The organism is Streptomyces torulosus (assembly GCF_001419765.1).
In the GTDB taxonomy this organism is placed as follows: Bacteria; Actinomycetota; Actinomycetes; order Streptomycetales; family Streptomycetaceae; genus Streptomyces; species Streptomyces torulosus.
This window is the reverse complement of the sequence record NZ_LIRK01000025.1, coordinates 1-46,957: the sequence shown is the minus strand read 5'-3', so window position 1 is coordinate 46,957 and position 46,957 is coordinate 1. Positions and strand designations below refer to the sequence as shown.

The following is a 46,957-nucleotide window of genomic DNA, read 5'->3' as shown; positions in this document are numbered from 1 at the left end:
ACGCGGGAGCGGTCGGCGTGGGAGAGGAGCAGGTTGTCGAACTCGGGGAGCAGGCGGGTCGGGGCCGGGGTCTCCGGGTCGGGACGGGGCGCGTCGGGGAGGTCGAAGAGTTCGCCACCGCTCTCGTCGCGGAAGGTGACCAGCTCCGGGCGCAGCCGCTCGAACGCCTCGCGCAGCCGGGTCAGCCCGGCCCAGGTCTGCATGTCCTTGACGGAGGCGGGTCCGAAGGCGGCGAGATAGCGGCGTACGACGGTCTCGGGCGCCGGGGCGGGCGCGGCGGGGCGGCCCAGCCAGTGCTCGGCGGTGGTCAGCGCGACCTGGCCGCTCCTGCCCCACAGTCCGCGCGGGGTGACCTGCACCAGCGGCAGCCGGCAGCGCGCGGCGATACCGAGGGCGAGCGGATCGGCGTCGGGCCACTCGACGAGCAGGGCCTCGCGCAGCTGCTTGAGGGTGCGCGGCTCGTCCTCCACCAACTCCCGGGCGAGGGAGGTGAGCCGGTCCAGGTCGACGCCGACGAGGCCCTTGCGGAACAGCTGCAGTTCCCGTTCACGGGCGGGCTGCACGAGGGGCCGCAGGGTGAGGCAGTCCTCGGCGGTGTGGGTGTGGATGGTGGACCGCATGGTGACGATCCGGACGACGGCGCGCTCCGCCATCAGCGTCGACAACTGCTCGGGGGCGAAGCCGTCCAGGCGGGCGGCGAGGGCGTAGTACGGCGGTTTGACGTTCTGTGCCTGGAGCCCGAGCAGATGCTCGACGGCACCGCTCACCGGCAGCTCGGCCACGGGCGTGCGGCGCAGCAGCAGCTGCCGGGCGAGGGTGGCGCGGTTGAGGGCGCGGGCGCCGAGCAGGGGTGCGGTCGAGGTCGCCTTCTTCGTCATGAGGGAAACGCTAGCGACCCTTGCGGACAGCTTCTGTCCGCGACGCCCGGAGAGAGGGACAGGGACTGTCCGCGACGCCCGGGGAGAGGGACAAAGGCTGTCCGCGGCGCCCGGCGAACGGACAGAAGCAGTCCACGACGCCCGGCGGAACGGACAGAGACTGTTCGCGACGCCCGGCGGGATCGGAACTCCCGGGGCCCGTGCCACGGTTTGCCCCGGATATCCTGCTCGAAGATCACACAGACAGATGTGCGACTCCGGAGGCGAACCGATGGCCGAACGACGTGCCCGCCCAGCCTCGAAGAGCGCCAGGGGGTCGGTCTGGCGCCGCGCGCTGACCCCGCCCGCGCCGCCGGCGGGCCGACCGCCCGCGCCCCGTCCCGGACCGGCGGAACCGGAGCGGCCGGACCGGGCGGCCAGTGTCGTGCAGGCGGTCCTGTACGAGGACGGCGTAAGGGTCGCCGCGCCCGCGTCGCTCGCCGAGACCTACCGCGCGCTGCGGGAGGCACCGTCGGGCATGGCGTGGATCGGGCTGGCCCGCCCCACCGAGGGTGAACTGCTCTCGCTGGCAACGGAGTTCGACCTCCATCCGCTCGCCGTCGAGGACGCGATGGAGGCCCATCAGCGACCCAAGCTGGAGCGCTACGGCGACACCCTGTTCGTCGTTCTGCGGGCGGCCCGCTATCTCGACGCGCCGGAGGAGGTCGACTTCGGTGAGCTGCACGTGTTCGTGGGCCCGGACTTCGTCATCACGGTCCGGCACGGCGCGGCGCCGGACCTGTCGGCGGTGCGCCGCCGTATGGAGGAGACCCCGGAACTGCTGAGGCTGGGTCCGGAGGCGGTGCTGTACGCCATCCTCGACGCGGTGGTGGACGACTATGTGCCGGTCGTCGCCGGCGTGCAGAACGACATCGACGAGATCGAGACCGAGGTGTTCCGGGGCGACCCGGAGGTGTCCCGCCGCATCTACGAACTCTCCCGTGAGGTCGTCGAGTTCCAGCGGGCCACCCGCCCCCTGGTCGGGATGCTGCACGGCCTCATGGCCGGTTTCACCAAGTACGAGACGGACGACGAACTCCAGAGCTACCTCCGCGACGTCGCCGACCACGTCACTCACACCAGCGAACGCGTCGACGGCTTCCGCCAGGCCCTCACGGACATCCTCACGGTGAACGCGACGCTGGTGACCCAGCAGCAGAACGCGGAGATGCGGGCCCTGGCGGAGGCGGGCTTCGAACAGAACGAGGAGATCAAGAAGATCTCCTCCTGGGCGGCGATCCTCTTCGCCCCGACGCTGGTCGGGACGATCTACGGGATGAACTTCGAGCACATGCCGGAGTTGCACTGGGTGTTCGGATACCCATTTGCCATTGTTCTGATGGCGGTTGTTTGCACCAGTTTGTACTTCATCTTCAAGCGGCGGGACTGGCTCTGAGTAGTCGGCCGGGAAGTCGGCTTCTTGAGGCGTCCACGCTCCGACTGCGGGACTGAGGGCGCCTTCCAAGGCCGCTGGGGAGAATCTGGGGAGAATGAGCCGGGCTCCGCTTCCGCGACTCCTCCCCAGCCCCGTCCGGGCGCCACCTCGCCACGGCCGGCCACCAAGCGCTCGTCGACACGGAGAGTAGGCGAGCCCCTGTCCGGTGGAACGCCAAGGAGGGGTGCAGCATGGCTGCACCCCCTTCTCACAGGCTTCGAAAATTTTCAGGCATCCGCGCCGACACTGCGAGGCCGCCTGAACAGAGCCTCGATCGCGCTGTACCCCTTGCCTCCCGCCTCGGGCATGAAGTGGGCGTAGTAGTCGAGGGTGATGGTCGGGCTGGAGTGCCCGAGCCAACGGGCGAGCGTAACCACGGACTCGCCGGCCTCGAGGACGATCGAGGCGTATGGCACGCCAGCGAGGCCGAGCCCAAGACGCGTGCCCGGCTGGAGACCCGGTGTCCCTGGAGAACCTGGTCGCTGCGGCCCGCACGGTCCTCGGCGAGCGGACCAGGATCGCCGTCGCCTCGCGCCCAGTAGGCCCGGGAGCCGTACGAGGGCCCGAAGGCCACATCGCCCGCAGCCGTGCGCAGGCCGACTGCCTTGTCGGGGACCGCCCTTCGAAACAACGGACGGCTGGACCGCCCCGCGGACGTCAACTCCCGGTCTGTAACGGCCCGTAGGGCAGTGTCCCAACAGCCAATACCGCACCGGATGCCCCACTCGCTACGGTCGAAGCGCAGGACCCCTTCCACCACTGCGGCGCCATCGGTGTCGCCCACGAAGTCTGCCTCCACAGCGATGGCGGCCTCTTCGTCGAGGCCAAGGACCGGAGCGTCCTCTGCCCAGCGTTTACGCCCGTGTCCACAGCGACACGCAGCACCACCAGTCCCTGACGATCCGCCTCTGGGCACAGCCCTGTGTCCAGTACGCCCTTCCGCATCCGAAAGGCATTCCGCATGAGCCTGCGCAGCACGCAGATATCCGTCGTCGCGGCAGCGGCCGCCCTTGCCCTCGTCGCGCCCGCGTCCGCCGCCACAGCCGCGACCCCGTACGAAACCGGCTCCAGCCACGCCGCGCCCTCGGACATCGCCACGGTGCTGGCTTCCCTGCGTGATCGGGGAGTCGCGCAGGGGGCCGGAAGCCTCGACGACCTCGTCCGTAAGGCATCGGCTCCCGGTCCGGCGGCCACGGCGGCGAAGGCCGCCAAGCTGCCCAAGTGCCGGGGCACGTTCCGCCACACGACCGGCACGGTCACTCTCCAGGAGTCCAAGAAGTACGGGATCCCCTGGGGCGTGAAGCTCTCCAAGAAGATCGCTCCGCAGGGGATCATCCTTTTCAAGGCCCAGATCTTCGCCAACAAGCGTGAAGCCAACGTCTACGCACCCCACACGGAGCCCTGGAACTACCACTTCCACGGACCGCTGCCCCGCACGTTCGACCCCAAGGGCAAGGCCAAGAAGTACACGATCAAGCGTGGCGACGAGGTCTCCTTCCTCTGGACATGGAAGTCGGTCAGCAAGCCGAAGGCCAGCGGATACCGCTTCGTCAACTGCAAGTTCAGCGCCTAGCAAGCGATTGGGTAGGCTCCGCAGTCATGCCGACGCAGCCAGAAGAGATCTTCGAGTCTGTAGCCCATGACCTGCGCGTATGCGGATTCTCCGCCCGACTGGAGTACGGAGCCGAAGGCGTCGACGATCCCGACAACTGGCGCACACTCGTCATCGGCGGCACCCGTATCGCTCCCGTGGAGTTCTCCCCAGAGGTTGCCGACGAGCCCCTGGGGGTCGCTGTGCGGCCGGTCGCGTTCCACGTCCAGGCAGCCCTTCTGGAAAACATGCAGATCCTTCGCGGCAGGCAGCCCTGGCCTGCCTGCCGCGAAGGACACCCGCATCCCATGGAGTTGTCGACAGAGGGCGAGGAGGACTGGCCGGCCTGGCGCTGTCCCAAGAACCGCGCGTACCGTCTCCCCCTAGGCCAACACCCGGGGCAACAGCACGCACCAGAACGGCCGACGGGGCACTGATCGCGAACGCGGCCCAGCTTCCTGCCGGCCGCCCCCGTCGAGCGCTCGTGGGTCATGGCCCACTACCGCGTGTGTGCCAACCTCGCCCGCGCGATCCTCGTGGCGGGCCCGCACCGCACCGCCGCCGCCCGCCTCTCCTGTTGGCACGCGTCGCCCGTCGCCCGTCGCGGCCGGGCTCATGGACCCTCATCCAGGGTTGATCCCGGCGGCCACCTCATGCGAGCGGGCCAAGGCACCCGTGGTTCGACCGCCAGCAGGGCTATGACGTTACGGTCACTTGCCCGTCCGGCTCCGACTCGGACTCCGAGGGCGGCCGGTTGGCCGCCGCCATCGGCACGCTCAGCACCATCGTGAGGCCGCCGCCCGGTGTGTCCTCGGCGTGGAGGGTGCCGCCGATGGCCTCGGCGAAGCCGCGGGCCACCGCCAGCCCCAACCCCACACCGGCACCACGCGGAGCGTCGCCGTAGCGCTGGAAGGGTTCGAAGATGCGGTCCTTGGCCTCGTCGGGGACACCCGGGCCGCGGTCCACGACGCGCACCTCCACCCGGTTCGCGATGGCGCTCGCCGAGACCAGGACCGGAACGTCCGCGGGGCTGTGCTTCACCGCGTTCTCGACGATGTTGGCGACGGACCGCTCCATGAGGCCCCGGTCGACGGCGACCATGGGCAGCGTCTCGGGGATGTCCAGATCCACACTGCCCTCGGAGACACCGCCGAGGGCCATCGGGATGACCTCGTCGACATCGGTCTCACGGATGATCGGGGTGACGGTGCCGGTCTGGAGTCGGGACATGTCGAGGAGGTTGCCGACGAGATGGTCGAGGCGGTCGGCGCCCTCCTCGATGGCCTCCAGCAGTTCCGCCTGGTCCTCCTGCGACCACTCGACGTCGTCCGAGCGCAGGGAGGTGACGGCCGCCTTGATGGCGGCGAGCGGGGTGCGCAGGTCGTGGCTGACGGCGGCGAGCAGCGCGGTGCGGATGCGGTTGCCCTCGGCGAGCGTGCGGGCCTGGTCGGCCTCCTGCTGGAGGCGTCGACGGTCCAGGACGACGACGGCCTGGGCGGCGAAGGCCGCGAGGACGCGGCGGTCCTCGGCGGGTGGTACCCGTCCGGTCAGCGCGAGGGTCATGTGGTCGCCGACCGGTACGTCGACGTCCGCCTCCTCGGGGGTGACGCAGGGGCGGGGGCCCACGCTGCCGGCGCAGGTCCACGGCTCCACGTCGCTCGCGCGTTCCAGCAGGGCCGCCGATTCCATGGCGAAGGTCTCGCGGACCCGTTCCAGCAGCTCCTCCAGGCTGGTCTCGCCGCGCAGGACGTTGCCGGCCAGGTAGGAGAGGATCTCCGACTCCGCCCGGAGGCGGGCGGCCTGGTGGGTGCGGCGGGCGGCGAGGTCGACGACGGAGGCGACGGACACCGCGACACCGACGAAGATCGCGATGGCGACGATGTTCTTCGGGTCGGCGATGGTGAGGGTGTGGACGGGTGGGGTGAAGAACCAGTTCAGGAGGAGGGAGGCGGTCACGGCCGAGGCCAGTGCCGGGAAGAGCCCGCCCAGCAGGGCCGCCGCCACCGTCGTCGTCAGCAGCAGCAGCATGTCGTTGGCGAGCCCGACGTCCGGGAAGACGCCGCTCAGCAGCCAGGTCAGCAGCACAGGGCCGCCGAGTCCGACGAGCCAGCCCCAGATCAGGCGGGCTCGGCCGAGGCGTGCGCCCCGGGCGACCGGGAGTCCGCGCCCCTTGCCCGCCTCGTCGTGGGTGATGAGGTGGACGTCCAGGTCGGGACCGGAGTCCCGGGCGACGGTCGCGCCGACGCCCGGTCCGAAGACGTACTGCCAGCCTTTGCGGCGGGATACGCCGAGCACGATCTGGGTGGCGTTGACCCCGCGCGAGAAGTCGAGCAGCGCGACCGGTATGTCCTCGCCGACGACCTGGTGGAAGGTGCCGCCGAGGTCCTCGACGAGGGTGCGCTGGACGGCCAGCTCCTTGGGCGAGGCCGCGGTCAGGCCGTCGCTGCGGGAGATGTAGACGGCCATCACCTCGCCGCCGGCGCCCTTCTCCGCGAGCCGCACGGCCCGGCGGATCAGCGTCCGGCCCTCCGGTCCGCCGGTCAGCCCGACCACGATCCGCTCTCGCGAGCCCCAGATCTTCGACACCCGGTGCTCGCTGCGGTACTCGGTCAGGTAGGCGTCGACCCGGTCGGCCACCCACAGCAGCGCCAGTTCGCGCAGCGCGGTCAGGTTCCCTGGCCGGAAGTAGTTCGACAGGGCCGCGTCGACCTTGTCCGGCTTGTAGATGTTGCCGTGGGCCATCCGCCGCCGCAACGCCTGCGGGGACATGTCGACCAGCTCGATCTGGTCGGCCCGCCGTACGACTTCGTCCGGCACGGTCTCCCGCTGCCGTACGCCCGTGATCGACTCCACGACGTCGCCGAGCGACTCCAGATGCTGGATGTTGACGGTCGATATCACGTTGATCCCGGCGGCCAGCAACTCCTCCACGTCCTGCCAGCGCTTGTCGTTGCGGGAGCCGGGAACGTTGGTGTGGGCGAGTTCGTCCACGAGCACCACTTGGGGGTGCCGGGCGAGGACGGCGTCCACGTCCATCTCCGTGAAGACGGTGTCCCGGTACTCCAGTTCCCTGCGCGCGATCTGCTCCAGACCGTGCAACATCACCTCGGTACGCGGACGGCTGTGATGCTCGACGAAGGCCACGACACAGTCGGTACCCCGCTCCACGCGGCGGTGCGCCTCGGACAGCATGGCGTAGGTCTTGCCGACGCCGGGGGCCGCGCCGAGGTAGATCCGGAGCTTGCCGCGTGCCATGTTCATCCTTCGAAGCGATAGCCCATACCGGGCTCGGTGATGAGATAGCGGGGGTGGGCGGGGTCCGTTTCCAGCTTGCGACGCAGCTGGGCCATGTACACCCGCAGGTAGTTGGTCTTGTTGCCCTGGGTGACGCCCCAGACCTCCTGGAGGAGGTGTTTCTGTGTGATCAGCCGTCCCGGGTTGGTGACCAGGATCTCCAGCAGATGCCACTCGGTCGGGGTGAGGCGTACGTCGTGACCGTCCCGTACGGCCGTCTTGGCCAGCAGGTCGATGGTGAAGGCGTCCGTCTCGACGAGCGTCGTCTCGGGCGCGAGCGCGATGTCCTCGGTGCGGCGGACGGCGGCCCGGAGCCGGGCGAGGAGTTCGTCCATGCTGAACGGCTTGGTGATGTAGTCGTCGGCGCCCGCGTCGAGGGCGGCGACCTTCTCCTCGGACGCCTGGCGGGCGGAGAGCACCATGATCGGCACCCGGGTCCAGCCGCGCAGCGCCTCGATGACCTCGACTCCGTCCATGTCGGGCAGCCCGAGGTCGAGCAGGACCACGTCGGGCTGTCGCGCGGCGGCCAGCCGGAGCGCGGTGGCACCGTCGGGGGCCGCGTCGACCCCGTACTGACGTGCCTGGAGATTGATGATGAGGGCCCGTACGAGCTGCGGGTCGTCCTCCACCACCAGCACCCGTGTCATGGGTGTGCGCCTTCCTGTCGTACGTCGGGCCATGAACGCCGGTGGCCGTGCGCCCGGCACTCATGCGGGCGGGAGTCGGCGGTTCCCGGCTCCCCGCCCGGACCGCCGACTCCCCTGTGGAGCGTGCGCTGCCGTCAACCCTTGGCCAGCAGACCCTTGAGCGCGATGTTGAGTTCGAGGACGTTCACACGCGGCTCCCCGATGAAGCCGAGGGTGCGGCTCTCGGTGTGGTCGTCGACGAGCTTCTGCACCTGATCGGCGGAGAGGCCGTTCTGCTCGGCGACCCGGTGGACCTGGAGGTCGGCGTAGGCCGGGGAGATGTCCGGGTCCAGGCCGGAGCCGGAGGACGTCACCGCGTCGGCCGGCACCTCGGAGGGCTTGACCTTGTGGTCGGCGGTCGAGTTGTCCTTGACGACGGCGGCCTTGGCGGCCTTCACCCAGTCGATCAGGTCCGCGTTGTCGGCGGACCGGTTGGTGGCGCCGGACAGGATCAGCTTGTACTGGGTGTTGACGCTGTTGGTGCCGAGACCGTTCTGGGGGCGGCCCTGGAACCACTTCAGGTCGGGCTCCGGGGTCTCCTGGCCCTCCTTCAGCGGCAGGTTGTACGACTGCCCGATGAGCGAGGAGCCGACGACCCTGCCGGTGTGGTCCTTGATCTCGGAGCCGTTCGCCTTGTCGTTGAACAGCGCCTGGGCGAAGCCGGTGACGACGAGCGGGTAGAGGACGCCCGTCACCAGGGTGAGGACGAGGAGGGCGCGCAGGCCCGCTCCGAACAGCCGGGCGGTGTTGATGACCGTGTTTTTCATGGCGCTCAACCGATTCCGGGGATGAGGGAGATGAGCAGGTCGATGAGCTTGATGCCGATGAAGGGGGCGATCAGTCCGCCGAGGCCGTAGACGGTGAGGTTGCGGCGGAGCAGCTTGTCGGCGCTGACCGGCCGGTACTGCACGCCCTTCAGGGAGAGCGGCACCAGCGCGACGATGATCAGCGCGTTGAAGATGACAGCGGAGAGGATCGCGGAGTCGGGCGAGGACAGGCCCATGATGTTGAGCTTGTCCAGGCCCGGGTAGACGGCCGCGAACAGCGCCGGGATGATCGCGAAGTACTTCGCGACGTCGTTGGCGATGGAGAACGTGGTCAACGCGCCCCGGGTGATCAGCAGTTGCTTGCCGATCTCGACGATCTCGATCAGCTTGGTCGGGTTGGAGTCGAGGTCGACCATGTTGCCGGCCTCCTTGGCGGCCGACGTACCGGTGTTCATCGCGACGCCGACGTCCGCCTGGGCCAGCGCGGGCGCGTCGTTGGTGCCGTCACCGGTCATCGCGACGAGCTTGCCGCCGGCCTGCTCCCGCTTGATGAGGGCCATCTTGTCCTCGGGGGTGGCCTCGGCGAGGAAGTCGTCGACGCCCGCCTCCTCGGCGATCGCCCGGGCCGTCAGCGGGTTGTCGCCCGTGATCATGACGGTCTTGATGCCCATGCGGCGCAGTTCGTCGAACCGCTCACGCATGCCCTCCTTGACGACGTCCTTGAGGTGGATGACGCCCAGCACCCGGGCGCCCTCGGCGTCCTCGACCGCCACCAGCAGCGGGGTACCACCGGCCTCGGAGATCCGGTCGGAGAGGGTGCCCGCGTCCTCGGCGACCCTGCCGCCCTGTTCCCGGACCCAGGCGATGACGGACCCGGCCGCGCCCTTGCGGACCTTGCGCCCGTCGACGTCCACGCCCGACATACGGGTCTGGGCGGTGAACGCGATCCACTCGGCGCCGGGCAGCTCGCCCTGCACGCGCTCGCGCAGACCGTACTTCTCCTTGGCGAGTACGACGATGGAGCGGCCCTCGGGTGTCTCGTCGGCCAGCGAGGAGAGCTGGGCCGCATCCGCGACCTCGTCCTCGGTGGTGCCCTCGACCGGCACGAACTCGGCGGCCTGCCGGTTGCCGAGCGTGATCGTGCCGGTCTTGTCGAGGAGCAGGGTCGAGACGTCACCGGCGGCCTCGACGGCCCGACCCGACATGGCCAGCACATTGCGCTGGACCAACCGGTCCATGCCCGCGATGCCGATCGCCGACAGGAGCGCGCCGATCGTCGTCGGGATCAGGCAGACCAGCAGGGCCACCAGCACGACCATCGTGAGATGCGTGCCCGCGTAGTCCGCGAACGGCGGCAGGGTCGCCACCGCCAGCAGGAACACGATCGTGAGCGACGCCAGCAGGATGTTCAGCGCGATCTCGTTGGGCGTCTTCTGGCGTGCCGCGCCCTCGACCAGGTTGATCATCCGGTCGATGAAGGTCTCGCCCGGCTTTGTCGTGATCTTGATGACGATGCGGTCGGAGAGAACCTTCGTGCCGCCGGTGACGGCCGAGCGGTCACCGCCGGACTCCCTGATGACGGGCGCGGACTCACCGGTGATCGCCGACTCGTCCACGGAGGCGACGCCCTCGACGACGTCACCGTCGCCGGGGATGATGTCGCCCGCCTCGCACACGACCAGGTCACCGATCCGTAGTTCGGTGCCGGGGACGCTCTCTTCGGAGTCCCCGGCGAGCCGCCGGGCCACGGTGTCGGTCTTGGCCTTGCGCAGGGTGTCGGCCTGCGCCTTGCCCCGTCCTTCGGCGACCGCCTCCGCCAGGTTCGCGAAGATCACCGTCAGCCAGAGCCAGGCGCTGATGGTCCAGCCGAACCAGTCGGTCGGGTCCTTGAAGGAGAAGAGCGTGGTCAGCACGGACCCGACCAGCACCACGAACATCACGGGCGACTTGATCATCACCCGCGGGTCGAGCTTGCGGAAGGCGTCCGGCAGCGACTTCAGCAACTGCTTGGGGTCGAAGAGGCCCGCGCCCACGCGGCCCTCGGCGGGCTTGTGCCCGGTGGGTACGTCGCTGTGCGGCGCCCGGGTCGGGGTGGCTGTGGACATCGTGTCCTCTTGCTTCGTTACATCGGTGGTCATGACGCCAGCCCCTCTGCCAGCGGGCCCAGCGCGAGCGACGGAAAGTACGTCAGCCCGGTGATGATCAGGATCGCGCCCACCAACAACCCGGTGAACAGGGGCTTTTCGGTGCGCAGGGTGCCCGCGGTGGCCGGGACCGGCTTCTGCTCGGCGAGCGATCCGGCCAGCGCCAGCACGAACACCATCGGCAGGAACCGGCCGAGCAGCATCGCGATGCCGAGCGTGCTGTTGAACCACTGGGTGTCCGCGTTCAGTCCGGCGAAGGCCGAGCCGTTGTTGTTGGACGCCGAGGTGTAGGCGTACAGGATCTCGGAGAATCCGTGCGCGCCGGAGTTCGTCATCGAGTTGCCCGGGGTGGGCAGGGCCATCGCGGCGGCGGTGAGGACGAGCACCAGGGCCGGGGTGATGAGGATGTAGCAGGCCGCGAACTTGATCTCACGGGTGCCGATCTTCTTGCCCAGGTACTCGGGGGTACGGCCCACCATCAGCCCGGCGATGAACACCGCGATGATCGCCATGATCAGCATGCCGTAGAGGCCGGAACCGACGCCGCCGGGCGCGATCTCACCCAGTTGCATGCCGAGCATCGTGATCCCGCCGCCGAGACCGGTGAACGAGGAATGGAAGGAGTCCACCGCGCCGGTCGAGGTGAGCGTGGTCGCCACCGCGAAGATCGACGAGGCGCCGACACCGAACCGGTTCTCCTTGCCCTCCATGGCTCCGCCGGCGATCTCGAACGCCGGGCCGTGGTGGGCGAACTCGGTCCACATCATCAGGGCGGTGAACCCGAGCCAGATGGTGGCCATCGTGGCGAGGATCGCGTAGCCCTGCTTGACCGAGCCGACCATGACACCGAACGTCCGGGTGAGGGCGAACGGGATCACCAGCAGCAGGAAGATCTCGAAGAGGTTGGTGAACGGGGTCGGGTTCTCGAACGGGTGGGCGGAGTTGGCGTTGAAGATGCCTCCGCCGTTCGTGCCGACCTCCTTGATGGCCTCCGTCGAGGCGACGGCCCCGCCGTTCCACTGCTGGGAGCCGCCCATGAACTGGCCGACCTCGTGGATGCCGGAGAAGTTCTGGATCGCCCCGCAGGCGACCAGCACGATCGCCGCGACGAACGCGAGCGGCAGCAGGATGCGGGTCACCCCGCGCACCATGTCCGACCAGAAGTTCCCCAGCTCACCGGAGCGGATGGGGGTCCCCCCGCTCATGGGGGTCCCCCCGCTCGAGCGAAGCCGAGAGTGGGGGAGAAGCCGAGAGTGGGGGAGCGCGAAACCACGTACGAGCGCGACCGCCACCGCCATGCCCACGGCAGCCGAGACGAAGTTCTGCACGGCCAGCCCGCCGACCTGCACGACGTGGCCCATGGCCTGCTCGCCGTAGTACGACTGCCAGTTGGTGTTCGTCACGAAGGACGCGGCGGTGTTGAACGCCTGGTCCGCGTCGATGGAGGAGAAGCCCAGCGAGCCCGGCAGGACACCCTGGAGCCGCTGCAGCAGGTAGAGGAAGAGCACACCGACGGCCGAGAAGGCGAGGACGCCGCGCAGGTACGCGGGCCAGCGCATCTCGGTGTCGGGGTTGGCGCCGATGCCCTTGTAGATCCACTTCTCGACACGCCAGTGCTGGTCGGCGGAGTAGACCTTGGCCATGTAGGTGCCGAGGGGACGGTAGGCGAGCGCCAGTGCCGCGATGAGCGCGAGCAACTGGAGCACGCCGGCGAGTACGGGACCCATATCGCTGGTCAGAACCTCTCCGGGAAGATCAGGGCGAGGACGAGATAACCCAGCAGGGAGACGGCCACGACCAGGCCGACGATGTTCTCGACGGTCACAGCTTCGTCACCCCCTTGGCGACGAAGGCCACCAGCGCGAACACGGCGATCGTGGTGACGACGAAGGCCAGATCGGCCATCGCGGACTCCTGGAGTGAGGTTCGGGAAGAACGGACAGTTAGAGGAAACCGCGACTCTGGCCGGATTCGGTCGGCCATTGACGGCTCTCATACGGCGGCCCGCACACCTTTGACGGGATCCATACGGCCCTGGCCGTCATCGGTGGCGGGGGTCACGTGGCGGTGCGGATCGGCCCGCTCACAGCAGCCGGAAACGCAGCCGGCAGATCGCGGCGTCGGTCTCGCGACGTACGGCGTGCGCGACGACCGCGCCCCGCTGGTTCTGCAGCAGCCGCTGCCACAGCCGCTCGGGCTCGGCCTCCGGAATCAGGACGGTGACCCGGGTGCCAGGCTCCGCGGCCGCTTCACGGACGTACGTGTCGATGGGGCGGCCCAGGCTGCGGCGCTCGGACGTCAGACGGGAGAGGGCGGCGTCTACCTTCTCGGGCACGTGGATGTTGCCGTGCGCCATACGGCGTCGCAGCCCCTCCGGCGGCATGTCCACCAGCTCGACCTGATGGGCCCGCCGCACGACCTCGTCGGGCACCGTCTCGTGCTGCGGCACATGGGTGATCTTCTCGGCGACGTCGTTGAGGGACTCCAGGTGCTGGATGTTCAGCGCCGCGATGACGTCGACACCGGCGGCGAGCAGCGCCTCGATGTCCTGCCACCGCTTGGGGTGGCGGCCGTCGCCGGGAACGTTGCTGTGCGCGAACTCGTCGACGATCGCCACCTGCGGGCGACGGGCCAGCACCGCGGCGAGATCCACCTCCTCGAACCGTGCTCCGTGGTGGGTACAGCGGGCGCGTGGAACGGTCTCCAGGCCGTGGAGCATCGCCTCCGTGCGCGGGCGACCGTGGCACTCGGCGAACGCCACGACCACATCCTCCCCGCGCTCGGCACGCCGCCGCTCCTCGTTCGAGGGAGACACGGAGGAGAACCCCAAGGGCCGCATCCGGGGCACGAAGAAGCTGCTCACCACCGCGGCCGTCATCATGAGCGCCTTCCTGGTCACCACCAGCTTCATCACCACCCTCCTCATCCCGGAGAAGGAGTTCGAGGACGGCGGCGACGCGAACGGCCGTGCCCTCGCCTACCTTGCACACGAGTATCTGGGCAACGCCTTCGGCACCCTCTACGACGTCTCGACGATCGCCATCCTGTGGTTCGCCGGTGCCTCCGCGATGGCGGGCCTGCTGAACCTCATGCCCCGCTACCTTCCCCGCTACGGCATGGCCCCGCACTGGGCCCGCGCGGTCCGCCCCATGGTCATCGTCTTCACCCTGGTCGGCTTCCTCGTCACCTGGATCTTCGACGCGGACGTCGACGCCCAGGGCGGCGCGTACGCGACAGGTGTCCTGGTCCTGATCAGCTCGGCGGCGATCGTGGTGACCATCGCGGCCCGGAAGGCGGGCCAACGAGGCTGGACGATCGCCTTCGCCGTGATCCCGGCGGTGTTCCTCTACACCACCGTCCTGAACGTCATCGAGCGCCCCGACGGTGTGAAGATCGGCGCCTGCTTCATCGCCGCGATCATCCTCGCCTCCCTGCTCTCCCGCCTGGCCCGGGCCTTCGAACTCCGCGTGACCAGCGTCGAGCTGGACGACATGGCGGAACGATTCGTCCGTGACATGTCCCACCGCCGTATCCGCTTCATCGCCAACGAGCCCGACCAGCGTGACAAGGCCGAGTACCGCGACAAGATCGAGCAGATCCGGCAGGACAACGACATGCCGGAACAGGAGGACTTCGTCTTCGTCGAGGTGACGGTCACGGACCCCTCCGAGTTCGAGGCGGGCCTGACCGTACGCGGCGAGGTCCTGCACGACCGCTACCGGGTCCTGACCCTGGAGTCCTCCTCCGTCCCCAACTCCCTCGCCGCGCTCCTCCTCCACGTCCGCGACTCCACGGGCCGCACCCCGCACATCTACTTCGAGTGGACCGAGGGCAACCCCTTCGCCAACTTCCTCCGCTTCTTCCTCTTCGGCCAGGGCGAGGTCGCCCCGGTCACCCGCGAGGTCCTGCGCGAGGCCGAACCGGACCGCGCCCGCCGCCCCCGCGTCCACACCGGCTGACACCGGCGCGCCCTCTCAGCCCCCTCAGGCCCGTCAAGATCTCGCCAGGACCCCGTCAGGATTCACCCGTACGCCGTCAGGATCCCGTCAGCGGCAGTTGCCGGCCCCGGCCGGCCGCCCAGCGTCGGCGGCATGCAGCGGAACAGACCTCCGAGCCCGGCCGGCGACCGCCACTGGCGCGGCAGCGCCCGCTTCGCGACGACCTGCGCCCTGCTGTTCTGCGCCATGTCCCTGCTGGTCGACCGGGACGCGGGAAGCCTGACGCTCCCCCGCGCCCTGCTGTGGATCACCCTGTCCGCCGTCGTCCTCATCGTCCTGCTGCCACCCCGGGTGACCGCGGGCCTCGGGTGGCTGACGGTCACCAGCCCCTGGCGACAGCACACTGTATGTACGGATGCCTTGGTGGCAGCACGCCAGTACGGGGTGGTCTCCTCCTGCCTGGTCCTGCACGACGCACACGGCCACCGCCTGGAAGTCGACTCTGGCGCCCTTGCCGCCAACCCACTGATCTGGCACGAGCTCGACACCGGCGTCCGCCGCTCCGTCGAACGCGGCACGCTCCTCCAAGGCACGGACGTCCTGGAACAGCTCGGTCACCGGATCGACGACGAGACCACGCGAGCGGTGCTGAGGGCCTCCGGCCTCTCCTGACCGGCCTCTCCTGACCGGCCTCTCCTGACCGGCCTCTCCTGACCCCTCGACTGAGATGACACAAATAATTGTCATCTCAGTCGAGGGTGATATCTTCAGCAGCGTGCCGAACGACGCCCACCTACTCTTCGCCGACCACGTCGGCCGCTTCTACGCCCGCCAGTACGGCTTCCCACCCATGGCCGGACGCCTGCTGGGCTACCTGTTCGTCTGCGACCCGCCGCGACAATCGATCGACGAACTGGGCGAAGCACTGCTGGCGAGCCGCAGCGCCATCACGGGCGCGGTCAAACTGCTGGAGAACTTCGGGATGGCCCGGCGCACCCGCACCGCAGGTGAGCGCATGGACCGGGTGAGCCTGAACCCGGACAGCCGACAGCCGCAGAACTTCGACGGCGCCCTCCACCAAGAACACGCCGCACTGTTCCGGGAGGGCCTGGCACTCCTCGCCGATGCCCCTCCGGAGCGCCGCGCCCCGCTGGCGGAGATGGTCGCGCTGGCCGAGTTCCTCGCCGAGCGCCTGCCCCGACTGGTCGACGAGTGGCAGGCACACCGCGACGGACTGCGCGCCTCGGGACAACTGACCGACCCCCCGCGAACAGCCCCACACAGAGAGGTTGTCCCTGATGACCAGGCATGACCCGACCACCCTGTCGGCCCTCTCCGCCCTACGGGAGCGGGCAGAGCAGGGCGACCACAGCGCGGTCGACGAACTGATCGAGCTCGCCGTCGAACTCGGCGATCTGAACGAGTTGCGCCACCTCGCGGACGCGGGCAGCTCCGACGCGGCCGATGAGCTCATCCAGCTCGCCGCGGAGCAAGGCGACCTCGGAGAACTTCGGCGCCTCTCGGACGGCGGAAACGCCACAGCCACCGACCAGCTGATCGAACTCGCCACCGAACAGGACGACATGGACGAGCTGCGGCGCCTCGCCGACCGGGGCAACGCCACGGCGGCCGAGCAACTCGCGGAACTGACCGCCGAGTGACCTCCGGTGACGGCCCCCGCCGGCGGCCTCTCCGAGGACGGCCACCGAGCACGACACCAAGAGCGCTGTTCGGCCGGCTGTGCGGTGCCACCCTGGCCCGCGCCCACGCCCGCTCCGGTGACCGGATCGCGATCGCCGGCCACCTGGGCGGCGGCGACGCCTTCGACCGTGCGCTGGTGACGTTCGCCGAGCTGTACGCCGACCAGAACGAGAAGGACCACCAGGCCCTGGTCGAGGCCATCCGGGCGGGACGGGTCCCTGCCGAAACTGCCTGACGCGCGGAACTGCCTGACGCGCGGTGTGTCATCGGCTGATGGTCTGTTTCGATCAGGAACTGGTCTGGAGACCGGGTGCGAAGCCGTGCGACGGGGCCTCAAGTAGAAGGTGTGCTCACTCAGGTAGAAGGTCCGCTCGAGATACTCAGCCGGGACCCGCCGTCGGCCGTCGGCCGGGTCCGGGCTGGTTCAGTGGTGGTTCAGTGGTGAAGGGGCTGTCGTCGTGACAGGGCGTCAGCCAACTGCCGGCGGGCCACGGGCAGTGCCGAATCCAACTGGCGGGTCCAACTGGCGGGTTCCGGTGACCACGCACAGCGTGTACGTCGCCTGGAATGCCCCATGCTCACCGCAGCCGCTGACGGTCTGCGCCGCCCGGGACAACGGCCCACACAGCCCCGGTCCCGGCGACCACGCTCCGCAGTCGCACCCCTGAGGTGGCACCCTCCGGCGTGTCCCGGCAGAGGTCGGCGCGCGGTCCTTCGCCGACCTGTAGAAGAAGGCGAGCGAGCGTTCACAGGGACCAGCCGGGCTGCCGCTGCCGCACACAAGTCGACGATCCGCCAGGCATGTCCGGCGGGTGGATCCGGAGGACCGGAGCATGAGCGGTGCCGCATGGACCGGTGTGGCGGTGGCGGGTGTCACTGCCGCGTACGCACTGTTCTCGCGTCGGCTGTCCTCGACGCCGCTGTCGTCGGCGATCGTGTTCGTCGGTTCCGGGATCCTCATCGGGCCAGCCGGGCTGGACATCATCGACCTGGAGCATGACACCGCGCCGATCATCACGCTTCTCGAAGCCGCGCTGACCCTGGTGCTGTTCACCGATGCCATGACGGTCCGCAGGCGTGACCTCGCGGCCGGGGGCTTTCTGCCGGGCCGTCTGCTGGACATCGGCCTGCCCCTGAGCATCGGGGCGGGCTGGCTGCTCGCCTGGCCATTGCTGCCGGGGCTGACCCTGTGGGAGCTCGCACTGGTCGGCGCGATCCTCGCACCCACTGACGCCGCCCTGGGCAAGACGGCCATCTCCCATCCCCGGGTCCCGGCGCTCGTACGGCATGGTCTGAATGTGGAAAGCGGCCTGAACGACGGCATGGTGCTGCCGTTCTTCGTCGTGTTCCTGGCCGCCATTCCCGGCACGCTCTATGCGGAGGAGGGGGCGGGGGGTGTCTTCTGGCGCGCACTCGTCCTGAGCACCGCCTTGGGCCTTCTGGTCGGTGGGCTGGGAGGCCGGCTGCTGCAGTGGTCCCGGGCCAGAGGATGGGTCACACGGGAGTGGCGGCAGGTCCATGTGCTGGCCGTCGCGGTGGCGGCGTACGGACTCGGCGTCGTGACGGACGGCAGCGGCTTCATCGCCGCCTGGGTCGCCGGGTTCGCCTTCGGATTCGCCCTGCGCCACCACCGCACCGGCCGCGAGGAGGAGAGCCCTGACCGCACGGCCGAGTTCGCCGAGAACCTCGGAGGACTCCTGGCATCACTCAGTCTTCTGGTCTTCGGGGCGGTGCTCCTCGGCCCCGCGCTGGAGCACCTGAGCTGGCGGATCGTCCTGTACGCGCTGCTCAGTCTCACCGTCGTCAGGATGGTGCCGGTGGCCCTGTCCCTCGTCGGGAGCGGGCTGCTGGCACCGACGGTGGCGTACATCGGGTGGTTCGGGCCGCGCGGTCTCGCATCCGTCGTGCTGGGACTGCTCGTGGTGGAGGAATCCGCGCACGTTCCAGGGGTGGAACTGCTGGGCAGAGTGGTCGCGGTCACCGTCGGCCTCAGCGTCCTCCTGCACGGCGCCTCGGCCGTGGCCCTCGCCGAGCGGTACGGCCGCTGGTACGAGCAGGCCACGGCCGTCACCCGCGGCCTGCGTGAGGAGGCACCCGTACCCGAGTCCCCAGGGCGGCGCAGGCTCGGCTCCCTGGACCGACCCGAGAAGTGATGGTGCGGCCCGGGTCTCCACGCCGCGCCTCAGCTGTCTCCGTCCGACAGCCAGCGCAACTCGATCTCGAGCCACTGGCTTTCGTGACGCCATGAGTCCAGGGCAGCCACCATCTGGCGGCTCACGGCGCCGACTGTCAGTGAGCGCCACCGGCAGCCGGTCAGAAACTCGACGAGTACTCCGATCCGTTCGTCATGGCGAGCCGCCGGCTCCCGGTCGGCCGTTCCGGGACGGTCGATCGCGGAGAGCGCGCGACGGCTGACCATCTCGGGCGTGAGCCGTCGCCACGTGTACGGGCCCAGCGCCTCGCTCACCGCCCGCACCCGCTCGTCGGTCAAGGAAGTCAGATGCACCATCCGAGCTCTGCTCGGCCAGGACGACATGGAGGAGGCGGCCACGGTTCTCCAGCCCGGTGACTCCGCAGGCATTCTGGTCTACGAAAACCTGTGGGCAGCGCCGCTTGCCAGGGCACTACGGCGCGGTGGCGCGCAACTGGTGGCCGGCGGGCGCATCACCGCTTGTGCCAAGGCGTGTCGCCTGTCACCAACGTCCCCGGACAGCACAGCCAGGGCCCTGGCCGAGCGGCCGACTCAGGAACTTTGCCGGAGCCAGCGCAAGGAACTTCGACATCGCGGTGGCGAGCCGCGCCGCCTCGGGCCCACCGGGCTCGCCCGCCAAGCTACGGAACGTCAGTTCCAGAGCCCGGTCACCCTCGCGCACCAGAAGGGTGGTGATCTGGGCCTGCTGCCCGACCGGACCGGCGAGCATCGTACGCATCAAGGCCTCGTCACCGAACCTCTGCTCCACCTTGAGCGGCTCGCTCGGATCATCGGCCGGATCCACCACCTGGACGGTGATCTCCTGATCGCCGATGTTCATCGTCCAGGCGGCGCACTGGGCGTACACCTGCCGCATGTCGGCCATCCAGGCCACGGCAGCCCCTGCTGCCCGCTCCGAGACCCCTTCGTCGACGACGATCGAGGAGTCGGCGTTCATGAACGAGGTCCTGACCTCTCTCGCGGCCTTGTCGCTGAACGCCCTGTTCAGCAGGGCCGTGAGTTGCGGGGTCGGACCGGTCATCGGCGGCGGGTCCTCGTCGGACGAGGGCGACGCCAGCTCAGTGAAGTCGTCGAGGCTCGCGTGGGCCAGATCCGCTGCGGTGACCAGTAGCCGCTCAAGGTCCTCAGGCTGCGCGGTCGGCTCCGATGGTGAACCGTCAAATGTGCTCATGGAGTTGCCCTTTCAAGCAGTGGATGGCATATGGCAGGCGGCACCGTATCCCGCTTGGGCGCCAAGGTGATCAAGGATTTCGCGCCATGCGGTACCGAGGCCCGGGATGTTCCGGCCCAAACCCGCGGCGCCGACCGGAGAGAAGGTCAGCCCCTGCTCCGGAGCGCGTCGAGGACGTGTGGCCAGGCAGTTGTCCCCAAGAGCGCGTCAGCTTCCGGCGTGCCTCCGTACTGGAAGTGGGGGGATGCCGGCGCCTGGCTCTCGCCGGGAAAACGCGGGCGGTGGCCTGCGTCGTGGCGGGCGATCAGACGCACCGTGGCCCCGACTGAGCGTCGGCGTTGCGCCAGTTGTTCGGCGAAGGGCAGAGACGGCCACATCGCATCGTCGCCGCCTGCGACAAGCAGCAGATCGGCCCGCGCGTCATCCACGGGGATCTCCGCTGGAGCGAGCAGATCGGCAAACGTCCGCTCGCTCAGTTCGTACCACCCGCGGATGGCGACCGGCCCACCGTCCGTCCCTGCAGAAGTCCAGGAATCGTCCAGCGGGACGAAGGGCAGCGCCTGCTCTCGCCATGTCCAGGAGGATCGATAGGGGTGTCGTGCTCCGTCGCGGCCCGGTCCGACGTTGCACCAGACCCGAGATGTGGGCGACATCGCGATGACGACGTCCACGCGTGGATCGTGCACTGCCGTGAGCAGAGCTGCCTCAGCCCCCTTGGAAGTGCCCACGATGCCGATGCGTCGTGCCCCGTTCAACCGGAGGAGGTCGACGGCGGCGGTGAAGGTTTCCAGTGGGATCTCGCAGATCCCCCGGGACTGCCCGGGTCCGCCGAACCAGCGGATCGACATGGCCGTCATGCCCTGCTGGGCAAGGATGCGTGCTCTCTCTCGTTCGACACGCCCGCTTGATCCCGCCAGGACCAGGACACCGATGTCACCACCGCGGACGGGAGCGACCAGCACGCCCTCCCAGGGATCGGTCAACTCGCGCTCAGTGACATCCACATGGCCCCCACCGTCCGCCTCAACCTGTCGGCGCAGCCTAATGCGCCGCAGAGCACTGCTGATCGCCGCCAAGCCGGGCCCGGACTCCCTCAGTTCGAGCGGGACAATGCGGTGCGGGCTCCTCGTCATGCTTCATTGCGGGTCAGGAGTCGCAGTGCTGTTCGGTCGGTGACGTCCGGTGAGCCGCCAAGGCGATGGACCACCACCCAGGCTCCGGTGTCCGGGAGTGCCCCGGCGAAGACGGAGGCGCCTCTCGTCGCGCCGTTGTGCCAGAGCAGTCGGCCGAGGGGCTGCCATGACGGGGCCGGTTCGCCCAGGCGCCGGTTCAGCAGCAGGGCCTGGGTGATCGTCGCCACGGCGCGCGTCGATGCCCAGAGACCGCCGGCCGGCAGTATCGCGCCGTTCATGGTCCATGGCGGACGCGTCCGGCCGAGCAGGCCTCTGGCGATCAGACGTCGCTCGACGGGCGGGTCGGCGGTCACGTCCTCGACCTCGAGCGGTTCCAGCACGTGCCGGTGGATCAGTTCCTCGAACGGCGTGGCGGTGGCGGCCGTGAGGGCCGCACCGAGTACGGCGTAGCCGAAGTTCGAGTACTCCTGGTCCTGACCGGGTGGTCGGACCGTGAGGGTGTCGAGCCGGGCGACGGTTCGGTGCAGGGCCTCGTGGCTGAACGCGGCGTAGGGATCCCGCCTGGTGTACGGCACGCCGGGAGGCAGGCGAGGAAGGCCGGAGGTGTGGTCGGCCAGGCGGCGCAGTGTGATGCCGGTACCGCCGGGGGCGTCCAGCCAGCGTTCCACCGGATCGTCCAGGTCCACCGTTCCCTCGGCCGTCAGTCGCATGAGCAGCGTACCGGTGAGGATCTTCGTGAAGGAGCCGACCTGGACCAGGGCATCGGGGTCATGGCCCTGACTGCACTGCTCTGCTGCGACGTTGGACAGAACGCAACTCGCTACTCGGCCCACTCTCACCTGTCTCCGCTCGCGGAAAGATATGGATGGTGCCCTGCCATGACTCGCAGCCATTCTCGGCAGCGAGCAGAGAAGTCGTCAGGGCGCTGCGGCATGACGTCAACCTTGTGTCCGAGGGAGCAGCAGTTCCTCACCCATAACTCTTGACTATTGCCCCCTGCCTTGCTCAACTCCTTGCCCCGACTTCGTACGCAGGATCTGCACAGCTCTCCGTGCTCAATTCGCACAGGTGGAACGTCGCTCGACAACCCGTCGCACCAACACAAGAGGAGGCTGTACCTATGAACGACTTATTCCGCCGTATATGCATGGCCCTGGCCGTGGGGCTGTGTCTCTTGCTGGGCGCCGCCGGCACGGCGACAGCTTCTCCTGTAGTCGCCGGCCCGGTCCTCGTGAAGGCCGCCGATGGCCTGCCGGCACTCGACGAGGGTCAATCGGCGGCCGCGGCGCTGAACGCTTCCGCATCGCAGGCCTCCACGGCCGCCGCGTGTCCGGCGCCGGGGAAACGGATCAAGACGGCCTCCGACCCCACGGTCTATCTGGTCGGTCCGGGCAGCCGTCTCTACTACATCCCCAATGAGACGGTCTACTTCAGCCTGTGGGGCTCCTGGGACGGAATTGCCATCGTCCCCAACAGCATCTTCGCGGAGTGCGGCTGGTCCGACGCCTACGAGCTCGCCAACGCGCGATTGGTGAAGACGAGTGCCGCCCCACAGGTCTACATCTGGGACGCGTGGTACGGCTACCGCTGGATCACGACCGAAACCACCTTCAACAAGTACGCCTTCTCCTGGGCGAAGGTCCGGATCGTGGGCTCAGTCTCCCCCGTCAGCAGCAACACCTGGTGGCAGTAACAGCACACCACCGGTGACCCCAGGCCCCCGTCGTACGCGCCATGCACGCGGTGCGTCGGTGCTCGTCCCGGCTCCCCCACCGTCGACCGGCAGGGGAGCCGATGCGCAGAGGGGACAGCCCACCGGGCGTCTCCCCTCGAGCGTGCCCCGCGAGTACGGGGTTCTGGCGGAGGAGATTGAGGGCTCCCCGCGCCGCCGACTCGATCGGAGGCCACGGGCAGCATGACGCCCTGGACCTTGGCAGCCTCGTCATGTGTGGTGCTCCATGAACCCACGACGGTGGGCTGCCGCACGGTCCACGCCCAAGGGCGGGAACACGCTCGACGAGGTGTGCGTCAAACGCCCTTCAGGACACGGTCCAGTGCCGCTCGGCCTGTGGGGCCCCAGTGGGGCTTGCCGCCGGGGAGGCCTCGGTCTCCGTTCTGGCCCATCAGCATCAGGAAGAGGCTTTTCATGGCGGCCAGCCCGCGGGCGCGGCGGATCGCCGCCTCGTCCGCATCCGCGTACCTGTCGAAGAAGCGTGAGGCCGTGCCCGCGGGCAGCAGGACCCATGCGGCGGCGAGGTCCCATGCCGGATCGCCGGCGAACAGGGCGCCGAAGTCGACGACGCCCGTGAGCGTTCCGTCCGAGACGACGACGTTCGCGGGATGGAGGTCGCCGTGCACCCACACCGGCGGACCCTCCCACGCGTGGGCCGCGACGGCGTCGTCCCAGACAGCCCGGACGTCGGCGGCGATGTCGTCGGGGACGACGGCCTCGAAGAAGTGCTCGAAGCCGTCCGTGCAGGCCCTGGGATGGGCACCGAAGTCCGTGGAGACCGGCGCCTCGGCGGGCGCCTCCACATGGAGCGCCCGGAGGAAGCCCGCCAGCGTGTCGGCCGCGTGGTCGCCGCGGCTGATCGAGCCATGGTCCAGCGGCTCGCCGGGGACCCACGTCATCACGGTCCAGTGCTTGGGGAAGCGCTCGGACGGTTCGCCGAACCGCACCGGGCGCGGCACCGGGAGCGGCAGGCGCGGGGCCAGCACCGGTAGCCACCGGCGCTCCTTCAGCTGGAGCTCCGGAGTCGGGTCCATGCGCTGCATGCGCACGGCCAACTCGTCTCCGAGGCGCCACATCTGGTTGCCCCAGCCGCCCACCACCTCACGTACGGCCAGCCCCGCGAGGTCCGGATGCTGTTCCTTCAGCAGGTCGCGGACCAGATATGCGGTGATCTCGATTTCGGTATCGGCGCCGATCTGGGTGTCGATCTCGATCTCGGTATCGGTGTCGGTGTCGGTGTCGGTGTCCGTCATGCGACGTCACAGTAATGAGGGTGCGCCCGGTGCCCCCATCTCGTACGTCCGCTCCTCGGCTACGGGATCACCACTCCCGCACCGTTGTCGCCGCTCAGGTTCGCGCCGAACAACGCCCTCGGCGCCGGGGCCCCGATGTCCGTCGGGTTCTCCGCGACCGACTTCGAGGCGGTCACGCCGGAGGCCGTGCCGCGCAGCAGCCACACCGCGCCGCCGTTCACGACGCTGCCCAGGTTCTCGCCCGGCGCGCCCGCGACCAGGTCCGCCTTGCCGTCACCGGTCATGTCGAGCAGTCGCAGCGCCGCGCCGAACACGTCGCCGGACTCCGCGGCACCCGGAACTCCCGTCGTGTCCTGGTGGAAGGCCTGCGCGCCCTTGCCGGTGAGCCCGCCCTTGGCGCCCTTGAGCAGCACCACGGCGCCGGCCCTGGACTTGGAGCCGATCGCCTCGCCGGGGACGCCGACGGCCAGGTCGGGGTATCCGTCGCCGTTCGCGTCGCCCGCGTGCAGCCGTCCGCCGAACTGGTCGCCCTTCTCGCTCACGCCGGGCACACCCGCCGTGTTCTGGGTGATCGTCTGCGTACGGGTCTGGCTGGGGCCGGACGCGGAACCGTAGTAGATCTTGACGGTGCCAGGGTCCTCCTCGGTGCCCTCGGTGTCGCCGTTGATGAAGACGCGGGTGGCGAGGTCGGCGTAGCCGTCGCGGTCGAAGTCGGCGACGGCGGTGCCCGCCGCGGAGTTCAGCCGCTGCGGGACCGTGGACAGGCCGGCCTTGGAGCCGAGCCACAGCTTGCCGCCCTCGGCGTGGTTCTCGTAGACGTAGAACGTCGCGAGGTCCTCGACGCCGTCGCCGTTGAAGTCGCCCGTGGCGGTGGAGTTGATGGAGTTGTCGGTGCTGTACACCTGCACCTGCTGTGCGCGGGCGGGGGCGCCGTCGCGGCCGAAGGGGCCGTAGAGGACGTCGTGGAAGTCGTACTCGTCCCCGTTGCCCATGAACAGGTCCGTGTGCCCGTCGCCGTCGAAGTCGCCGGCGGTGAGGTCGTCGCCGACCTGGGCGTTCGCCGGTGCGCCGACGCGGACGGCGCCCTCGCCGGACAGGCCGGTCTTCCGGCCCCACAGGACGGTCACCGACCCGTTGACGTTGTTCTCCGGCCGGTAGTCGCGGGCGACCACGGCCAGGTCGGTCAGGCCGTCGCCGTCCAGGTCGCGGGAGACCATCGCGTAGCCGAAGACGTGGTTGTCGCCGGAGGCGCCGGGCACGTCGGCGGTGTCCTGGGTGATGACCGTGGTGCGCTTGGGGTCGAGGCCCTGCGGGGAGCCGTAGCTGACCGCGATGTAGCCGGCGCGGGCATGCCCGCCGACGCTCGCGCCCGGGGCGGCGACGGCGACGTCCTGGTAGCCGTCGCCGTTGAAGTCCTCGCGCACGGTCGCGACGCCGTCCTTCGCAGACGCGGTGCCCGCGACGAGCGGCACGCCGAACGACCCGATCAGGGCGGCGGCCACGGCGGTCGATACGGCGGGTCGGCGGATTCCCACTGCTCCTCCTCAAAGCGCGAGCGACATCGAGACGCCTCGCACGGGTGTGACTCACCTCCAAGACACCCGGAAACGGTGGATGGTTGTGCGATGACGGCCGGGTGAAGCGGACACGATGCGCCGGTGAGGAAGGGACGGGTCCGAGAGCCTTCGGAAACGTGAGGTTCACCCGGGGCGCGCTCAGGGGTTACGACCGCTGCCTAGCGTCACTTTCATGGACGCGAGGCTGTCTCCGCACGCGGACCGTCCTCCACGCCGAGCGCGGCTGATCCCCGAGATCCGGGCCGCGCCTTCCCCTCCCCGGCAGCCGCGGCCGCGACCGTCCCCCACCGGTACCCGAACACGAGCAAGGAGGCGTGCCCATGAGCACCACCGAGTCACGGCTGACCACCACGGACCCGGCGAGAGCGGCCACGAGTCAGGCGACCAGGGAGACCCTGGAGGACTACACCCTCCGGTTCGCGCCCCGCAGTTACCGCCGCTGGACCCCCATGGTGGTGGCGACCACGGCGCTCGGCGGCATCGCGTACATGGCCGACTTCTCCATCGGTGCCGGGATCGCCTTCGCCCACGGCACCGGCAACGCGCTCGTGGCGATCGCCGTCGCCGCCGTGGTCATCTTCGTGACCGGGTTCCCGCTGGCGTACTACGGCGCCCGCTACAACATCGACCTGGATCTCATCACCCGCGGCTCCGGCTTCGGGTACTACGGCTCGGTGCTCACCAGCGTCATCTTCGCGAGCTTCACGTTCATCTTCTTCGCCCTGGAGGGCTCGATCATGGCCCAGGGCCTGAAGCTGGGGCTCGGGATGCCCCTGTGGCTGGGCTATCTGGTGTCCACCCTCATGGTGATCCCGCTGGTCATCTACGGCATGAAGGCGCTGAGCAAGCTCCAGGTGTGGACGACCCCGATCTGGCTGCTGCTGATGGTCGCCCCGTTGGTCTACCTCGTCTCCACCGACCCCGGGACGGTCGACCGGTTCCTCGCCTACGCCGGGACCGACGGCGAGGGGGCCGTCAACACCGCCTCCGTACTGCTCGGCGCGGGCGTGTGCCTGTCCCTGATCGCTCAGATCGGCGAGCAGATCGACTATCTGCGGTTCATGCCGCCGAAGACCGAGGCGAACAGGCGCGCCTGGTGGACGGCGGTCGTCATGGCGGGCCCCGGCTGGGTGGTGCTCGGCGCGCTGAAGCAGGCCATCGGTGTCTTCCTCGCCGTGTACGTCCTCGCCGAGGTCGGGCCGGCCGTCGCCACCGAGCCGATCCAGCAGTTCAAGGGTGCCTTCGACGCGATGCTGCCGTCCTGGACGGTGTTGCCGCTGGCCGTGGCCCTGGTCGTGATCAGCCAGATCAAGATCAACGTGACGAACGCGTACTCCGGCTCCCTCGCCTGGACGAACTCCTTCACCCGCGTCACCAGGCGCTATCCGGGCCGCATGGTGTTCGTCCTGGTCAACCTGGCCTTCGCGCTCGCGCTGATGGAGGCCGACATGTTCAGCTTCCTCAACAGCATCCTGGGCTTCTACTCGAACTGCGCCATCGCCTGGGTCGTCACCGTAGCCACCGACATCGGCGTCAACAAGTACCTGCTGAAACTCTCCCCGCACGCCCCCGAGTTCCGCCGCGGCATGCTCCACGCCGTCAACCCGGTCGGTGTCGTCGCGTTCGTCGCCGCGTCCGGGCTGTCCATCGCCCTGTACTTCCACGCCCTCGGCGACACCCTCCAGCCGTACTCCCCGGTCGCCGCCGCCCTCATCGCCTTCGTCCTCACTCCGATCATGGCGATCGTCACCCGGGGCAAGTACTACCTGCGCCGTACCGACGACGGTATCGACGAGCCGATGCTCGACGCGGAAGGCAACCCGAGCGGCGTGACGTACGACTGCCACGTCTGCCACCAGCCGTACGAGCGGCCCGATCTGGCCGCGTGTCAGACCCATGACGCCGTCGTCTGCTCGCTGTGCCTGAGTACCGACAACGTCGGCGACCACGTCCTGCCGGCGGCCGGGTGACAGAAGGGCTCCCGCGAGTCACGTCCTCGCGGGAGCCCTTCCTCCTACCGCCTGCGAGTGAAGGTTGAGAAGACGATCACGAGCAGGACGTCTGTGCGGACGCCGCCACGGTCGCGGCGTCATGCGTCACCACGTTCAGGGGGCGAGCAGCAGGCTGTCGCCGCGCTCCTTGGCGGCGGCGTAACGGCGCGCCACGTCCTGCCAGTTGACGACGGCCCACATCGCGTCGATGAAGTCGACCTTCTGGTTCTTGTACTGGAGGTAGAAGGCGTGCTCCCAGGCGTCGAAGACCAGGATGGGGGTGGAACCCTGGCCGACGTTGCCCTGGTGGTCGTAGACCTGCTCGACGATGAGACGACCGCTGAGCGGTTCGTACGCGAGCACGCCCCAGCCGGAACCCTGGGTCGTCGCCGACGCCTTGGTCAGCTGCGCCTTGAAGGCCGCGAACGAGCCGAAGGACTCGGCGATGGCGTCCGCCAGCTCGCCCACGCCGTCCTTCTCCAGGGGCTCGCCGCCGCCGTCACCGGCCATGTTGTGCCAGTAGATGGAGTGCAGGATGTGGCCGGAGAGGTGGAAGGCCAGGTTCTTCTCCAGGCCGTTGATCGAACCCCACTGCTCCTTGTCCCGTGCCTCCGCCAGCTGCTCCAGCGTGTCGTTCGCGCCCTTGACGTACGCCGCGTGGTGCTTGTCGTGGTGCAGCTCGATGATCTGCGGGTTGATGACCGGTTCGAGCGCCGCGTAGTCGTAGGGAAGCTCCGGGAGCGTGTACACCGCCATGTTCAACATCCTCCGACACTATTGCAACTAATGTGCAACTGCACGCTATCAGCAATAGAGGTGGACCGCCGATCAGGCGTTGGTCCTAGGACCGTGGTCGCGTCGCGGGGACCGTGCCCTCGGGGCCGCCGGACACCGCGCCCCATGCGTGACGGCCCGGCCCTACGGCGAATGAGCCGTCGGGCCGGGCCGTGGCCGCACCGGCTCGTATCAGCCGGCGGGCGGGATCGATGCGCCTCTAGCCGGTGACCCGGCGGAACGTCCACTGCTGGTTGGTGCTGCCCCTGTCGGCGTACTGGATCAGCGCGGCGCCGTCGGCCGTGCTGCCGGAGTTGACGTCGAGCACCTTGCCGCTGTTGCGGTTGACCACCTGGAACGCACCGCCGGACAGGGGGCGCAGCTGCCACTGCTGGCTGGCCCTGCCGTCGGGGGTCGCCTGTACGACCCGCGCGCCGTCCGCCGTGGAGGATCCGGCCACGTCGAGCACCTTGCCGCTGCGGACGCAGGTGATGGTGTGGTAGCCGTCGGCCGTGGACTGGAAGGCCCACTGCTGGTTCGTCTGGCCGTTGTCGGTCCACTGGACCACGGCGGCGCCGTCCGCGCCGGACCCACCGGCGACGTCGGCCACCTTGCCGCTGCGGACGCTGACGCATGTGTACGTCCGCGCGGGGGCGATGGTGTACTGCACCGAGTCCACGTCGATGTAACCGGTGCCGCCCGGGTTGTAGGTGTAGAGGCCGATCCGGTCGCCGCGGTAGCCGCCCCAGGTGAGCTGGTAGGTGCCACCGACCTGGGTGAACGTGCTCCCGTCGAGGCTGTAGGAGAAGCGGCTGACCCCGTTCACGTCCCACGTGGTGCGCAGCCACACGGCGTTCTGTGTGATGGCCGCGCCGCTGGTCAGGGTGGAGCCGGCGTTGTGCTCGATCGTGGTGGTGGTCCCGGAGCGTCGCACACCCAGTCCGGCGTAGGTGGCGGCGTAGTGGCACAGCCCGGCGTGCTGGCCGTCGGCGAGACCGGCCAGTTCGAGGCGGACGGTCACCGTGGCGCCGCCCGCGGTGCGCAGCACTCGTTGGGTGAGGGTGTTGCCCACCTTCATCAGGTTGTCCCCGGCCAGCGGTGCGAACGCCTTCAGCCGCAGACAGCCGGGGCGTTCGGTCAACGACCAGTAGCCCGCGCGGGGTTGGTAGTACCACTCCCACTGCGGCTTGAGGCGGGTGTCGGTGAACGAGTCGCTGGTCACGACGGCGGGCAGCGCGTCGACGGGAAGGCCGGGGGTGCCGACGGCGGGCAACTGGCCCGTCCACGCCATGGTGCCGATGCCGTCCGAGCCCACCGTGCCGATGATCGGCCAGCCGTCCACCCAGGTCACCGGCAGCAGGGACAGCACGCGCCCCTCCCAGCCGCCGTGGCCGTGGTGGGTCACGAAGTACCAGTCGCCGCCCGGGGTCTGCACCAGCCCGCCCTGGTTGGGCTCGCGGTCGACCGAGGTGTTGACGTGCAGCAACTGCCGGGTCTCGAAGGGGCCGTAGAGGCTGGAGCCGCGGTTCATCATGAGGACCCGGCCCTCGGGCTTCACCTCGCTGAACAGGTGGTAGTAGACACCGTCGATCTTGTACAGCTTGCTGGCCTCGCTGCGTGACGACTGGTGGATCACCGGGGCCGGGCCGACCAGCGACTTGCCGTCCTCGGACAGCTTGTACAGGTGGATCTTGTAGTTGTCCGAGTAGTGCGTGGTGACCAGGTAGCCCTGGCCGTCGTCGTCCCAGAACGGGCACACGTCGTTCCAGCCGGAGGTCCGCCACATCGAGTGCAACGGCTCCCAGGGCCCGGTCGGCGACGGGGCCGACGTCATGAAGAAGCCCTCGTCGGGCGTGTTGAAGTACACCCAGTACCGCCCCGCGTGGAAGCGGATGGCCCCGGCCCACACACCGCGGCCGTAGCGGTTCATCCGGTCCCAGTTCAGCTCCGGTCCGATGCGGGTGACGTCGTCGACCGAGCCGCCGATCGGACGCCAGTTGACCAGGTCCTTCGAGTGCAGGACGGCCATGCCGGGCGAGTACCCGAACGTGCTGGTGATGCCGTAGTAGTCGGAGCCGACCCGGATGCAGTCCCAGTCGCTGAGGTCGGCCGGGACGATCGGGTTGACGTAGGTGCCGTCACCCTGGTCACCCCAGGTGCCGGCCGGAGGAGTGGCTGCCGACGCCACGCTCGACGGGAGCAGGCCCGGAAGCAGGAGGGCGCCGGTACCGACCGCGGCGAGCCGGCCGAGTTGTCTTCTGGTGAGGTCCACGATGCAGTCCTTGGCTGGAGGTCATCACGTGCGGGAGATGGGTGGACACCGCGGGGAGAACGCGGGAGGGAGAACGTGGAAGGGACACGGCCCTCGGGTCGGGCGTGCCGCGTCCCGGCGGGCTGACGCCCCTCACCCGTGCTGTGCGGGGTGGCGGCATGACGAAGGCACACCGCCGGACGCCTGGGCAACGGATCCTTTGGGACACGTGACGACCGAGGACGGAACGACGGTTGGTCGATATATCGAACGACTATCGGCTTGTCGAACCGATCGACGCCGAAGTTAGAGCCCCGGCCACACAGAAGTCAACGGATCGTCCGTGTTTTTCCGAGACGTGCGGCGGCCGGGACAGGGCGCGCACGGCGCGCCGACGGGTCGCGTCAGCCGAACAGACGGCGCTGGATCTCGCGCCGGTAGTCCTCCAGGGTCCGGTCGAGGTGTGCCGCGGTGGCCTGCGCCGCTTCCTCGGGGCGACCGTCACGGATGGCCCGGTAGATCGCCTCGTGCTCCTCGACGGCCGCCTCGGTGTTCTCCCCGAACGAGTCATGGATACCGATGGCGCTGGACTGGCGCTGCAGACGTCGCGCGTCCCGCACGGCGCTGACGAGGAACGTGTTGTGCGAGGCCGCCGACACGGCCGTGTGGAAGTCCTCGTCCGCCTGGTTGAACACGTCGACCTGGCCGTGGGCGAACCCGTGCCGGCACTGCTCCATGGCGACTTCGATGGTGCGCAGTTCCGAGGGGGTGGCGCGGGTGGCCGCCAGGCTGCTGGCGGCCATCTCCTGGACCCTGCGGAACTCGAACAGCATCAGTACGTGGTCGATGTCGACGGGGCGGAAGAAGCCTCCCCACCGGCTGGTGACGAGCATGCCCTCGTCGTCCGCGACGAACAGACCCCGCCCCTTGTGCGCCCGTACCCGACCCAGCGCCGAAAGGATCTTGACGGCTTCCCGCACCACCGCCCTGCTGGTGTCCAGCGTTCGGGCGAGGTCGATCTCCGTGGGCAGCCGGTCACCCGGAGCCAGTCGCTCCTCGGCGATGTACGCGAGGATCCGCTCCGCCACGATCTCGTACCCGGGACGGTAGTCCCGCCGCTCCTCCAGGCCGGCCACCCCCGCGGGCGCGGCAGAAGGGGCCTGGATCGGCAGGGCCGCTTCGATCGCCGGCGTGTCGTCCATCTGCGCTGCCTCCCGGGTGACCTTTGCTCACGCGACTGATCGCGGTGGAGCCGACATCATCGTAGCGCACAGGAGATATAAGTCGTACTCATTCTGGCCAAGATCCATAACGAGAGCCATGATCATCCGGATACGCGAACAACCTGTATCGGACATACGCAGCACAACTGCCTGCCTGTCGCCGGAAATCCAGCAAGGGATCGCTGCACGCACCCTTGACGCATCGCTCGATAAGGCGGCTAATTTCTTCCACGTCGATCGCAGCGCAGCAGCCTCTTCCGTCTCCGTCGTCCTTCCGGGCCGCCCATCTGCTCGGGGCACCCGCACATCCAGTGGAGTCACTCATGACGGTCAACCAGTCCTCGTCCAGCCCGAAGAGAGCCCTCGGCAGGAAGCGGGCGGTATCGCTGGCCGGGTGCGCGGTCACGGTGCTGCTGACCGTGACGGCCTGTGGCGGCGGCACCGCCGGTACGACCACCAAGGACGGCTTCGCCCAGGCGCCGCAGAAGGACGGGACGTTGACCGTCTGGGTGGACGCGACCCGGATGGACGCCGCGAAGCTGTACCAGAAGCTGCACCCGGAGGTGAAGCTGGACATCGTCAGCTACGACGGCGACGCCAACGGGTCCAACTACCTGCAGACGAAGGTCCAGTTGTTCAACCGCACCGGCAAGGGCTGGCCGGACGTCGTGTTCAGCTCGCAGAACAACGAGACCTCCTGGGCGGTCGACGCGGGCTTCGCCGCTCCGCTCAACAAGGGCCTGATCCCCGAGTCGACCCTGGGGAAGTTCGCCAAGGGCGCCAACGACGTCTGCACGGTCGACGGCACCGTCTACTGTCTGCGCAACGACCTCTCCCAGGCGGTGCTCTGGTACAACGCCCCGCTGATGAAGAAGTTCGGCTACACGGTGCCGACGACGTGGGAGGAGTACCAGAAGCTCGGCACCAAGGTGGCCAAGGAGCATCCGGGCTATCTCGTCGGCGACGCGGGTGACTCCTTCACCCCCGAGATCTATCTGTGGGCGAGCAAGTGCGGCGCCAACCACATCACCGGCCCCAAGTCCGTGTCGGTGAACACCACCAGCGAGGCCTGCACCAGGATGGCCAAGCTCCTGGACGTGCTGATCAAGAACAAGTCCATGTCCATCAGTGGTGTCTTCAGCACCGACTTCGGCAAGAACCAGGCCGACAAGGTCCTGCTCATGCCGGGCCCGGCCTGGTTCGGCGGCGCGGTCTTCAAGGACACCCTCAAGGTCCCCGCCCGGCAGATCGCGGTGGCGCCCATACCGCAGTGGCAGGGAGACGGCGCGCCGTCCACCGGCAACGTCGGCGGCGGCACGTGGCTGCTGTCCCAGCACTCCACCCACCTCAAGGCGGCCACCGACTTCCTGACGTGGGTCACCACCGACAACGCCTACCAGGGGGAGAAGGCGCCCGGCTTCCCGGCCTACGGGCCGGCGGCCGAGGCATGGCTGAAGGGGCAGGACGCCTCCGGCTACTTCGCCAGCGACCTCGGCGCGCTCTCGGCCGCCTCCTCCCAGGTGTGGCCGGAGTGGGGCTCGGGCCAGTTCAGCCAGGAGGCGATCTGGGCGTCCACGGTCAAGCCGGGCCTGACCCAGGGCAAGTCCATCGTCTCGATGCTGCCGGCCTGGCAGGACTCCATCGTCAAGCACGCCAAGTCCAACGGATACAAGGTCGAGCAGTGACCCTCAGCCACTCCCCGTCCGGCTCCGCCCGTCGGCGCCCCAGCGGCACCGACCGGCAGAGCCGGGCCGGCATCGCCTTCGTCGCGGCCTACGTGCTGCTCCTGATCGCGTTCGGCGTCCTGCCGACCGGGTACGCCGTCTACTTCGCGTTCACCGACGCCGGGGGCACCTTCACCGGCTTCAGCAACTTCGTCACCACCGCGCAGGACTTCCGCTTCATGGACGCCGTCGGCCATGTCGCGCTGTACCTGCTGTTCTGGCTGGTCTCCCTCGTGGTGTTCGTGGTGAGCCTGGCGCTGCTGCTGCACCGCCTCGCCTCGGGCGCCCTCAGCAAGTCGCTGCGCTTCCTCTTCTACATCCCCGGAGCGCTCGCCGGCGCCGCGAGTGTGCTGGTGTGGCTGTTCATGCTCGACCCGACGGTGAGCCCGGTCAGTTCGCTGCTGGGCATGCTGGGGTTCGACACCTTCGGCGAGGTGATCGCGCCCGGCAACCTGCCCCTGCTGTTCACGGTCATCGCGTTCTGGACCGGCGCGGGCGGCTGGATCGTCGTCATCTACGGCGCGCTCAACAACATCCCCACCGACGTCATGGAAGCCGCGCGCATCGACGGCGCGGGCGCCTGGCAGACCGCCTGGCACATCCAGATCCCCATGCTCCGCAAGTGGATCGTGTACATGGTGATCCTGGCCTTCGCGGGCGGTGCGCAGCTCTTCGTGGAGCCGCAGCTGCTGTCCCTCGCCAGTGTGGGCGTGGCCGGACGCGACTACTCGCTGAACCAGCTGACGTACGACTTCGCCTTCCAGATGAACAACGTCAACGGCGCCGCCGCGGTCTCGGTGGAACTCCTGGTCGTCAGTGTGTCGGCCGCCGCCGTCTTCGTCGCACGGTCGGGGTTCTTCGATGCCGACTAGTTCCCCGCGCCGCCTCGTGCCCCGTCTGCTGACCGGCTCCGTCCTGCTCGTCTTCCTGGTGTTCTTCGTGCTGCCGGTGCTGTGGCTCGTCCTCGCGGCGACCAAGACCGATCAGCAACTCGTCCACGGCCACCCCCTCTCCTTCGGCTCCTTGCACACCCTCAAGGCCAACTGGGACGCCCTCACCGCGTTCCAGGACAACGCCGTCCTGCAGTGGCTGGGCAACTCGACCCTGTACGCGCTGATCTCGCTGGTCATCACGCTCTGCGTGGCCGTTCCGGCGGGCTACGCGCTGGCCATGACCGAGTTCCGCGGACGGCACACCCTGCTCGTCTCGACCCTGGTCGTGATGCTCATGCCGACCGCCACGCTGGTGGTGCCGCTGTTCCTGGAGATCAACGCGGTGCGGCTGATCGGCACGATGTGGTCGATCATCCTGCCGTACTCGTTCTACCCGTTCGGCGTGTATCTGACGTACATCTACTTCACCACCGCGGTACCGAAGGATCTGCTGGCGGCGGCACGGATGGACGGCTGCTCGGAGTTCGGTGTCTTCCGGCACATCGCACTGCCGCTGGCGACACCGGTGATCGCGCTCGTCGGGTTCTTCAGCTTCGTCGCCAACTGGACCAACTACTTCCTGCCCTACGTGATGCTGCCCGAGAGCGGCCAGATGCCCATCCAGGTGGGGGTCGGGACCCTGCTCAGCAACGTGCCGTCCTTCAATCCGGCCGTCGGCACCCTCGCGATCGAGCGGCCGCAGCTGGCCCTGGCGACGCTCGTGGCCATCACACCCGTACTGATCGTCTTCCTCTTCGCCCAGCGTTTCCTGGTCAGCGGGATGCTCGCCGGCGCCACCAAGGAGTAGGCCCCGGCCTGCCGTCCCGACCCTGATGCCCGATCCGGCGTCGTCCGCCCGACCGTCGTCCCGGCGCGCGCACCCCGCCACCCCCGAACGGAGCTCCGTCCCATGCCCTTCACCTCTTCCGGCCCCACCTCGGGTGGGGACATCCCGGTCTCCGGGCAGCCGGCCCCGCCACCCGAGATCGAGGCGGGGGTGCCGGTGCTCGAACCGCCCGGCTGGGCCGTGTCGCAGCGGGCGCTGTTCGACCTGCTCGACCACGCCTGGCGGCGCTTCGCCCGCGACTTCACCGGCCCGGACGGACGGCTGAACTACACCGGGGCGCTGACCACCCGCGACGGTGTGGACGACTTCTACGAGGTGTTCTTCAACTGGCCCCAGCTGTACCTCCTCGGCGGCGCGGACGATCTGCTGCCCGCCGGCGAGAAACACTGGGAGGGCGTGACCCGGCAGCTCACCGAACTCGGCATGCTGCACGACGAGTTCGAGCGCGGCTACGACTGGTTCCACCAGGGCGAGAGCCTGCTGCTGCTCTACTTCCTGTGCATGGCCGCCCCCGACCGCTGGTCGCAACGGGCGCTGCGCTTCGCCGAGTTGTACGTCGACCCGGCCAAGGGCAACTACGACCCCGAGCACCGTGTCATCACCCGCCCGCACAACGGCAGCGACCCCGACCGCACGGGCCTGTTCGACGGCGACGTGTACCCGTGGCTGCCGAAGGAAGCGGAGACATACGGGTTCCCGCTGGAGTGGATCCCCGAGGCGGAGGGCGGCCCGTTCCCGCTCTCCGCGGATCCGCGGCTCGGCGCGCAGATGCGGGACCGGACGGGTGTCGGCGACACCGCGGTCAACCTCGCCGCGGCCGGGCTGGTCCTCAACGCGTGGATCCTGTCGGGCGAGGACCGCTACCGCGACTGGATCGTCGAGTACGTGGGCGCGTGGCGCGAGCGCACACGGGCCAACGAAGGTCTCATCCCTGACAACGCGGGCCCGGACGGTGTCGTCGGCAGCCTGCTGGAGGGCCGCTGGTACGGCGGCCACTACGGCTGGTCCTGGCCGCACGGCTGGCACAGCGTGGGCCACGCGGCCTGTGTGGCGGCGCTCGCGGCGGCCACGGTCACCGGGGACGACGACTACCTCTCCATGGTCGCGACCTCGCTCGACACCCTCATCGGTCACGCCAGGGTGATGCCCCACACAGAGGCGGACTCCAGCCTCCCCTCCAAATGGGTGGTCGAACTCGGCCCCGACATCCACACGCCCACGCCACACCTTCCGTTCCGGCACAACGACTCGGGCTGGTTCGACTACAACCCGCTCACCCCGCCCGTGCCGGTGGCCCTGTGGCACCACACGGCCTCCGACGCCGACCGCGCCCGGCTGGAGCGGCTGCGCGAGGCCGACGGCATCGACTGGCGTACCGTGCGGCCGTTCCGGGCCAAGGAGGAGTCCGGGCACGAGAAGGCGTGGTTCGCGTTCCTCGCCGGCGACGACCCCGGCTACCCCGAGCGCATCCTCGCCGCCGCGCAGGCCCAGATCCACCACCGGCTGCGCCGGATGGACCGCTACCGCGACCTGGACGTGGCCGAGGACGACATCCACGTGTGGCAGCTGTGCAACCCGGTGGTCACCGAAGCCCTCGTCCAGCTGACCTGGGGCGGACCCCAGGTGCTCTACAACGGCGGCCTGCAGCAGGCCCGGCTGCGCTACCACGACGCCGAGGCCCGCCGCGCCGGCCTGCCACCGGAGGTCGCCGCGCTGGTCACCTCCATCGACCCCGAGGCGACCACCGTCGAACTGGTGAACCTCTCCCCCGAGGCGGAGCGCAGGGTGGTCGTCCAGGCCGGCGCCTTCGCCGAGCACACCATCACGGCCGTCCGGTACACCACCTGCCAGGACGACGGCTGGATCGGCGACATGTACGACTACGGCCACACCGAGCCGGTCGTGACCGAGGCGGAGCAGGACTGCGCCGGTCCCTTCCTGACCGTACGGCTGCCCGCGTCCACCCGTATCCGGCTCGCCCTGCGCCTCCAGTTGCGCTCCCGCACCCCCAGTTACCGCACCCCGTTCGACACCCCGGCGGGTCCGCCCTCCCAGGGCACGGAAGGAGAACACGCATGAGGCGCATCGCGCAGACCATCAGGCTCCGCCCCGAGCACCGCGAGGAGTACCTGCGGCTGCACGCGGCCGTCTGGCCCGGCGTGGAAGCCGCCCTGCACCGGGCGAACATCCGCAACTACAGCATCTTCCTCCACGGCGACGTGCTGTTCGCCTTCCTCGAGTACCACGGCGACGACTTCGAGGCCGACATGGCCGTCCTGGAAGCCGACGCCGAGACCCGGGAGTGGTGGAAACTCACCGATCCCTGCCAGGAGCCCTGGCCCGACCGGGGCGACTCCCGCCAGTGGACGGAACTGACCGAGATCTGGCACCTCGACCCGCCCGGCGAGGACGCCACCGTCTGACACGGACCCCGCCGGACCGACCCGACCTGGAACCGCCATGACCCCCGCCCCCGCCCCCGTCCTCATCGACGCGCACCACCATCTGTGGGACCTCGACCGGCGTCCGCAGCCCTGGCTCGACGACCCCGGCCTGACATCGATCCGCCGTACCTTCACCCCCGGCGACCTGCGCTCCACCGCGACCCATCCCATCGCGGGCCGGCACCTGCACAGCACGGTGGCCGTGCAGTGCATGCCGGACGTGCCCGAGACGGAGGACCTGCTCGCCCTCGCGGAACAGGAGCCGCTGATCGAGGCGGTGGTCGGCTGGGCGGACCTGACGTCGCCGGCGATCGGCGAGGTGCTGGACCGACTGCTCGCCGGACCGGGCGGCGCGTACCTGCGCTCCCTGCGCCACCTCGTCCAGGGCGAGACGGACCCGGGCTGGCTGCAACGCCCCGATGTCGAGCGAGGGCTGGCGGCGGCCAGGAACCGCGGGCTCTCCTACGACGTACTCGTCCGCAGCCACCAGCTCGACCAGGCGATCAAACTGGCCGAACGCTTCCCCGACCTGCCCCAGGTGCTCAACCACGCGGGCAAGCCGGACATCGCCCGGCGCGAACTGGCCGACTGGCGACGTCAGGTGCAACGGCTGGCCGCACACCAGCAGGTGGTCTGCAAGCTGTCGGGACTGATCACCGAGGCCGACCACGACAACTGGACCACCGCCGACATCCGCCCTGTCCGGGACATCCTGCTCACCGCCTTCGGCCCCGATCGGCTGATGTTCGGCTCCGACTGGCCGGTCGCCAACCTCGCCGGCGGCTGGAACCGCTGGGCCGCCACCGTGGACGAACTGCTCACCGACTGTGCCGAGAACGAGATCCACGCGCTCGTCGCCGGCACCGCGACCGCCTTCTACCGCCTCCCCGGCCGCAGCTGACCGTCGGCGCTCGTGCTGAAGGAACTCTGGAGAACACGATGACACTCGCCGTCCGCTACACGGCCGCCCGCACCCTGACCACGGCTCCCGCCGAGACCCTTTCCCCCGGTCCCGGTGAGGTGGAACTGGCCCCCGCCTATGTCGGTATCTGCGGCACCGATCTGCACATCTTCCACGGCGACATGGACGCCCGGGTACGCATGCCCGCCGTCGCCGCATCGGCTCCGGCGACGCCTTCGCCGCCGGACTGATCCACGGCCTGCTCACCGGCACCTCCCTGGAGCGCGCCCTCGCCTACGGCACCGCCCACGGCGCGCTCGTCATGACCACCCCCGGCGACGTCTCCATGGCCACGCTCACCGAGGTCGAAGCCCTGATCGCGGGCGGCTCGGCCCACGTGCGGCGCTGAGCCACGCCGATCGACATCCACGAGGAGGACGTCATGCAGTGCCGGAACATCCACAACACCGCCGTCGACCTCACCGAACTCGGATTCGGCGCGTCGGTGATCGGCAACCTCTACCGGACCACCTCGGCGGCCGACGCTTCGGCCGCCGTGGACGCTGCCTGGGACGCGGGCATCCGGTACTTCGACACCGCACCGCACTACGGCCTCGGGCTCTCCGAACAGCGCCTCGGGGCGGCGCTGCGGCAGCGCCCTCGGGACGAGTACGTCGTCTCCTCCAAGGTCGGCCGGCTCCTCGTCCCCAACGAACGTCCACAGGGCGTCGACAGTGAGGGCTTCGTCGTACGGGACGACCTGCGCCGGCAGTGGGACTTCAGCCGCGATGGCGTGCTCCGGTCCATCGAGGACTCCCTGCGCCGCACCGGCCTGGACCGGCTCGACATCGTCTTCCTGCACGACCCCGACGACCACTGGAGGCAGGCCGCCGAGGAGGCCATGCCCACGCTCGCGGACCTGCGCGACCAAGGGGTGGTCGGGGCCATCGGAGCCGGCATGAACCAGTCGGCCATGCTCGACCGCTTCCTGCGCGAGACCGCCGCCGACGTGGTCATGCTCGCCGGGCGCTACACCCTCCTCGACCAGTCCGCGCTGGACGACGTCCTGCCCGCCGCACAGGAATCGGGCAAGAGCGTCGTCGCGGTCGGCGTCTTCAACTCCGGCCTGCTCTCTCATGAGTGGCCCGCCGAAGGCATGAAGTACGACTACCAGGACGCCCCACCGGAACTGATCGCCCGCGCACGGGCGATCGCAGAGGTCTGCAAGGGGCACGGCACCAGCCTTCCCGCCGCCGCCATCGCCTTCCCGGCCACCCACCCCAGCACCGTCAATGTCACGCTCGGCATGCGCGACCGCGCGCAAGTGACACAGAACGTGGAACTCCAGCGAAGCGCCGTACCCCGGGCGCTCTGGGACGACCTCCGGTGCCAGGGGCTGATCAGGCCCGACGTCCTCACCACCAGCGGTATACAGGGCACGGCCGACCACCCCGCGCCCGATGGACGGTCCGCGGCACATGCTGACGGCACTGGCGGGGGGAGTTCCCGATGCCACTGATCGGCAAGGGCCACCACCACGGGGCAGCCACCGTGGACGAACCGCTCCACGACCTCGTAGAGGACACGATCCTCGCGTCCCCCGCCGGCGCCACGACCGCCTCCTGCCGCCCGCCCGACCGATTACCCAGGCCACACCGTGTCCGTCGCGAGGGAAGCCAGCACGGCTTCTGTCGCTGCGAAGTCGCCCCCCCATCCGCGAGATTGTGCCGCTCACCGACGCTTCTGAACCCTGGCGACGCTCAAGGGCCGGGGCCGGTGAAGAGATCCGCGTCAACCGCACTGACAACACCCCGGAGCCGCCGCATGAACACTTTCCCGACCGTCCGAACCAGCAGGAGGGGCAGACGATGAAGCCCGTCACCTCCACCATCCGCAAGGTGTCAGCAGTGCTTGCGATGGCTCTCCCCGCGGCGCTGCTGACATCCCTCACGACGTCGGCCCCGGCCTCGGCCGCGACCCAGGCGACCTACTACGTCGCCCCCAACGGCAACGACGCCAACGCCGGGACGATCACCGCGCCGTTCAAGACCCTGCAGCACGCACGGGACGTCGTGCGCACGGTCAACGACAACATGACCGGAGACATCAACGTCTATCTCCGCGGCGGCAACTACCCGGTGAGCAGCACCATCAACTTCACGTCGGCCGACTCCGGAACGAACGGCCACCGTGTCGTGTACGCCGCCTACCAGAACGAAAAGCCGGTGCTGAACGGAGGAGTTCCGGTGACCGGCTGGGCACAGCACAGCGGGAACATCTGGAAGGCCCCGCTGAACCGCGACAACAAGCTCCGCGCGCTCTACGTCAACAACAAGCGCGCCCAGATGGCCTCCAAGACGATCCCCTCGGCCGGATGCTACGGGACCTACACCATCACGGCCGGCCAGGCTCCCTGGGCCTGGGAGTCGGGTTCGGAGTGCGACGGAGCCAAGTACAGCCTCTCCGATCTGCCTGCCGTCGCCGCCAACCAGGACGACGTCGAAATCAAGTATCCGACGACCTGGACCACATCCATCGTGGGAGTCCGCCAGATCACCACGAGTTCGGACGGCGCCCATCGCGTGGCCCTGTTCCAGCAGCCGGGTGCGGCCATTGCCCAGGGACCGCCGAACGGCAACTTCGCCGCCGCCGGCGGCACCCCCACCTTCATGAACGCGTACGAGTTCCTGGACCAGCCCGGCGAGTTCTATTTCAACAAGACGAACCACACGCTGTACTACTACAAGTCCAGCTCCGAGGACATGACGTCGGCGGAGGTCTTCGCGCCGAACAACGTGTCCACCCTCATCAAGATCGCCGGCACGTCCACGACCGACCACGCGCGGAACATCACGTTCTCCGGGCTCACGGTCGAGCACTCCGACTGGAACCTGGCCAATGTCGCGGGCTCCGTCTTCCGGCAGGGCCAGCAGGGCAACGCCGGCTCGACCGTGTACGCGCAGAAGAACTTCCACGCGTACACCTACCGCAACGTCGACCTGCCGCCGGGGATCATCCAGATCGAGAACGCCGACGGGATCAGCCTGACGCGCAACACGGTGCAGCACACCGGCGCCGACGGAATCAACATGGTCAACGACGTGAAGGACTCGCAGTTGACCGGCAACATCACGAACGACATAGCCGGATCCGCCATCACCGTGGGACACCCCCAGCACGTGTACATCGGGGACTACACCTCGACCAACAACGAGAAGTACCCGGTGAACGTCGAGGGACTCTGCAAGAACATCTCGATCAAGAACAACTACCTCTACGACAGCGCGGTGCTGTTCCAGGGGTCCAGCCCCGTGTCGGCGTACTTCACCGATTCCCTGTCCGTGCAGCACAACCGGATCGAGAAGTCCCCGTGGGCGGGCATCACCCTCGGCTGGGGATGGTGGAACTTCGACGGTTCGTCGAACTCGATCCGACCGGGTGCGCCGACCACCACGGCGAAGAACAACACCATCAGCCACAACCAGATCGTCGACACGCTGCAGGTCCTCGCCGACTCCGCTCCCATCTACACGCTGGGCAGCCAGCCGGGAACCGAGATCAGCAACAACTACATCCAGGGCGTTCCGGCCGGCCACAAGTACGGACTCCACCCCGACGAAGGCTCCGCCTACATCAACTACCACGACAACGTGCTCGACCTGGACCCGAATGTCGCCTTCGCCATCAACTCCGGCACGTGGGGCAAGCAGCACGACCTGAGCATCACCAACACCTACGGCACCGTCAACAAGATCAACAACAAGAACGTCCCGAACAGCACCATCGAGAACGTGCGCGCCTACTCGGACGGCGTGTGGCCGTCGCAGGCGTACAGCATCGCCGTGAACTCCGGTCTGGAGGACGCCTACAAGGACATCGTCCCCCAGAGCAACCTGAGCCTGCAGGACTACGCCCTGCCCGCGAGCACGTTCACCGGCCAGGGCGTGTCGTCCATCCCTGTCCGCACCATCGGTGACGCGACCAGGACTCTCTGGCTGGCTCCCTCCGGTACGACGACGTTCACCGTCGGCCCCACCATGACGAAGGCAGCCGGAACCGCGACGACCATCACTGTCCCGCCGACGGCCGGCGACTACCGCCTCTACGTCGTGGACGCCCAGGGGAACGCGTCCGCCGCGTCGAAGTCGCTCGTACGCCAGCGATGGAACTACGTCGACGACAAGAGCTCCGGCATTACCTACAGCTCCCCTTGGTCGAACTGGAACGACTCTAAGGACTTCAACGGGTCGGAGAGTTTCACGAGCACGGCGGGCAGCTACGTCCAGTACTCGTTCACCGGATCAGGCGTTCGGTATGTCGGCATGAAGCAACCGAACATGGGCAAGGTCGACGTCTACATCGACGGCGCCCTGGCACAGTCGGGCATCGACGCCTATGCCTCGACGGTGACGAAGCAGGTGGTGCTGTTCGAGAAGACGGATCTCGCCGCGGGTCCCCACACCATCAAGGTCGTGTGCACGGGAACGAAGAACGCGTCCTCTTCCGGCACCGTCTGTGCGCTGGACGCGTTCGCCTCCATCCCCTTCCCCTCCAAGAACGCGTTCTACAAGGTCCTCAACAAGAACAGCGGCAAGACGATCGACGTCGCGGACGGATCGACCTCCGCCGGGGCGAACATCATCCAGTGGAACGACACCGGAGCGCAGAACCAGCGCTGGCGGTTGGTTGCGGTGGGTGACGGCAGCTACGAGATCGTCAACCAGAACAGCGGTCAGCTGCTGGACGTCTACCAAGCGTCCACCGCGGACGGCGCGACCATCGTCCAGTGGACCGACAAGAACGGTGCTAACCAGCGCTGGACACTGGTCGCCGCCGGAAACGGCTACCACAAGATCAAGAATGTGAACAGCGGCAAGCTGCTCTCGGTGTCCGGCTCGTCGACGACAGCAGGCGCTCAGCTCGTGCAGACGACGGACACGAACGCCGACAGCCAGCTGTGGCAGGCGGTGAACGTGGACTGATTCCCTCCGCGCCACGGGCCGCACACCCCGCGCGGCCGCCGCCGTGTACTGCTGTGGGGGGCGGACCGAAGAAGATGAAGAACCTGAGGGGCGGTGCCGGCGCAACATGGGCCGGCACCACCCCTTGCCGCGCTGCCTCAAGGCCGACGCCCGGGTCGTTGACAACTCCCGGGTGTCGCCCGGCGGAGGCAGCGACTTCGCCGTCTCCGGGCCGAGCAGGTGGATGAGGAAGGGCCGGCAGCGCTCCAGGACCACGCCGATGGCCCGTCGTGTGGTTCGCCGCCCCCTGGTCCATGTGATGCGAGAGATAGACGGCGACAGGCGGAGCCGACCTGGGTCGTCGGGTTCTCCGACATCTCGATCCTGATGACACCGCTGACCCTGCTCACCGGGACGGCGACACTCCACGGCAACAACCTCATGGACACGCCCTACCGCGTCTCCGAGGGACTGTCGTCGTGGCTCGACATCGTCGCCGCACCCGCGGGCCACCGGTTCACGCAGTACCCGCCCGGTCGCCACCGGACCACGGGCTTCGACGACTTTGTCGGCCATCCCGAGGTACGTGAGTACACGCTTGACGCCGCTGGCACGTAGACCCGGCTCGATGGCACTGGTGACGTGGAGGCCGAGGGAAGGCTGATCGGAGGCTGCATCGAGGCGCTGTGCGACCTCGCGGGGACGAGCTACCTGGATGTCGCCGCATTTGCCCGCGATGAGTCCCCGGACGGGCTCCTCGTATACGTGGAGGATGCCGGCAGCGACGTCTTCACGATCTGCCGGAACCTGCACGGCATGAGGATCGCCGGATTCTTCGACCGCGCGAACGCGATCCTCGTCGGTCGGAGCAGCGTACCGGGCTACAGCTCCTTCAGCCACCATGAGGCTGTCCTCGACGCGCTCGGCACCCTGAACGTGCCGATCATCGCCGACGTCGAGTGCGGCCACATTCCGCCCTACATGCCGATCGTCAACGGGGCTCATGGCCGGATCGTCTACTCATCGAGCCGTAGCGAGCTGACGCAGACCTTGGGCTGACGTTCCAAGCCGGTCTGGCTTCGTCGTAACTGACGGGCGACACCGCTTATCACCGAGTTTGGACAGCACTTGGTGATCACAGGGCAAGAAAAGTCGATGCGAACTGACACCAGCATGGGCGCACTGCGGCGCGACGCTGATGAGGATCTCCGAAACTTCCACCGCGGCTCGGCTGATCCACCAGACTTGCTCTCGTTTCACAACGGAGAAGGGACGGCAAGCATGGCGAACAGCGCACTTCTGGTGATGGACGTCCAACGGGACGTCGTGGCCATCGCCGACGACGGTTCCGGATATCTGCCGCGCTTGCGCAGAGCGATCGACGGTGCCCGGGCTGCCGACATCCCCGTGATCTACGTGGTGATGGGGTTACGGCAGGGCGATCCAGAAGTCAGCCCTCGCAACAGGGTGATGACAAACGTCGTGCGGGCAGGCCTGTTCACCGAGGGCGCCCCTGGCACCGAGATTCATGACGACGTCGCGCCCCAGCAGGGCGACGTGGTGGTTACCAAGAGGCGGGGGAGCGCGTTCTCGGGCAGCGACCTCGACTTGGTACTCAGGGCTCGCGATATCGACAGCCTTGTTCTCACTGGCATCGCCACCAGCGCTGTAGTGCTGTCCACCCTGTGGCACGCCATCGACCTGGACTTCGGCCTCACCGTCCTGGCGGATGCCTGCCTCGACACCGACCCCGAGGTGCACACGATGCTCACCGAAAAGCTGTTCCCGCAGTGGGCAGATGTCGTCGCCGTCGAGGGCTGGCTCAAAGCCATCGCACCGCGATAGCGGGAGGCCGTCCGGACCCTCGCGTGCGGGGCAAGGCGGCATCGCCTCCCGTCGGCTGGATAGAGCCACCGGTCGCTCGTTCAGCAGGATGTCTTTGCGTCGGCGGTGTCTTTCTTCGTCCAACTGTCGGTACGGGGGTTTCGCGGGTGAGGCGTCGGTCATCGTGGTCGGCGCGTACGCCGGTGAGCTGCGCGGTGGCGATTCTGGGCCCATTCGTCGTCGGGGTAGCGGGTCAGGTGCGGGTCGAGCGTGCCCGTGATCACCCGGGTGAGCCGGCCGATGAAGAGACGGATGAGGATTCTCGTGGGAACCCATCGGAAACTGGCGCTGTTCTGGACCGGGTACGCGTCCTCCCAGATCGGCACCTCGGCTTGGCGCCTGGCCCTCCCCTGGGTCGTGCTCCTCCAGACAGGCCGGGTCTGGTCGCTCGTCGCCGTCTCCTTGGCCTCCATCGTCCCAGAGCTCCTGCTGGGACCGCTGGCTGGAGCATTGGCCGATCGGCTGCCGCGCCTACCCACCTTGCTGCTCCTGGACGGCTTCCGCTGCACTCTGTACGTGGCGTGCTTCCTCGCCCTGTTCGCGACGGGAACCTCGCAGACCGCGATCTACGCCCTGACCGCCGTCCAGGTCGCCGACACCAGTGCCGGAATCCTGTTCACCTCCGCGAGGGCCCCCCATGCTTAAGTCGCTGGCGCTCCATACCGACTTCCCCCTCAAAAGCCTCCTGGGGCGGGACCGCGCGGTGCGCAACGTGGCAGACATCGCCGGGCTGGCCGGCGGCGGTTTCGTGCTCTCCCAGACCTCGCTGGTAGCGGTCGTCGGCCTCAACGCCGCCTCCTACGCCCTCTCGTTGGCCGGCATCGCAGCAGTCTGGAAGGTAATCCCAGCCCGTGACCGCTGGCTCCGATCAGGCGCCCGGTCAAAGGACGGCCGGTCCTTCGTCTGGGAAGGGGCACGGGTGGCCCGCCGACGACCGTACATTCGCGACGCCCTACTGCGTCAGCTCACCGTCAACTTCCCCATCCCGGTAATCTCGCTGGGCATGCCCCTGGCCCTGGAGGCCCGAGGCGCGTCCTCGGCCGCGCTGGGAAGCGCGCTGGCGGGCTTCTCGATCGGTTCGCTGGCGATGTCCCTCCACACCGGCCGGGTCCACCGTTCCGCCGGGACATCATGGGGGACCGCCCGCGACGGAGCTGGGTTGGGCTGGCCGTCGGAGCCTTGTGCGTGGCCCTCGTCTTCGCCCTACCCACCCACTTCATGCCCGTCGCCTTCCTCTTCGCAGGCGCCCTGTTCACCCGGACCCTCTTGGACGCCAACGTGCAGTGGCAGAGCCGACTGCAACTCGAACTCACCGGGCGGGTGGCGGCTCTGGCGTCAATGCTGGCCCGGCTGGCAGCCCTGCTGGCGACCCTCGCCGTCGCCCTGGCGGCCTCGTGGACCTACACCGCGCTGCCCATTGCCGCCCTCCTGGTAGCGGGCACCGCCCTGATACTGGCCTTCTTCGCCCCCACCC

Annotated in this window: 37 protein-coding genes and 8 pseudogenes; 26 read left to right on the top strand and 19 right to left on the bottom strand. The window is 68.8% G+C overall.

What is annotated here, in order from left to right; genetic code table 11:
• On the bottom strand, positions 1 to 878 hold an 878-nt coding region (locus AOK23_RS02725), incomplete at its 3' end, for a winged helix DNA-binding domain-containing protein (protein WP_055711138.1).
• 271 nt (positions 879 to 1,149) lie between these two features.
• On the opposite strand from AOK23_RS02725, the gene AOK23_RS02720 reads away from it, so the two are divergent.
• Complete coding sequence (locus AOK23_RS02720) at positions 1,150 to 2,313, top strand: magnesium and cobalt transport protein CorA (RefSeq protein ID WP_206336103.1); 1,164 nt, start codon at positions 1,150 to 1,152, stop codon at positions 2,311 to 2,313.
• A 266-nt stretch (positions 2,314 to 2,579) separates the two neighbouring features.
• On the opposite strand, the pseudogene AOK23_RS02715 reads toward AOK23_RS02720, so the two are convergent.
• A pseudogene (locus tag AOK23_RS02715) lies at positions 2,580 to 2,762 on the bottom strand (integrase); the annotation flags it as partial.
• Between the two features lie 551 nt (positions 2,763 to 3,313).
• Here AOK23_RS02715 and AOK23_RS02710 point away from each other — a divergent pair.
• Positions 3,314 to 3,925, top strand: a complete 612-nt coding sequence (locus AOK23_RS02710) for a hypothetical protein (protein ID WP_055711135.1) — start codon at positions 3,314 to 3,316, stop codon at positions 3,923 to 3,925.
• A 26-nt stretch (positions 3,926 to 3,951) separates the two neighbouring features.
• Positions 3,952 to 4,380, top strand: a complete 429-nt coding sequence (locus AOK23_RS47625) for a hypothetical protein (RefSeq protein ID WP_157877920.1) — start codon at positions 3,952 to 3,954, stop codon at positions 4,378 to 4,380.
• A gap of 259 nt (positions 4,381 to 4,639) precedes the next feature.
• Here the strand turns inward: AOK23_RS47625 and AOK23_RS02700 are convergent, their stop codons facing one another.
• The 8 genes and pseudogenes from AOK23_RS02700 to AOK23_RS44355 all read right to left on the bottom strand — a co-directional run.
• Positions 4,640 to 7,198, bottom strand: coding sequence for a sensor histidine kinase (locus AOK23_RS02700; protein WP_055711133.1), 2,559 nt, complete (start codon positions 7,196 to 7,198; stop codon positions 4,640 to 4,642).
• Between the two features lie 2 nt (positions 7,199 to 7,200).
• Positions 7,201 to 7,884: a response regulator gene (locus tag AOK23_RS02695; RefSeq protein ID WP_055711132.1), complete on the bottom strand. Its 684-nt coding sequence runs from the start codon at positions 7,882 to 7,884 to the stop codon at positions 7,201 to 7,203.
• A gap of 134 nt (positions 7,885 to 8,018) precedes the next feature.
• Positions 8,019 to 8,690, bottom strand: a complete 672-nt coding sequence (locus tag AOK23_RS02690) for a potassium-transporting ATPase subunit C (protein ID WP_055711131.1) — start codon at positions 8,688 to 8,690, stop codon at positions 8,019 to 8,021.
• Between the two features lie 5 nt (positions 8,691 to 8,695).
• Positions 8,696 to 10,828 carry a potassium-transporting ATPase subunit KdpB gene (gene kdpB, locus AOK23_RS02685; protein ID WP_240496223.1) on the bottom strand — a complete coding sequence of 711 codons (2,133 nt, stop codon included), beginning with the start codon at positions 10,826 to 10,828 and terminating at the stop codon, positions 8,696 to 8,698.
• The gene (gene kdpA, locus AOK23_RS02680) at positions 10,825 to 12,561 is read right to left on the bottom strand and encodes a potassium-transporting ATPase subunit KdpA (protein WP_055711129.1); all 1,737 of its coding nucleotides are present in this window, start codon (positions 12,559 to 12,561) and stop codon (positions 10,825 to 10,827) included. Before kdpA ends, kdpB begins: the two co-directional genes overlap by 4 nt.
• Before the next feature lie 8 nt (positions 12,562 to 12,569).
• Positions 12,570 to 12,659 carry a K(+)-transporting ATPase subunit F gene (kdpF, locus tag AOK23_RS02675; RefSeq protein WP_037690246.1) on the bottom strand — a complete coding sequence of 30 codons (90 nt, stop codon included), beginning with the start codon at positions 12,657 to 12,659 and terminating at the stop codon, positions 12,570 to 12,572.
• Entirely contained in the window at positions 12,656 to 12,817 is a 162-nt protein-coding gene (locus tag AOK23_RS48750) for a hypothetical protein (protein ID WP_206336102.1), read from the bottom strand. Before AOK23_RS48750 ends, kdpF begins: the two co-directional genes overlap by 4 nt.
• 322 nt (positions 12,818 to 13,139) lie before the next feature.
• A pseudogene (locus AOK23_RS44355) lies at positions 13,140 to 13,637 on the bottom strand (histidine kinase); the annotation flags it as partial.
• A 4-nt stretch (positions 13,638 to 13,641) separates the two neighbouring features.
• Between AOK23_RS44355 and AOK23_RS02665 the strand changes: the two are divergent.
• The 6 genes and pseudogenes from AOK23_RS02665 to AOK23_RS02640 all read left to right on the top strand — a co-directional run.
• Positions 13,642 to 14,793 (top strand): annotated as a pseudogene (locus tag AOK23_RS02665) (APC family permease); the annotation flags it as partial.
• Between the two features lie 132 nt (positions 14,794 to 14,925).
• On the top strand, positions 14,926 to 15,444 hold the full coding sequence (locus AOK23_RS02660; RefSeq protein ID WP_055711127.1) for a hypothetical protein: 519 nt from the start codon (positions 14,926 to 14,928) through the stop codon (positions 15,442 to 15,444).
• A 103-nt stretch (positions 15,445 to 15,547) separates the two neighbouring features.
• Positions 15,548 to 16,084 carry a GbsR/MarR family transcriptional regulator gene (locus AOK23_RS02655; RefSeq protein WP_107102710.1) on the top strand — a complete coding sequence of 179 codons (537 nt, stop codon included), beginning with the start codon at positions 15,548 to 15,550 and terminating at the stop codon, positions 16,082 to 16,084.
• Positions 16,071 to 16,433 (top strand): hypothetical protein, encoded by a 363-nt coding sequence (locus AOK23_RS02650; protein ID WP_206336101.1) that lies wholly within the window; start codon positions 16,071 to 16,073, stop codon positions 16,431 to 16,433. Before AOK23_RS02655 ends, AOK23_RS02650 begins: the two co-directional genes overlap by 14 nt.
• A 68-nt stretch (positions 16,434 to 16,501) precedes the next feature.
• Positions 16,502 to 16,708, top strand: a pseudogene (locus tag AOK23_RS02645) (DUF2252 family protein); the annotation flags it as partial.
• Between the two features lie 598 nt (positions 16,709 to 17,306).
• A complete protein-coding gene (locus AOK23_RS02640) occupies positions 17,307 to 18,626 on the top strand; it encodes a cation:proton antiporter (RefSeq protein WP_055711124.1) in 1,320 nt (439 codons plus the stop codon).
• 29 nt (positions 18,627 to 18,655) lie between these two features.
• Here AOK23_RS02640 and AOK23_RS02635 read toward each other — a convergent pair whose 3' ends face one another.
• Positions 18,656 to 18,982: a hypothetical protein gene (locus AOK23_RS02635; RefSeq protein ID WP_055711123.1), complete on the bottom strand. Its 327-nt coding sequence runs from the start codon at positions 18,980 to 18,982 to the stop codon at positions 18,656 to 18,658.
• A 7-nt stretch (positions 18,983 to 18,989) separates the two neighbouring features.
• Between AOK23_RS02635 and AOK23_RS49295 the strand changes: the two are divergent.
• Positions 18,990 to 19,166 (top strand): annotated as a pseudogene (locus tag AOK23_RS49295) (DUF6325 family protein); the annotation flags it as partial.
• Here the strand turns inward: AOK23_RS49295 and AOK23_RS48340 are convergent.
• The 3 genes from AOK23_RS48340 to AOK23_RS02620 form a co-directional block, all read right to left on the bottom strand.
• Positions 19,167 to 19,856, bottom strand: coding sequence for a hypothetical protein (locus AOK23_RS48340; RefSeq protein WP_055711122.1), 690 nt, complete (start codon positions 19,854 to 19,856; stop codon positions 19,167 to 19,169).
• A gap of 146 nt (positions 19,857 to 20,002) precedes the next feature.
• Complete coding sequence (locus tag AOK23_RS02625) at positions 20,003 to 20,932, bottom strand: acyl-CoA thioester hydrolase/BAAT C-terminal domain-containing protein (protein WP_240496222.1); 930 nt, start codon at positions 20,930 to 20,932, stop codon at positions 20,003 to 20,005.
• Between the two features lie 53 nt (positions 20,933 to 20,985).
• Complete coding sequence (locus AOK23_RS02620) at positions 20,986 to 21,822, bottom strand: serine hydrolase domain-containing protein (protein WP_055711121.1); 837 nt, start codon at positions 21,820 to 21,822, stop codon at positions 20,986 to 20,988.
• Between the two features lie 287 nt (positions 21,823 to 22,109).
• Between AOK23_RS02620 and AOK23_RS02615 the strand changes: the two genes are divergently transcribed.
• The gene (locus AOK23_RS02615; protein ID WP_157877918.1) at positions 22,110 to 22,682 is read left to right on the top strand and encodes a hypothetical protein; all 573 of its coding nucleotides are present in this window, start codon (positions 22,110 to 22,112) and stop codon (positions 22,680 to 22,682) included.
• A gap of 335 nt (positions 22,683 to 23,017) precedes the next feature.
• Here the strand turns inward: AOK23_RS02615 and AOK23_RS02610 are convergent, their stop codons facing one another.
• Together AOK23_RS02610 and AOK23_RS02605 are read right to left on the bottom strand one after the other, a co-directional pair.
• On the bottom strand, positions 23,018 to 23,974 hold the full coding sequence (locus AOK23_RS02610; RefSeq protein WP_240496221.1) for an aminoglycoside phosphotransferase family protein: 957 nt from the start codon (positions 23,972 to 23,974) through the stop codon (positions 23,018 to 23,020).
• Between the two features lie 59 nt (positions 23,975 to 24,033).
• Complete coding sequence (locus tag AOK23_RS02605; RefSeq protein ID WP_055711119.1) at positions 24,034 to 25,509, bottom strand: FG-GAP and VCBS repeat-containing protein; 1,476 nt, start codon at positions 25,507 to 25,509, stop codon at positions 24,034 to 24,036.
• 362 nt (positions 25,510 to 25,871) lie between these two features.
• On the opposite strand from AOK23_RS02605, the gene AOK23_RS02600 reads away from it, so the two are divergent.
• Positions 25,872 to 27,521 (top strand): purine-cytosine permease family protein, encoded by a 1,650-nt coding sequence (locus AOK23_RS02600; protein ID WP_055711118.1) that lies wholly within the window; start codon positions 25,872 to 25,874, stop codon positions 27,519 to 27,521.
• Between the two features lie 135 nt (positions 27,522 to 27,656).
• Here the strand turns inward: AOK23_RS02600 and AOK23_RS02595 are convergent, their stop codons facing one another.
• The 3 genes from AOK23_RS02595 to AOK23_RS02585 form a co-directional block, all read right to left on the bottom strand.
• Positions 27,657 to 28,298, bottom strand: a complete 642-nt coding sequence (locus tag AOK23_RS02595; protein ID WP_055711117.1) for a superoxide dismutase — start codon at positions 28,296 to 28,298, stop codon at positions 27,657 to 27,659.
• 238 nt (positions 28,299 to 28,536) lie between these two features.
• Complete coding sequence (locus tag AOK23_RS02590; protein WP_055711116.1) at positions 28,537 to 30,588, bottom strand: family 43 glycosylhydrolase; 2,052 nt, start codon at positions 30,586 to 30,588, stop codon at positions 28,537 to 28,539.
• Between the two features lie 383 nt (positions 30,589 to 30,971).
• Complete coding sequence (locus AOK23_RS02585) at positions 30,972 to 31,769, bottom strand: FadR/GntR family transcriptional regulator (protein ID WP_055711115.1); 798 nt, start codon at positions 31,767 to 31,769, stop codon at positions 30,972 to 30,974.
• A gap of 344 nt (positions 31,770 to 32,113) precedes the next feature.
• On the opposite strand from AOK23_RS02585, the gene AOK23_RS02580 reads away from it, so the two are divergent.
• The 14 genes and pseudogenes from AOK23_RS02580 to AOK23_RS02520 all read left to right on the top strand — a co-directional run.
• The gene (locus AOK23_RS02580) at positions 32,114 to 33,475 is read left to right on the top strand and encodes an ABC transporter substrate-binding protein (protein ID WP_055711114.1); all 1,362 of its coding nucleotides are present in this window, start codon (positions 32,114 to 32,116) and stop codon (positions 33,473 to 33,475) included.
• On the top strand, positions 33,472 to 34,386 hold the full coding sequence (locus AOK23_RS02575) for a carbohydrate ABC transporter permease (RefSeq protein ID WP_055711113.1): 915 nt from the start codon (positions 33,472 to 33,474) through the stop codon (positions 34,384 to 34,386). Before AOK23_RS02580 ends, AOK23_RS02575 begins: the two co-directional genes overlap by 4 nt.
• Positions 34,376 to 35,254 (top strand): carbohydrate ABC transporter permease, encoded by an 879-nt coding sequence (locus AOK23_RS02570; RefSeq protein ID WP_055711112.1) that lies wholly within the window; start codon positions 34,376 to 34,378, stop codon positions 35,252 to 35,254. The genes AOK23_RS02575 and AOK23_RS02570 overlap by 11 nt, the downstream gene beginning before the upstream one ends.
• Before the next feature lie 102 nt (positions 35,255 to 35,356).
• Entirely contained in the window at positions 35,357 to 37,372 is a 2,016-nt protein-coding gene (locus tag AOK23_RS02565) for a DUF8034 domain-containing protein (RefSeq protein WP_055711111.1), read from the top strand.
• The gene (locus tag AOK23_RS02560) at positions 37,369 to 37,716 is read left to right on the top strand and encodes an L-rhamnose mutarotase (RefSeq protein WP_055711110.1); all 348 of its coding nucleotides are present in this window, start codon (positions 37,369 to 37,371) and stop codon (positions 37,714 to 37,716) included. The genes AOK23_RS02565 and AOK23_RS02560 overlap by 4 nt, the downstream gene beginning before the upstream one ends.
• A gap of 37 nt (positions 37,717 to 37,753) precedes the next feature.
• A complete protein-coding gene (locus tag AOK23_RS02555) occupies positions 37,754 to 38,638 on the top strand; it encodes an amidohydrolase family protein (protein WP_055711109.1) in 885 nt (294 codons plus the stop codon).
• A gap of 38 nt (positions 38,639 to 38,676) precedes the next feature.
• Positions 38,677 to 38,850: pseudogene (locus tag AOK23_RS02550) on the top strand (Zn-dependent alcohol dehydrogenase); the annotation flags it as partial.
• Positions 38,847 to 39,047, top strand: a pseudogene (locus AOK23_RS44345) (PfkB family carbohydrate kinase); the annotation flags it as partial. The pseudogenes AOK23_RS02550 and AOK23_RS44345, both read left to right, overlap by 4 nt.
• A gap of 33 nt (positions 39,048 to 39,080) precedes the next feature.
• Entirely contained in the window at positions 39,081 to 40,157 is a 1,077-nt protein-coding gene (locus AOK23_RS02545) for an aldo/keto reductase (protein ID WP_079049240.1), read from the top strand.
• Between the two features lie 349 nt (positions 40,158 to 40,506).
• Entirely contained in the window at positions 40,507 to 43,620 is a 3,114-nt protein-coding gene (locus AOK23_RS02540) for an RICIN domain-containing protein (protein WP_055711107.1), read from the top strand.
• Positions 43,621 to 43,926: 306 nt separating this feature from the next.
• Positions 43,927 to 44,658: pseudogene (locus AOK23_RS02535) on the top strand (S66 peptidase family protein); the annotation flags it as partial.
• Between the two features lie 222 nt (positions 44,659 to 44,880).
• The gene (locus AOK23_RS02530; protein ID WP_055711106.1) at positions 44,881 to 45,444 is read left to right on the top strand and encodes a cysteine hydrolase family protein; all 564 of its coding nucleotides are present in this window, start codon (positions 44,881 to 44,883) and stop codon (positions 45,442 to 45,444) included.
• Positions 45,445 to 45,747: 303 nt separating this feature from the next.
• Positions 45,748 to 46,128, top strand: a complete 381-nt coding sequence (locus AOK23_RS48335) for a hypothetical protein (RefSeq protein ID WP_169800267.1) — start codon at positions 45,748 to 45,750, stop codon at positions 46,126 to 46,128.
• A gap of 540 nt (positions 46,129 to 46,668) precedes the next feature.
• On the top strand, positions 46,669 to 46,957 hold a 289-nt coding region (locus AOK23_RS02520; protein WP_055711104.1), incomplete at its 3' end, for a hypothetical protein.

Excerpts from the sequence above, each read along its gene's own strand:
- AOK23_RS02720 (WP_206336103.1), top strand. The coding sequence starts at position 1,150 with ATGGCCGAACGACGTGCCCGCCCAGCCTCGAAGAGCGCCAGGGGGTCG.
- AOK23_RS02710 (WP_055711135.1), top strand. The coding sequence starts at position 3,314 with ATGAGCCTGCGCAGCACGCAGATATCCGTCGTCGCGGCAGCGGCCGCC.
- AOK23_RS47625 (WP_157877920.1), top strand. The coding sequence starts at position 3,952 with ATGCCGACGCAGCCAGAAGAGATCTTCGAGTCTGTAGCCCATGACCTG.
- AOK23_RS02700 (WP_055711133.1), bottom strand. The coding sequence starts at position 7,198 with ATGGCACGCGGCAAGCTCCGGATCTACCTCGGCGCGGCCCCCGGCGTC.
- AOK23_RS02695 (WP_055711132.1), bottom strand. The coding sequence starts at position 7,884 with ATGACACGGGTGCTGGTGGTGGAGGACGACCCGCAGCTCGTACGGGCC.
- AOK23_RS02690 (WP_055711131.1), bottom strand. The coding sequence starts at position 8,690 with ATGAAAAACACGGTCATCAACACCGCCCGGCTGTTCGGAGCGGGCCTG.
- kdpB (WP_240496223.1), bottom strand. The coding sequence starts at position 10,828 with ATGACCACCGATGTAACGAAGCAAGAGGACACGATGTCCACAGCCACC.
- kdpA (WP_055711129.1), bottom strand. The coding sequence starts at position 12,561 with ATGGGTCCCGTACTCGCCGGCGTGCTCCAGTTGCTCGCGCTCATCGCG.
- AOK23_RS48750 (WP_206336102.1), bottom strand. The coding sequence starts at position 12,817 with ATGGCCGACCGAATCCGGCCAGAGTCGCGGTTTCCTCTAACTGTCCGT.
- AOK23_RS02660 (WP_055711127.1), top strand. The coding sequence starts at position 14,926 with ATGCAGCGGAACAGACCTCCGAGCCCGGCCGGCGACCGCCACTGGCGC.
- AOK23_RS02650 (WP_206336101.1), top strand. The coding sequence starts at position 16,071 with ATGACCAGGCATGACCCGACCACCCTGTCGGCCCTCTCCGCCCTACGG.
- AOK23_RS02640 (WP_055711124.1), top strand. The coding sequence starts at position 17,307 with ATGAGCGGTGCCGCATGGACCGGTGTGGCGGTGGCGGGTGTCACTGCC.
- AOK23_RS02635 (WP_055711123.1), bottom strand. The coding sequence starts at position 18,982 with ATGGTGCATCTGACTTCCTTGACCGACGAGCGGGTGCGGGCGGTGAGC.
- AOK23_RS48340 (WP_055711122.1), bottom strand. The coding sequence starts at position 19,856 with ATGAGCACATTTGACGGTTCACCATCGGAGCCGACCGCGCAGCCTGAG.
- AOK23_RS02615 (WP_157877918.1), top strand. The coding sequence starts at position 22,110 with ATGAACGACTTATTCCGCCGTATATGCATGGCCCTGGCCGTGGGGCTG.
- AOK23_RS02610 (WP_240496221.1), bottom strand. The coding sequence starts at position 23,974 with ATGACGGACACCGACACCGACACCGACACCGATACCGAGATCGAGATC.
- AOK23_RS02600 (WP_055711118.1), top strand. The coding sequence starts at position 25,872 with ATGAGCACCACCGAGTCACGGCTGACCACCACGGACCCGGCGAGAGCG.
- AOK23_RS02595 (WP_055711117.1), bottom strand. The coding sequence starts at position 28,298 with ATGGCGGTGTACACGCTCCCGGAGCTTCCCTACGACTACGCGGCGCTC.
- AOK23_RS02585 (WP_055711115.1), bottom strand. The coding sequence starts at position 31,769 with ATGGACGACACGCCGGCGATCGAAGCGGCCCTGCCGATCCAGGCCCCT.
- AOK23_RS02580 (WP_055711114.1), top strand. The coding sequence starts at position 32,114 with ATGACGGTCAACCAGTCCTCGTCCAGCCCGAAGAGAGCCCTCGGCAGG.
- AOK23_RS02570 (WP_055711112.1), top strand. The coding sequence starts at position 34,376 with ATGCCGACTAGTTCCCCGCGCCGCCTCGTGCCCCGTCTGCTGACCGGC.
- AOK23_RS02565 (WP_055711111.1), top strand. The coding sequence starts at position 35,357 with ATGCCCTTCACCTCTTCCGGCCCCACCTCGGGTGGGGACATCCCGGTC.
- AOK23_RS02560 (WP_055711110.1), top strand. The coding sequence starts at position 37,369 with ATGAGGCGCATCGCGCAGACCATCAGGCTCCGCCCCGAGCACCGCGAG.
- AOK23_RS02555 (WP_055711109.1), top strand. The coding sequence starts at position 37,754 with ATGACCCCCGCCCCCGCCCCCGTCCTCATCGACGCGCACCACCATCTG.
- AOK23_RS02545 (WP_079049240.1), top strand. The coding sequence starts at position 39,081 with ATGCAGTGCCGGAACATCCACAACACCGCCGTCGACCTCACCGAACTC.
- AOK23_RS02540 (WP_055711107.1), top strand. The coding sequence starts at position 40,507 with ATGAAGCCCGTCACCTCCACCATCCGCAAGGTGTCAGCAGTGCTTGCG.
- AOK23_RS02530 (WP_055711106.1), top strand. The coding sequence starts at position 44,881 with ATGGCGAACAGCGCACTTCTGGTGATGGACGTCCAACGGGACGTCGTG.